The 56,463-nt window shown below is 70.4% G+C and carries 52 protein-coding genes and 1 pseudogene (1 of these 53 only partly in view); 28 read left to right on the plus strand and 25 right to left on the minus strand.

The window, feature by feature from the left end:
- Positions 1-283, minus strand: the start of a protein-coding gene (locus HUS56_RS08310; RefSeq protein WP_173922947.1) for an alpha/beta fold hydrolase. Its footprint begins 497 nt before the window's first position; the window shows 283 of its 780 coding nt (coding positions 1-283); it begins with the start codon at positions 281-283; its stop codon lies beyond the left edge, outside the window.
- A 168-nt stretch (positions 284-451) separates the two neighbouring features.
- Between HUS56_RS08310 and HUS56_RS08315 the strand changes: the two genes are divergently transcribed.
- Positions 452-2,092 (plus strand): response regulator transcription factor, encoded by a 1,641-nt coding sequence (locus tag HUS56_RS08315; protein ID WP_173922948.1) that lies wholly within the window; start codon positions 452-454, stop codon positions 2,090-2,092.
- Between the two features lie 128 nt (positions 2,093-2,220).
- Complete coding sequence (locus HUS56_RS08320; RefSeq protein ID WP_217423965.1) at positions 2,221-2,595, plus strand: hypothetical protein; 375 nt, start codon at positions 2,221-2,223, stop codon at positions 2,593-2,595.
- Here the strand turns inward: HUS56_RS08320 and HUS56_RS08325 are convergent.
- Positions 2,506-2,775 carry an acylphosphatase gene (locus HUS56_RS08325; RefSeq protein WP_173922949.1) on the minus strand — a complete coding sequence of 90 codons (270 nt, stop codon included), beginning with the start codon at positions 2,773-2,775 and terminating at the stop codon, positions 2,506-2,508. The two genes, HUS56_RS08320 and HUS56_RS08325, sit on opposite strands and share 90 nt — an antisense overlap.
- Before the next feature lie 66 nt (positions 2,776-2,841).
- Here HUS56_RS08325 and HUS56_RS08330 point away from each other — a divergent pair, with 66 nt between their 5' ends.
- Positions 2,842-4,464 (plus strand): LuxR family transcriptional regulator, encoded by a 1,623-nt coding sequence (locus HUS56_RS08330; RefSeq protein WP_173922950.1) that lies wholly within the window; start codon positions 2,842-2,844, stop codon positions 4,462-4,464.
- A 40-nt stretch (positions 4,465-4,504) separates the two neighbouring features.
- Positions 4,505-4,861, plus strand: coding sequence for an iron chaperone (locus HUS56_RS08335; protein ID WP_173922951.1), 357 nt, complete (start codon positions 4,505-4,507; stop codon positions 4,859-4,861).
- 31 nt (positions 4,862-4,892) lie between these two features.
- Here the strand turns inward: HUS56_RS08335 and HUS56_RS08340 are convergent, their stop codons facing one another.
- Together HUS56_RS08340 and HUS56_RS08345 are read right to left on the minus strand one after the other, a co-directional pair.
- A complete protein-coding gene (locus HUS56_RS08340) occupies positions 4,893-5,816 on the minus strand; it encodes an ornithine cyclodeaminase family protein (RefSeq protein ID WP_173922952.1) in 924 nt (307 codons plus the stop codon).
- A 19-nt stretch (positions 5,817-5,835) separates the two neighbouring features.
- Positions 5,836-7,200 (minus strand): NAD-dependent succinate-semialdehyde dehydrogenase, encoded by a 1,365-nt coding sequence (locus tag HUS56_RS08345; protein WP_173922953.1) that lies wholly within the window; start codon positions 7,198-7,200, stop codon positions 5,836-5,838.
- Between the two features lie 208 nt (positions 7,201-7,408).
- On the opposite strand from HUS56_RS08345, the gene HUS56_RS08350 reads away from it, so the two are divergent.
- Both HUS56_RS08350 and HUS56_RS08355 read left to right on the plus strand, forming a co-directional pair.
- A complete protein-coding gene (locus HUS56_RS08350) occupies positions 7,409-8,545 on the plus strand; it encodes a CaiB/BaiF CoA-transferase family protein (protein WP_173922954.1) in 1,137 nt (378 codons plus the stop codon).
- Positions 8,542-9,720, plus strand: a complete 1,179-nt coding sequence (locus HUS56_RS08355) for an acyl-CoA dehydrogenase family protein (protein WP_173922955.1) — start codon at positions 8,542-8,544, stop codon at positions 9,718-9,720. Before HUS56_RS08350 ends, HUS56_RS08355 begins: the two co-directional genes overlap by 4 nt.
- Positions 9,721-9,978: 258 nt before the next feature.
- Here the strand turns inward: HUS56_RS08355 and HUS56_RS08360 are convergent, their stop codons facing one another.
- The gene (locus HUS56_RS08360; protein WP_173922956.1) at positions 9,979-10,308 is read right to left on the minus strand and encodes a hypothetical protein; all 330 of its coding nucleotides are present in this window, start codon (positions 10,306-10,308) and stop codon (positions 9,979-9,981) included.
- 251 nt (positions 10,309-10,559) lie between these two features.
- On the opposite strand from HUS56_RS08360, the gene HUS56_RS08365 reads away from it, so the two are divergent.
- On the plus strand, positions 10,560-11,336 hold the full coding sequence (locus tag HUS56_RS08365; RefSeq protein ID WP_173922957.1) for a Pr6Pr family membrane protein: 777 nt from the start codon (positions 10,560-10,562) through the stop codon (positions 11,334-11,336).
- A 75-nt stretch (positions 11,337-11,411) separates the two neighbouring features.
- Positions 11,412-11,855, plus strand: a pseudogene (locus HUS56_RS17265) (trimeric intracellular cation channel family protein); the annotation flags it as partial.
- 20 nt (positions 11,856-11,875) lie between these two features.
- On the opposite strand, the gene HUS56_RS08375 reads toward HUS56_RS17265, so the two are convergent.
- Positions 11,876-12,952: an amidohydrolase gene (locus tag HUS56_RS08375; RefSeq protein WP_173922958.1), complete on the minus strand. Its 1,077-nt coding sequence runs from the start codon at positions 12,950-12,952 to the stop codon at positions 11,876-11,878.
- Positions 12,939-14,450 (minus strand): FAD-dependent oxidoreductase, encoded by a 1,512-nt coding sequence (locus HUS56_RS08380; protein ID WP_173922959.1) that lies wholly within the window; start codon positions 14,448-14,450, stop codon positions 12,939-12,941. Before HUS56_RS08380 ends, HUS56_RS08375 begins: the two co-directional genes overlap by 14 nt.
- A gap of 187 nt (positions 14,451-14,637) precedes the next feature.
- Between HUS56_RS08380 and HUS56_RS08385 the strand changes: the two genes are divergently transcribed.
- Together HUS56_RS08385 and HUS56_RS08390 are read left to right on the plus strand one after the other, a co-directional pair.
- Complete coding sequence (locus HUS56_RS08385) at positions 14,638-15,096, plus strand: VOC family protein (RefSeq protein WP_173922960.1); 459 nt, start codon at positions 14,638-14,640, stop codon at positions 15,094-15,096.
- Between the two features lie 13 nt (positions 15,097-15,109).
- Complete coding sequence (locus HUS56_RS08390; RefSeq protein WP_173922961.1) at positions 15,110-15,868, plus strand: helix-turn-helix domain-containing protein; 759 nt, start codon at positions 15,110-15,112, stop codon at positions 15,866-15,868.
- Between the two features lie 30 nt (positions 15,869-15,898).
- Here HUS56_RS08390 and HUS56_RS08395 read toward each other — a convergent pair whose 3' ends face one another.
- The 5 genes from HUS56_RS08395 to HUS56_RS08415 form a co-directional block, all read right to left on the minus strand.
- A complete protein-coding gene (locus tag HUS56_RS08395) occupies positions 15,899-16,456 on the minus strand; it encodes an MOSC domain-containing protein (RefSeq protein ID WP_173922962.1) in 558 nt (185 codons plus the stop codon).
- A complete protein-coding gene (locus HUS56_RS08400; protein ID WP_254431361.1) occupies positions 16,453-16,821 on the minus strand; it encodes a cupin domain-containing protein in 369 nt (122 codons plus the stop codon). Before HUS56_RS08400 ends, HUS56_RS08395 begins: the two co-directional genes overlap by 4 nt.
- Positions 16,822-16,835: 14 nt before the next feature.
- Positions 16,836-18,284, minus strand: a complete 1,449-nt coding sequence (locus HUS56_RS08405) for an FAD-binding oxidoreductase (RefSeq protein WP_173922963.1) — start codon at positions 18,282-18,284, stop codon at positions 16,836-16,838.
- Positions 18,285-19,068: 784 nt separating this feature from the next.
- Positions 19,069-20,574, minus strand: a complete 1,506-nt coding sequence (locus HUS56_RS08410) for a helix-turn-helix transcriptional regulator (RefSeq protein ID WP_173922964.1) — start codon at positions 20,572-20,574, stop codon at positions 19,069-19,071.
- A 67-nt stretch (positions 20,575-20,641) separates the two neighbouring features.
- A complete protein-coding gene (locus tag HUS56_RS08415; RefSeq protein ID WP_173922965.1) occupies positions 20,642-21,595 on the minus strand; it encodes a TIGR03557 family F420-dependent LLM class oxidoreductase in 954 nt (317 codons plus the stop codon).
- A gap of 250 nt (positions 21,596-21,845) precedes the next feature.
- Here HUS56_RS08415 and HUS56_RS08420 point away from each other — a divergent pair, with 250 nt between their 5' ends.
- Genes HUS56_RS08420 through HUS56_RS08430 form a run of 3 tightly spaced genes read left to right on the plus strand, consistent with a single transcriptional unit; the run spans position 21,846 to position 23,724 of the window.
- Complete coding sequence (locus tag HUS56_RS08420) at positions 21,846-22,667, plus strand: hypothetical protein (protein ID WP_173922966.1); 822 nt, start codon at positions 21,846-21,848, stop codon at positions 22,665-22,667.
- A complete protein-coding gene (locus HUS56_RS08425) occupies positions 22,667-23,134 on the plus strand; it encodes a phage holin family protein (RefSeq protein ID WP_173922967.1) in 468 nt (155 codons plus the stop codon). Before HUS56_RS08420 ends, HUS56_RS08425 begins: the two co-directional genes overlap by 1 nt.
- The gene (locus HUS56_RS08430) at positions 23,131-23,724 is read left to right on the plus strand and encodes a DUF3618 domain-containing protein (RefSeq protein WP_173922968.1); all 594 of its coding nucleotides are present in this window, start codon (positions 23,131-23,133) and stop codon (positions 23,722-23,724) included. Before HUS56_RS08425 ends, HUS56_RS08430 begins: the two co-directional genes overlap by 4 nt.
- A gap of 67 nt (positions 23,725-23,791) precedes the next feature.
- Here HUS56_RS08430 and HUS56_RS08435 read toward each other — a convergent pair whose 3' ends face one another.
- Genes HUS56_RS08435 through HUS56_RS08455 form a run of 5 tightly spaced genes read right to left on the minus strand, consistent with a single transcriptional unit; the run spans position 23,792 to position 29,703 of the window.
- Positions 23,792-25,468, minus strand: a complete 1,677-nt coding sequence (locus HUS56_RS08435; RefSeq protein WP_173922969.1) for an amidohydrolase — start codon at positions 25,466-25,468, stop codon at positions 23,792-23,794.
- 48 nt (positions 25,469-25,516) lie between these two features.
- Complete coding sequence (locus tag HUS56_RS08440) at positions 25,517-26,356, minus strand: ABC transporter permease (protein ID WP_173922970.1); 840 nt, start codon at positions 26,354-26,356, stop codon at positions 25,517-25,519.
- Positions 26,353-27,294: an ABC transporter permease gene (locus tag HUS56_RS08445; RefSeq protein ID WP_173923159.1), complete on the minus strand. Its 942-nt coding sequence runs from the start codon at positions 27,292-27,294 to the stop codon at positions 26,353-26,355. The genes HUS56_RS08440 and HUS56_RS08445 overlap by 4 nt, the downstream gene beginning before the upstream one ends.
- A 7-nt stretch (positions 27,295-27,301) precedes the next feature.
- The gene (locus HUS56_RS08450; RefSeq protein WP_173922971.1) at positions 27,302-28,486 is read right to left on the minus strand and encodes a spermidine/putrescine ABC transporter substrate-binding protein; all 1,185 of its coding nucleotides are present in this window, start codon (positions 28,484-28,486) and stop codon (positions 27,302-27,304) included.
- A 32-nt stretch (positions 28,487-28,518) separates the two neighbouring features.
- Positions 28,519-29,703: an ABC transporter ATP-binding protein gene (locus tag HUS56_RS08455; protein ID WP_173922972.1), complete on the minus strand. Its 1,185-nt coding sequence runs from the start codon at positions 29,701-29,703 to the stop codon at positions 28,519-28,521.
- A gap of 280 nt (positions 29,704-29,983) precedes the next feature.
- Between HUS56_RS08455 and aceA the strand changes: the two genes are divergently transcribed.
- A complete protein-coding gene (gene aceA, locus HUS56_RS08460) occupies positions 29,984-31,324 on the plus strand; it encodes an isocitrate lyase (protein WP_173922973.1) in 1,341 nt (446 codons plus the stop codon).
- Positions 31,325-31,455: 131 nt separating this feature from the next.
- A complete protein-coding gene (gene aceB / locus HUS56_RS08465) occupies positions 31,456-33,153 on the plus strand; it encodes a malate synthase A (RefSeq protein ID WP_173922974.1) in 1,698 nt (565 codons plus the stop codon).
- 190 nt (positions 33,154-33,343) lie between these two features.
- Here the strand turns inward: aceB and HUS56_RS08470 are convergent, their stop codons facing one another.
- Positions 33,344-34,756, minus strand: coding sequence for an ATP-binding protein (locus tag HUS56_RS08470; protein WP_173922975.1), 1,413 nt, complete (start codon positions 34,754-34,756; stop codon positions 33,344-33,346).
- Positions 34,757-34,805: 49 nt separating this feature from the next.
- Here HUS56_RS08470 and HUS56_RS08475 point away from each other — a divergent pair, with 49 nt between their 5' ends.
- On the plus strand, positions 34,806-35,381 hold the full coding sequence (locus HUS56_RS08475; protein WP_254431362.1) for a GNAT family N-acetyltransferase: 576 nt from the start codon (positions 34,806-34,808) through the stop codon (positions 35,379-35,381).
- Positions 35,382-35,405: 24 nt separating this feature from the next.
- Positions 35,406-36,317 carry a helix-turn-helix domain-containing GNAT family N-acetyltransferase gene (locus tag HUS56_RS08480; RefSeq protein ID WP_217423966.1) on the plus strand — a complete coding sequence of 304 codons (912 nt, stop codon included), beginning with the start codon at positions 35,406-35,408 and terminating at the stop codon, positions 36,315-36,317.
- Positions 36,318-36,416: 99 nt separating this feature from the next.
- Here HUS56_RS08480 and HUS56_RS08485 read toward each other — a convergent pair whose 3' ends face one another.
- The 4 genes from HUS56_RS08485 to HUS56_RS08500 form a co-directional block, all read right to left on the minus strand.
- Entirely contained in the window at positions 36,417-37,412 is a 996-nt protein-coding gene (locus tag HUS56_RS08485; protein ID WP_173922977.1) for an NADP-dependent oxidoreductase, read from the minus strand.
- 190 nt (positions 37,413-37,602) lie between these two features.
- Entirely contained in the window at positions 37,603-38,400 is a 798-nt protein-coding gene (locus HUS56_RS08490) for an alpha/beta fold hydrolase (RefSeq protein WP_173922978.1), read from the minus strand.
- A complete protein-coding gene (locus HUS56_RS08495; RefSeq protein ID WP_254431384.1) occupies positions 38,397-39,047 on the minus strand; it encodes a YqaJ viral recombinase family protein in 651 nt (216 codons plus the stop codon). The genes HUS56_RS08490 and HUS56_RS08495 overlap by 4 nt, the downstream gene beginning before the upstream one ends.
- A 166-nt stretch (positions 39,048-39,213) precedes the next feature.
- Complete coding sequence (locus HUS56_RS08500) at positions 39,214-40,401, minus strand: ROK family transcriptional regulator (RefSeq protein WP_173922980.1); 1,188 nt, start codon at positions 40,399-40,401, stop codon at positions 39,214-39,216.
- Positions 40,402-40,517: 116 nt separating this feature from the next.
- On the opposite strand from HUS56_RS08500, the gene HUS56_RS08505 reads away from it, so the two are divergent.
- The 7 genes from HUS56_RS08505 (at position 40,518) to HUS56_RS08535 (ending at position 48,997) form a co-directional block, all read left to right on the plus strand.
- On the plus strand, positions 40,518-41,624 hold the full coding sequence (locus HUS56_RS08505) for a Gfo/Idh/MocA family protein (protein WP_173922981.1): 1,107 nt from the start codon (positions 40,518-40,520) through the stop codon (positions 41,622-41,624).
- On the plus strand, positions 41,621-43,177 hold the full coding sequence (locus tag HUS56_RS08510) for a sugar ABC transporter ATP-binding protein (protein WP_254431363.1): 1,557 nt from the start codon (positions 41,621-41,623) through the stop codon (positions 43,175-43,177). The genes HUS56_RS08505 and HUS56_RS08510 overlap by 4 nt, the downstream gene beginning before the upstream one ends.
- Entirely contained in the window at positions 43,174-44,295 is a 1,122-nt protein-coding gene (locus HUS56_RS08515; protein WP_173922982.1) for an ABC transporter permease, read from the plus strand. Before HUS56_RS08510 ends, HUS56_RS08515 begins: the two co-directional genes overlap by 4 nt.
- On the plus strand, positions 44,292-45,425 hold the full coding sequence (locus tag HUS56_RS08520) for an ABC transporter permease (RefSeq protein WP_173922983.1): 1,134 nt from the start codon (positions 44,292-44,294) through the stop codon (positions 45,423-45,425). Before HUS56_RS08515 ends, HUS56_RS08520 begins: the two co-directional genes overlap by 4 nt.
- Entirely contained in the window at positions 45,425-46,633 is a 1,209-nt protein-coding gene (locus HUS56_RS08525; protein WP_173922984.1) for a substrate-binding domain-containing protein, read from the plus strand. The genes HUS56_RS08520 and HUS56_RS08525 overlap by 1 nt, the downstream gene beginning before the upstream one ends.
- A gap of 466 nt (positions 46,634-47,099) precedes the next feature.
- Entirely contained in the window at positions 47,100-47,969 is an 870-nt protein-coding gene (locus HUS56_RS08530; protein WP_173922985.1) for a sugar phosphate isomerase/epimerase, read from the plus strand.
- Positions 47,966-48,997 (plus strand): sugar phosphate isomerase/epimerase, encoded by a 1,032-nt coding sequence (locus tag HUS56_RS08535; RefSeq protein WP_173922986.1) that lies wholly within the window; start codon positions 47,966-47,968, stop codon positions 48,995-48,997. Before HUS56_RS08530 ends, HUS56_RS08535 begins: the two co-directional genes overlap by 4 nt.
- Before the next feature lie 281 nt (positions 48,998-49,278).
- Here HUS56_RS08535 and HUS56_RS08540 read toward each other — a convergent pair whose 3' ends face one another.
- Positions 49,279-49,962, minus strand: a complete 684-nt coding sequence (locus tag HUS56_RS08540; protein ID WP_173922987.1) for an amidase domain-containing protein — start codon at positions 49,960-49,962, stop codon at positions 49,279-49,281.
- 225 nt (positions 49,963-50,187) lie between these two features.
- On the opposite strand from HUS56_RS08540, the gene HUS56_RS08545 reads away from it, so the two are divergent.
- The 4 genes from HUS56_RS08545 (at position 50,188) to HUS56_RS08560 (ending at position 54,124) form a co-directional block, all read left to right on the plus strand.
- Positions 50,188-50,613: a hypothetical protein gene (locus HUS56_RS08545; protein ID WP_173922988.1), complete on the plus strand. Its 426-nt coding sequence runs from the start codon at positions 50,188-50,190 to the stop codon at positions 50,611-50,613.
- A 9-nt stretch (positions 50,614-50,622) separates the two neighbouring features.
- Entirely contained in the window at positions 50,623-51,678 is a 1,056-nt protein-coding gene (locus tag HUS56_RS17270; protein WP_254431364.1) for an alpha/beta fold hydrolase, read from the plus strand.
- A gap of 140 nt (positions 51,679-51,818) precedes the next feature.
- Positions 51,819-52,562, plus strand: a complete 744-nt coding sequence (locus tag HUS56_RS08555) for a response regulator transcription factor (protein WP_173922989.1) — start codon at positions 51,819-51,821, stop codon at positions 52,560-52,562.
- Positions 52,559-54,124, plus strand: coding sequence for a cell wall metabolism sensor histidine kinase WalK (locus HUS56_RS08560; protein WP_173922990.1), 1,566 nt, complete (start codon positions 52,559-52,561; stop codon positions 54,122-54,124). The genes HUS56_RS08555 and HUS56_RS08560 overlap by 4 nt, the downstream gene beginning before the upstream one ends.
- A gap of 6 nt (positions 54,125-54,130) precedes the next feature.
- On the opposite strand, the gene HUS56_RS08565 is transcribed toward HUS56_RS08560, so the two are convergent.
- Both HUS56_RS08565 and HUS56_RS08570 read right to left on the minus strand, forming a co-directional pair.
- The gene (locus HUS56_RS08565) at positions 54,131-54,634 is read right to left on the minus strand and encodes a MarR family winged helix-turn-helix transcriptional regulator (RefSeq protein WP_173922991.1); all 504 of its coding nucleotides are present in this window, start codon (positions 54,632-54,634) and stop codon (positions 54,131-54,133) included.
- A gap of 7 nt (positions 54,635-54,641) precedes the next feature.
- Positions 54,642-56,336, minus strand: coding sequence for an MDR family MFS transporter (locus tag HUS56_RS08570; RefSeq protein ID WP_173923163.1), 1,695 nt, complete (start codon positions 56,334-56,336; stop codon positions 54,642-54,644).
- Positions 56,337-56,463: the final 127 nt, after the last annotated feature.

Below are 56,463 nucleotides of genomic sequence, written 5' to 3' on the forward strand. Positions count from 1 at the left end.
CGAGCGAGAGTCCGAGGAGGACCGGGCGGCGCAGGCCGAGTGCCGCGATGAACCCCGCCACGGCGTCGGCCCAGTCGCGGTCCTCCCATGTTTCGGGCACATCCGCGGAACCGCCGCAGCCCGGCGCGTCCCAGGCGATCACGTCGGCGTACGCCGCGAACCGCGCGAGCTCGGGACCCCATGCCCGGGAGTCCTCGAACGCGCCGTGCAGCAGGAACAGCTCGGGGCCCGATCCAGCGCGTCGGTACGTGATGCGGAGGCCAGCGACATCGACGGCGTCCATGACGCCGACCGTACTCCTCCGGTGCGGGGCCGGAAATGGCATGGCGGTCGGGCGGATGCATCGGATGCCGCGTGGTTGCGGCGCTATCGGGCCGGCGGTACGTTTCGCGGAGGATGACGGGCGCTCGCCTGCCCGGCCCGAGTGGCGCGCGCTCGCCGAGGGAGCGACATGAGCTCGTCGGGTGCACTCGACCTCGGCCGGTCCGCGGCCGCGGAGCGACGGTGGGCCGATGCGTACGACCGCCTCACCGAGGCGGAAGCGGAGGCGACCGGGTCGCAGGAGCGAGCATTCACAGGGGCCGACCTCGAACTGCTCGCGACCGTCGCGACCCTCCGCGGGCGGGCGCCCGAGGGCACGGACATCCTGACCCGAGCTCACGAGGCGTACCTCGCCGAGGACGATGCCGTCGGGGCGATCCGCACCGCCGGATGGATCGCCATCGCCCTGATCCAGCTCGGCGAGTTCGCGCGAAGCAGCGGCTGGGTCGCCCGGGGGCAACACCTCGTCGAGGAGCTGTCCGAGCCGAGTTCCGTCGTGGGGCTCGTTCAGGTGACCCCTGCGCTCGCGAAGGTGTTCGCGGGCGAGATCGCCGAAGCGACCAGCGCCTTCGAGGAGATCGCTGCGATCGCCACGCGCTTCCGTGACCGGGAATTGGGTGCGTTGGCCGCATTCGGGCTCGGCCAATGCCTGCTCGCCGCGGGAGCGAGCGGGCCCGGGTTCTCCCGACTCGATGAAGCCATGGTGGCGGTGACGGCCGGCGAGGTCTCCCCGGTTCCGTCCGGAATCATCTACTGCGGCGTCGTCGGGGCCTGCCACATTGCCTTCGACCTCAAGCGTGCGCTCGAGTGGACGGCCGCCCTCGACCGGTGGTGCCGCGCCCAGTCGCAGCTCGTCGCGTTCACCGGCCAGTGCCACGCGCATCGGGCGGCACTCTTCCTCGTGCACGGGGCGTGGGACGAGGCATCCGCCGCCGCGGAGCTGGCGCAAGCGCGGCTTCAGGCCGGCGACTTCGACGCGGCTTTCGGCGCGAACTACCAGCGCGCGGAGCTGCACCGCCTGCATGGCGAGTTCCCGGCCGCGGAGCAGTACTACCAGCGGGCGGGCCAGACGCCGTGGGAGCCGCAACCGGGCCTTGCGCTGCTGCACCTCGCCGAAGGGAACGCGAAGCTCGCGCAGTCGATGATCCGGCGCAGTGCGGGCGGTTCCGATGAGGGGACGCGCCGCAGCCTCCTGCCGGCGATCGTCGAGATCGAGGTCGCAGCCGGTGACCTCGAAGCGGCTCGTCGCGCCGCCGACGAGCTCGCCGCGCTCAGCAGGGCGGCGCCGACCCCGATGCTGACCGCGCTGGCCGCTTCCGCGCGCGGGCAGGTGCTGTTGGCAGAAGGCGATGCCGCCGCCGCGTTCACGGCGCTCCGAGATGCTCACACTGCCTGGCGTTCGCTCGACGCGCCCTACCACGCGGCACGGTGCCGCGTGCTCATCGGCCGCGCCGTGCGCGAACTCGGAGACGATGAGGCCGCGGCCGCGGAGTTCGACGCCGCACGCGTCACCTTCACGGAGCTCGGTGCCGCCCCCGCGCTCGCCGAGCTCGCCGCGCTCGTCGGCGCCGATCGAGTGGGCCCGCTCACCGACCGCGAGGTCGAGGTGCTGCGGCTGGTCTCGACCGGCCTGACGAACCGGGACGTCGCCGGGCGGCTCTCGCTCAGCGAGAAGACCGTGGCGCGGCACCTCAGCAACATCTTCGGCAAGCTGGGCATCTCGTCGCGAGCCGCCGCCACGGCGTACGCGTACGAGCACGGGCTGGTCTGACGCGGCCGACGCGGCCGGTCGGTGCGGGCCCCAGGGCAGCCTGCATACAATGACCCATCCGGCCCGATCCGGAAAATGGGATGTTCGGTCGACGCGGCCGGATCCATGCCGCGCCTACCGTCGTGGTCATGGACATCCCGATCCTCGCCGGCATGATCTCGACCGTGGTCTTCGCGGTCAGCAATCTGCCGATGCTGCGCAAGGCGCTGCGCACCAAGGATGTCTCCTCCTACAGCCTCTCGAGCATCGCCATGATCAACGCGGCGAACGCCGTCTACTCGCTGTACGTGTTCAGCCTGCCCGTCGGTCCGATCTGGGCGCTGCACACGTTCTACGTGATCTCGTGCGCCATCATGCTCGTGCTCTGCGTACGCACCCGGCTGGCGAGGATGCACCAGCAGCAGGCGGATGCCTCAGCCGATGACGCGGAATCCGTGTTCACCGACCACCTCGATGTCGTCGGTCTCGACACCGATGACGCGCGCGCCGCGCGGGCCGCGTGACAACCAGTCCAGCATCTCCTGGACGGATGCCGCGTCGCCTTCGATCTCGGCCTCGACCGTGCCGTCGGATCGATTCCGGATCCATCCGGCGACACCCACCCGCTCGGCCTCGAATCGCGCCGAGTACCGGAATCCCACGCCTTGGACGCCACCGTGCACGACCACTCGCCTGCGGATCACCCCTCAAGCGTACGATGGCGAGTGCCGGCGCGATCCCTGAGCGGTCGAGCCCGGAAGGTCAGCGACATGATGTCGTCCAGTGCAATCGAAGCGGGTCGCACGGCTGCGGCCGAGCGGCGCTGGGGCGATGCCCACGAGGTGCTCGCGCGCATCGACGAGAACGACGGGCTGGCGGCATCCGACCTCGAGCTGCTCGCGAATGTCGCGCTGCTTCGAGGGGAGCCGCCAGCGTCGATCGATGCCTGGTCGCGGGCGTACTCGGCGCATCTCGCGCACGACGACAGCGCGGGTGCGGTCCGTTGCGCCGGATGGCTCGCGCTGCAGCTCATCGAACTGGGCGACTACACGAACTGCGTCGTGTGGGCGGCACGTGCGATGCGGATCGCGAACGCGATGGCGGACCCGGGGGCGCTGGCCGGGTTCGCCCGGCTCGCTCCGGCGGTCGCGCAGCTGGGAAGCGGCGAGCCGGTCGAGGCGAGGCGCATGTTCGAGGAGATCCTCGCGATCGCGGAGCGCCACGGCGATCGTGAGCTCGCCGCGAACACCCGGATCGGTCTCGGCAAGGCGCTGATCGAGGTCGGCATGATCGAGGAGGGGTTCGACTGCTTCGACCGGTGCATGGCCGCGGTCGCGGCCGCGGACGCCGGACCGGTCTCGGCGGGAGTCATCTCGTGCGCCGTCATCAGCGATGCGCTCATGGCGTTCGACCTGGAGCGGGCATCCGCGTGGACGAGCGTGCTCGTTCGATTCTGTGCCCAGCAGCCCCAGTTGATCACCTTCAGCGGCCAGTGCCGTGCGCTCGAGGCCTCGCTGCTGCTGATCCGCGGCGCATGGGCCGAGGCATCGCTCGCGGCCGAGCTCGCGCTGTCGCGTTGGCGCGCGGGGGACTATCGGGCCGTCTGGGGCGCGCCCTATCGGCTCGCCGAGCTCGGGCGGCTTCGTGGCGCGTTCCACTCGGCCGAGGAGAACTATCGGCGCGCGGGCGAATCGGGATGGGAACCGCAACCCGGCCTCTCGCTGCTGCACCTCGCGGTGGGGCGAACGCAACGCGCTCAGGATGAGATCCGCCGCACTGCTGCGGGCTCCGATCCGTTCACTCGACGCTTCCTGCTGCCCGCGGTGGTCGAGATCGAGGTCGCCGCAGGTGATCCCGACGCGGCTCGTCGGGCGGTCGACGAGCTGCGGGAGTCGAGCCGGTCGATGCCCACTCCCATGCTCGACGCGACGGTCGCAGCGGGGGAGGCACGGGTGCAGCTCGCGGGAGGCGACCCGTCGGCGGCGCTCGGCGAGGCGCGCGCAGCCATCGAGGGCTGGGACGCCATCGGAGCCCGCTACGAGGCCGCCCGAATCAGAGTGCTGGCGGGTCGGGCACAACTCGAACTCGGCGAACGCGACGCTGCTCGCGCCGAGTTCCAGCGGGCACGGCAGGTGTTCGTCGCGCTCGGTGCGGATCCCGCCCTCGCCGAGCTGGACGACCTCTCGGGCGATCGCCGCACCGGGGCGCTGACGGCGCGTGAGGTCGAGGTGCTGCGGCTGGTCTCCACCGGCCTCACGAATCGGGCGATCGGTGCGCGGCTCTCACTCAGCGAGAAGACCGTCGCCCGCCATCTCAGCAACATCTTCGGCAAGCTGGGTCTCTCGTCGCGAGCGGCGGCCACCGCCTACGCCTACGAGAACGGGTTCGTCTGAGGCCGGGACACGGCGCGGCTCTGGCGTACGATGTGTGCCCATGGGGGAGCTGACCGACTACATCGCGAGTCTCGACGATCCCGAGCAGGGCATCATCGAGCACATCCGGGCGCGAGCGATCACGCTCGTGCCCGAAGCCGTTGAGGGCATGAGCTACGGCATGCCGGCCCTGCGCTACCGCGACTCGCCCCTCGTGAGCGTGATGTCGGCGAAGGGACACATCGGACTGTACCCGTTCAGCCCGGCGGTGGTGGCGGCGGTCTCCGATGAGCTCGACGGCTACTCGTGGTCGAAGGGCACGATCCGGTTCACCCCCGAGCACACGCTGCCCGACGCGCTCGTCGACCGCATCGTGCTGCTCCGCCGCGACGAGATCGACGACGCGAAACGTCGCTGATCGGCCGACGTCGGCCCCGACTCGGCCCGGCTCAGCCCGCCGCGGTCACGCACGCAGCGGCGACGACGAGGTCCTCCCAGCCCATGCCGACGCTCTTGAACACGCGAGGGCGATTCTGATCGACGGATGCCGCGCCGCGCACGATCTCGGCGAGGGGCTCCAGCGCGGCGGCATCCGTCTGCCCCTCGTCGATCGCCATGACGATGTCGCCGGCCTCGCGGAGTGCCGTCGCCACGTCTTCGACGACCACCTGGGAGCGACCGACGAGCTCGCCGTCGAGCTCGCGTCGGTCGCGCTCGTGCGAACCGACGGCGACGACGAACGCGTCATCGCGGACGAGGGCACCGTCGAAGACCGGTTCCGACGCGGTGGTCGCGCACACGACGATCGTGGCGTCGGCGACGGCGTTCCCGGAACCGGCCCTGGCGGCGAAGCCCTCGGTGCGGAGGCGCACGGCGAGCTCCTCGGCGCGCGCGGCCGACCGCCCGGCGACGACGACCTCGGCGAGTTCCCGCACCGCCGCGAGCGCGTGCACGTGACCCCACGCCTGCGGTCCCGAGCCGAAGACGACGACCCTGGCCGGTTCCGACGGTGCGAGGTGACGGGCCGCGACCGCGGAGAGCGCCGGTGTGCGGAGCGTCGTGAGTGCGCTGCCGTCGAGCAGCGCGCGGGGCGTCAGGGTCTCGGCATCGCAGAGCAGGTAGACGGCCTGGACACGCGGGAGGTCGCGTTCGGGGTTCCCGGGTGCGACCGTGAGCAGCTTGACGCCGGCGACCCCCGGGCCCTGCGACGGCATGAGGAGGAACTCGCCGTGCGCCAGCGGCACCGAGATGCGCGCCGGGTCCTCGGCGGGATCGAGCCCGTCGGCGAGCGCCGCCTCGAGCGCGTCGACCGCCGCGGCGAAGCCGGTGGACAGGACTCGGTCAGCGTCGACCCAGGGCAGGCCGACCGTCATGTCCTGTCCACCGATCCCGTCAGCCGATCCGGATCAGCTTCTTGTTCACGAACTCGTCGGCACCGAGGCGGCCCATCTCACGGCCGGTGCCCGATCGCTTCACGCCGCCGAACGGAAGCTCGGCACCGTCCATGAGCACGCCGTTCACGAAGACCATGCCGGCCTCGATCTGGTCGGCAACCCGCATGGCCTGTTCGTCGTCGGTCGTGAACACGTACGATCCGAGTCCGAACGGGATGTCGTTCGCGAGCTGCACCGCTTCGGCCTCGTCCTTCGCGCGATAGACCTGGGCGACCGGGCCGAAGAACTCCTCCTTCGAGGCCGGGTTGTCGGGCGTGACATCGGTCAGCACCGTCGTCTGGAAGAACGCGCCGTCGCGCCGGCCGCCGTGCACGAGCTTGGCGCCGTGCTCCACGGCGCGCTTCACCTGCTCGTCGAGGTTCTCGGCGGCCTTCAGCGACGAGAGCGGCCCGAGCGCGCTGTCTGCCGAGGTGGGGTCGCTGGCCTCGACCTCGGCGAGCTTCGCCGTGAACTTCTCGAGGAACGGCTCGTAGTACTCGTCGACGACGATGAATCGCTTCGCGGCATTGCACGACTGGCCGCTGTTGTCGAGTCGGGCGTCGACCGCGGCCTGCACCGCCGACTCCAGGTCGTTCGTCGAGAGCAGGATGAACGGGTCGGAACCGCCGAGCTCGAGCACGACCTTCTTCAGGTGACGGCCGGCGACCTCGGCGACGGCGGCGCCCGCACGCTCCGAGCCGGTCAACGACACGCCCTGCACGCGCGGATCGGCGATGACCTTCGCGATCTGGTCGTGCGACGCGTAGATGTTGACGTATGCGCCCTCGGGGAAGCCGGCGTCGAGGAAGATCTGCTGCATCGCTGCGGCCGACTCGGGGCACTGCTCGGCGTGCTTCAGCAGGATGGTATTGCCGATGATGAGGTTCGGGCCGGCGAACCGGGCGACCTGGTAGTAGGGGAAGTTCCACGGCATGACGCCGAGGAGCACACCGAGCGACGAGCGACGGATGACCGCCGAGCCCTCGCCGGCGAGGAGCTCGATCGGCTCGTCCTTCAGGAAGTCGGCCGCGTGATCGGCGTAGTACGTGTAGATGTCGGCGGCGAAGTCGACCTCGCTCAGGGCCTGCTCGATCGGCTTGCCCATCTCGCGGACGATGATCTCACCGAGTTCCTGCCGCCGCTCCGAGTGCAACTCGGCGACGCGGCGGACGAGCGCGGCCCGCTGCTCCACGGTGCTCGACTTCGACCACGTGCGGTGCGCCTCATCGGCGGCAGCGATCGCCGCTTCGAGCTCGGCGTCGGTGATCGTCGGGAAGGTCTTGAGTGTCTCTCCGGTAGCCGGATTGACCACGGCGTAGCTCATCGGTCTCCTCTTTCGACGGTGCACGGAACTCGGGACGCGCCAACCGGACGGCGGCGACGGTGCACACCTGCAACCAAGCCTATGCTGCCCCAGGGCGGGCGAGGAATCGACGACGTGGCGGATGCGACGTGCGCGCTGGACGGGATGTACAGGAGGACGGCCTCGCTTGCTGGGTATCGTGGCGAGTGGTCGAGCCGAGGAGGGCGCAATGGGCGAGGGGGTACTCAGCGGCATCCGCATCGCCGACTTCTCTCGGGTGCTCGCGGGCCCGTACGCGACCATGATGCTCGCCGACTTCGGCGCCGACGTGGTGAAGGTCGAACCGCCCGCGGGTGATGAGACCCGGCACTGGTATCCGCCCGTCGACGCGGCCGGCCGCTCCACCTACTTCGGAAGCGTCAACCGGAACAAGCGCTCAGTGGCGCTCGACCTGACGGATGCCGCCGACGTCGCCGAGGCCCGACGGCTCGCCACCACGGCCGACGTGGTCGTCGAGAACTTCCGGCCGGGCGTGATGGAGCGGTTCGGCCTCGGATACGAGGACCTGCGAGCCGAGAACCCCGCCGTCGTCTATTGCTCGATCACGGGATTCGGCACCGGCGAGGGCATCGCGCTCGCGGGCTACGACCTGCTGGTGCAGGCGGTCGGGGGTCTCATGTCGATCACGGGCGACCCCGGCGGCGAGCCCGCCAAGGTCGGCGTCGCGCTCGTCGACGTGCTCACCGGGCAGAACGCCGTCGCCGGTGTGCTGCTCGCCCTGCGCGAACGCGACCGGTCGGGCGTCGGCCAGCGCGTGCAGGTGAACCTCATGCAGAGCCTGCTCTCGGCACTCGTGAACCAGGCGGGCTCCACCCTCGCGACGGGCGTGCCGCCGCCGCGGCTCGGCAATGAGCACCCGAGCATCGCGCCCTATGCCGTGTTCGCGGCATCCGATCGTGATCTCGTGATCGCCGTCGGCAACGACCGGCAGTTCGGGGCGCTCGCCGCGGTGATCGGCCGGCCCGAACTCGCCGACGACGAGCGTTTCGCCACGAACACGATGCGGGTCGCGCACCGGGACGAGTTGCGATCGGAGCTCGAGGCGGCGCTCTCCGGCGCGACCGCCGCCGTGTGGGTCGCCCGATGCCGAACCGCCGGAATTCCGTCGGGGCTCGTCAACGACATCGCCGAGGCGATCGCGTTCGCCGAGTCCCTGGGTCTCGCGCCCGTCGTCGAGGTCGACGGGAGCCGCAGCATCGCCGACCCGATCGCGCTCGGGGTATCGGGCGCCCGCTACCTGCTTCCGCCGCCCGCGCTCGACGAGCATGCGGGCACCGACTGGCTTCCCCGAAAGGACCCCCGATGACCACGCCCCCGCGCATCGACGCCGTGTTCGATCTCGACGCCCTGCTGACGGAGGGGGAGCGCGAGTGGCAGCTCGCGGCCCGCCGCTTCGCCCAGGAGCGCATCGCACCGGTGATCGAGGAGGACTTCGAGCGGGCGCACTTCAGGCGCGAGCTCGTGCCCGAGCTCGGTGAACTCGGGTTCCTCGGCATGCACCTCGACGGCTACGGATGCGCCGGTGCGGGTGCCGTGTCGTACGGGCTCGTGTGCCTCGAACTCGAGGCGGGCGACAGCGGCTGGCGCACCTTCGTGTCGGTGCAGGGATCGCTCGCGATGAGCGCGATCCATAAGTACGGCTCGGAGGAGCAGAAGCAGCAGTGGCTGCCGGGCATGGCCAAGGGTGAGCTGATCGGATGCTTCGCCCTCACCGAGCCGCAGGGCGGCAGCGATCCCGCCGCGATGACCACCACCGCGCGTCGTGACGGCGACGGGTGGGTGCTCGACGGGGTGAAGCGCTGGATCGGACTCGCGTCCCTCGCTGACGTGGCGGTCGTCTGGGCGAAGGTCGTCGACGGCTCGGAGAGTGTCGTGCGCGGGTTCCTCGTGCCGCAATCGACGCCCGGGTTCACGGCGACGCCGATCGAGGGCAAGCTCTCGATGCGCGCCTCGGTGCAGTGCGACATCGACCTCGATGGCGTACGTCTGCCCTCCGACGCGATGCTGCCCGGCGCGAAGGGCCTGTCGGCGCCGTTCGGATGCCTCAACGAGGCACGCTACGGCATCGTGTGGGGCGCCATGGGGGCCGCGCGCTCGTGCCTCGAGGCGGCGCTCGAGCGGTCGACGAGCCGCGAGGTGTTCGGCAAGCCGATCGGCGCCAACCAGCTGATCCAGGCGAAGCTCGCCGACATGCTCGTCGAGGTGGAGAAGGGCATCCTGCTCGCGCTGCACCTCGGCCGGCTCAAGGAGCGAGGCGCCCTCACGCCGGCCCAGATCTCGGTCGGCAAGCTCAACAGCGTGCGCGAGGCGCTCGCCATCGCCCACGAGGCGCGAGCCATCCTCGCGGGCGACGGCATCACGAACGCCTTCCCCGTGATGCGGCACGCGGCGAACCTCGAATCCGTGCGAACGTACGAGGGGACCGACGAGATCCACCAGCTCGTGTTGGGGCGTGCGCTGACGGGGCTCAACGCCTTCTGACCCGACCGACGTCCACCCGCCGATCTTGGGCGGCGCTCACGCGGCTTCGCGGGTTCTGAGTCGACCGACGTCCATCGGCCGGAAGGACGTGTGCTCTTTCGTCCGACTCCTGAAAACAAGGACGCCTTCGAGTGCGAAGAACGTCCTTGTTTTCAGGAGTGTCGGCGGGGTTCAGGAGTGTCCCGCTTCAGGAGGGTCGGCGGATGCCAGGAGGATCGGCGGATGCCAGGGTCGGCGGATCGTGGAATGCAGGCAGCGTCAATTGACGCCCGGAATCACGAGCCAGCCGTTCACGAGCACGAGCCACACGACGAGCACGACGAGGGCTGCGATCGTGATGCCGCGGCCCACGCGGCCGCCGGCGAAGAGCGCGACAACGAGCGCGATGATCGTGACGATGCCGAGCACGAGCGATCCGAACGGGATCGCCGGAAGGAACAGTGAGAGCAGGAACAGCGCAGCCACGACCAGCTCGATCACGCCGATGATGGTCGATCCGCGGCGGGCTCGAAGCCGCAGGACGCCATCGATGAGCGCGAGCGCGCCGCCCACGAGCGCAATGATGAGAAGCCAGGTCAGCGTGATCACAGAGATGTCCTTCTGTTGGTGTCGGGATGCACCGACGCGGGAGGGGACTCCCGCGACGGCGCCAGACTATCGACGGCGGCAGAGGCGGGGTGAAGGGGTGCGATGCGCGGCTCGGGGAGTGTATGCCGCGGCGCGTATGGGCCCCGGGAGCGAATTGGAGCCAGCCGCGGTCTCAGGCGATGCCGCGAATGTCACGGTTCCACGGGGCCGAAACTTCGAGGCTCCGGATGCCGCTGGCGTAGCGTTGTGGCATGCCCGACCGCAGCCCCGGAGTGACGGTTCCGGGGTCGACGGACGCGCTTCGCGAGGTGCCGAGCGGTGTCGGAGCGGCCACGCTCGCGGCGCGGGACGTGACCTCGCGGCGCTGGCTCGCGGTGTTCCGCCTCGGGATCGCGGCGCTCGAGATCGTGGCCATCCTCGGCAACTACGAGTACGTGCTCGGGTTCCGCTCGTTCGCGACGAACAACTTCTTCAGCTACTTCACGGTCCAGTCCGCGATGGCGGCGGTCGTGGTGCTGCTCATCGCCGCGGTGTTCGCGCTGGTCGCGCCGCGGGATCCGGCGTGGCTCGGGATCGTGCGCACGCTCGTCACGGTGTACGTGCTCGTGTCGGGCATCGTGTTCGGCATCATCGTGGCGCAGGCGTCGACGCGCGACTATCGCGTCGACGTGCCGTGGTCGGACACGCTGCTGCACTTCGTCGTTCCCGCGCTCGCCGCCATCGCGTGGACGACCGACAGCGTGATCGCCGTGAACCCCCGGGTGCCGTGGTCCACGGTCGGCTGGACGCTCGTGTACCCGGCAGCGTGGCTCGTCTACACCCTCATTCGCGGTGCCGATGTCGGATGGTACCCGTACTTCTTCCTCGACGAATCGCAGGTGGACGGCTACCTCGGCGTCGCGCTCTACTGTCTCCTGGTGCTCGTGATCTTCCTCGTGCTGACCGGTCTGCTCGTCGTCGTGAACCACGCGCTGGCCAGCCGGAAGGACCGTCTGCGAGCGCGACGCGCTGCGCCGTCGGACGGGTGATCTTCGCGGCATCCGTGCGCTCATTGCCCCCGCTGGCAGGCACGGCGAAGATGGGGTGATGGCCGGAAGCCCGACATGAGCGATCAGCCGCTCGCGTTGCTCGTTCTCGACCTCGTGGGGACGTTCGCGTTCGCACTCAACGGGGCGCTGACGGCACTTCGCGCCGCGCGACTCGACATCGTGGGCGTCGTGACGCTCGGGATGCTCACGGCGCTCGGGGGCGGAATCATCAGGGACACCATGCTGGATGACCTCCCACCGGCTGCCTTCAGCGACTGGCGGTACCTGGCGGTCGCTGCGGCGGGTGCTCTGGTCGCGTACGCCTTCGGCCGAGGACTCGATCGCCTCGCCCTGCCGATCGAGGTGCTCGACGCGGTCGGCCTGAGCGTGTTCGCCGTCGCCGGGGCGAGCAAGGCCATGGCGTTCGGCCTCGGACCCGCGTCGGCGGTGATCCTGGGCGTCGTGACCGCCGTGGGAGGCGGGACGCTGCGAGACGTGGTCGTCGGCAGAGTGCCGCCCTCGGTGATGAGCGAGGGACTCTACGCCATCCCCGCCCTTGCCGGGGCGACGATCACGGTCGGCGGCATCATGATCGGCGCGACCGCCCGGTCGCCGAAACAGCGGTCGAACGCGTCCGTCACGACCGCCGTGGCGTGCGGATCGTTCTCGGTCACCGGGTAGTGGTCGTACAGCTCGAAGCTCGGCGGCTTCGGCGACCCGGAAGCGGCGCACTCGCCCTCGACGGTGCGGCGGATCGCCGCCATGATCGTGGTTCGCGTCGCCTCGCTGAACGTGCGGACGTTCAGCTCGATCACCGCGTAGTCGCTGATGATGTTGCTCTTCGAGCCCGCCGCGATGCGACCGACGGTCAGCACCGCGAACTCGCCCGGGGCGACCTCGCGGGCCACGATCGCCTGCAGGCGCACGACGATCATCGAGGCGAGCACGACGGGGTCCACCGAGAGCTGCGGCGCGGAGCCGTGGCTGCCGCGGCCCCACACCGTCACGCGAAGGCTGTCGCCGCTTGAGAGGAACGCGCCCGCCCTCGTGCCCACCGTCCCGGCCGGAAATGGCAGCACGTGCTGGGCGAGTGCGACATCGGGTCGAGGGATCAGCTCATGCAGTCCGGCCCGCAACATCACCTCGGCGCCGTCTGCGAGCTCCTCCGCCGGCTGGAACAGGGCGACGAACGTCCCTCGCCATGCATCCGTCCGCGACGCCAGCAGCCGCGCGGCGCCGAGCAGGCAGGCGACATGCACGTCATGCCCGCAGGCGTGCATGACCGGCACATGGTTGCCGTCTCGGTCGCGGGCCCGCTCGGTGCTCGCGTACGGCAGCCCGGTCGCCTCGGCGACGGGCAATGCGTCCATATCGGCGCGCATGAGCACGACCGGTCCGTCGCCGTTCGCCAGGATGCCGACCACGCCGGTAAAACCGACCTGCTCGTGCACCTCGAAGCCAGCCTCCTGCAGGACCGCCACGACCGTGGCGGCAGTCCGGATCTCCTGGTGCCCGAGCTCGGGATGACGGTGCAGGTTCGTGTAGAGCTCCTCCTGCCAGCCCTGCATCTCCGCCTGGCCGGCCAGCACGGCGACGGCGGCGTCATTCCGCATCATCGCTCTCTCCGTCCTGAGTCGTATCGGTCGCGTAGGGGACGAGCCCGACGAGCACGGCCGCCCGGAATTCGTCGTCGTCGAGTGCCTCGAGTCGTTCTGCCGCGGCGGCGGCGATGAGGCCCATCAACACGGGCGCCGCCCCCGAGGCCGCCCCCACGTCGAACCAGACACCGACGTCTGGTGTCGCGCCGACGAGGGTGAGCACGTTCGCTTCGGACCCACTCGAGCGGCCCGACCGCCAGAACGGCTCCTCGAACTGGAGCCAGACGGTATCGAGGCTTCCGACGCCGATCGTCGAGATGGCTCGCTGGTGGAGGAGGGGCAGGGCGGGAGAGAACCGCACCATGTCGGTCTTCAGCACCCCGAGCGGCAGGGCGATGATCACCCGGTCGGCGGTGAGGGACTCGCCCGCCTCGAGACGCAGGCTCACGCGATCCTCGTTGTACGCGACGCGGACCACCGTGCTCGAGACGCCGATGTCGAGAGACTCCGCCAGCGCCTCGATGTAGTCGGCCATGCGTCCGGTGACGACGTCGACGGGTTCGAGGAACTGCCCCGGGTCGATTCCGGATGCCGCGAGCATCGCGGTCGTCGCTCCGGTCGCGGGTTGCACGCCGCTCACGATCGTGTGGATCAACCAGTCCGCCGGACTGACGCCCGATGCGTCGGCGGTTGTCGGCAGTGGGACGGCGCCCGATCCGACGAGGGCCGAGGCGAGCGATTCGGGACTCGGCTGGGTGGCCGCCCAGCGCTGCGCCTCGGCGATGGCCCGGCGACCGACGTCCGACACCGGCACGGATGCTCCATCGAGTGTGCGGGCCTCGACGACCGGGTCGAAGGGGCGACGGTCGACGGATGCCTCGGCCAGGTCGGCCTCGAGGGCGCCGCTCGCCGTGAGGAACACGCCGCCGAGCTCGACCGGGATGTCGAAGTCATCGGCGTCGGCCGACTGGATGCGTCCGCCGACGCGGTCGCGTGCCTCGATCACGACCACCTCGAAGCCCGCATCCACGAGCGTGCGCGCGGCAGTGAGTCCGGCGAGGCCGGCTCCGACGACGGCCACGCGCTCGCCGGGCTCGCCGAGACGGACGATGTCGGCGGCGGCGCGCAGGCCCGACGCCCGGGCGCCCTGCCACGTGCCCGCGGCATCCGTCGACGTCGCCTCACCGGCGAAGACCAGTCGCTCGCCGACCGGCTCCGCGAGCGTCGCGCGGAGCTCCTCGGTGGCACCCACGGAGTCGAACGAGAATGCGCCGCGGGAGTACGGGTCGACTCCCCATCGGGAACGACGCATGGCGGTCGGCTGCGGAACGCCCGGCGTGGGTGGCGGGCTCGGGGTCGGGCTCGACGTGGTCGGTGGCGTCGGCGGCGAGGACGTCGGACTCGGCCGCCGCTCAGTCGGGAAGCAGCTCGCGAGGGTGGCGGCTGCGATGCCCGAGAGCGACGCGGCGAGGAAGGTCCGACGGGCCATTCCGTCGGGCACTCCCCGTGCGTCCATGTCTTTCAGGCTAGCTGTTCACACCGACCCGATTCCGCAGGGGTTGTGGGTAACGGTCCGGCCGCGCCGGCTCCGACGCCCGCCACGGTGCTACCGAGAATCCCGCTCTACTTGCTATTGACAAGTTCACTTGCAAAGAGCAAGCTAGTGCTCGGAACCGAACACACCCATGACACAGGAGACAACGATGACCACGAGCATCTTCGTGAACTTCCCCACGACCGACCTCGACCGCTCCAAGGCGTTCTACGAGGCGCTGGGCTTCAGCATCAACCCGCTGTTCACCGACGAGAACGCCGCGTGCGTCGTGCTCGGCGACAACATCTACTTCATGGTGCTCACGCGCGAGTACCTCGGCACCTTCACCGACAAGCAGATCATCGACACGAAGACCCAGGCCCAGATGTCCATCGCACTCAGCCGCGACTCGCGCGAAGCGGTCGACGAGGTGCTCGCCAAGGGCCTCGCTGCGGGCGGCACCGAGCCGCGAGAGGCGCAGGACTACGGCTTCATGTACTCGCGCGACCTCGAAGACCCCGACGGCAACATCCTCGGGTTCCTCTACATGGAGCCTGCGGCCGCCGAGCAGGGCCCAGAGGCCTACATGGCCGAGCAGGGCGCGAACGCCCCCGCGACCTCGGCCTGATCAGGCCCACTGCATGGCGATTCGCGCCGGTCGTGGCCTCGGCCAGTACAGTGGCGTGGCTCGGGCCCTCGAGCGGGTCGGGGAGCGATGGGCATTGCTCATCGTCCGCGACCTGCTCGCCGGCCCGCGCCGGTACAGCGACCTCAAGTCCGGGCTCCCGCGCATCCCCACCAACATCCTCAGCGACCGATTGAAGGAACTCCAGGAGTCCGGCGTCGTGCGCCGGGTGCCGACGGTTCGCGGCGGCTACGAGCTCACCGCGTTCGGCCGGGGACTCGAGCCTGTCGTGGTCGCCCTCGAGCGGTGGGGGTGGTCGGCGCTCGGCGACCTCGCCGAGGGTGAGGTGCTCACCGCCGACGCCCTGGCCATGGCGCTGCGCGCCGCATTCCGAGCGGATGCCGCGGCCGAGCTGCCGCCGACCGAATACGTGCTGCACGTCGCCGACATGTCGGTCTCGGCGCTCGTCGTCGGCCGTGGCCTCGACGTGGTGCCGGTCGGACCCGGCGCCCTGCCGCAGCCGCGACGATCGGTGCCCGACGTCGCGCCCGAGGCCGTGCTCGAACTCGCGGTCGAGCCCTCGGGGTTCCGTGACCTCCTCACCGGACTGCCGGGGGCCGTCGCCGTGAAGGGTCCGCCGCACGGCGTCACCATCCTCGATGGCGGCAGCGCGCTGCTCGAGCGTTTCCGGCTGACGTTCCGGATCGAGCCGGTGGCGCCGCCGGCCGGCGTCACCGATGCCGATGCGACCGGCGACGCGGCATCCGTGGCCTGAGCCACGGGCCCTCGCAAACCCCGCCGACGCTCAGACCACAGCCAGCGGCTCGTGCGGTTCCGCAGGAAGCTCGACGCTCAGGTGGTCACCCGCACGCACGACGCCGCCCTCGACCACGACGGCCATCACGCCGGCGCGGCGGTGCGTACCGGCTGCGTCTCGGCGAATCATTCGGCGTATGAGCCCGGGCTGGAACCGCTCGATCTGCACGCAGGGGTTCCGCAACCCGGTGAGCTCCACTTCGGCGGCGTCGCCGATCCGGATGCGGGTGCCGCGCGGCAGGGCGAGCAGGTCGATGCCATCGGTGGTCACGTTCTCGCCGAGCTCTCCGGGTGCGACCTCGTAGCCCTCGACGGCGAGCTCGCGGAACAGCTCGCGCTGGATCAGGTGCACCTGACGGAGGTTCGGCTCCGTCCACGTGCCACGGAAGCGGGAGCGCCTGCGCACGGTGGCGCCCGCGTGGGCATCGCCCTCGATGCCGACGCCCTCGATGAGGCGGACCTCGTCGCGCAGGGGCTTGGAGAACCGGTGGCCCTCGTCTCGGGCCACCGCCACGACGGAGGGATGCGGGCTGCCGCTGGCGTTCACGGCGAGACGTACACCTTCCGGAGCGTCTGCCGCACGGTCCAGAGCGTGCGCATGCCCGCATCGAGGCGCACGACCGAACCCGGTGCGAGAACGATCTCGGCCATCGTTGGGTGCTCGAACTCGACCGTCGCAGCGCCGGCGAGCACGACGAACACCTCGTCGTCCTCGACGTCGCGCATCGCACCCGGCGTCATCTCCCACACGCCGATCGTTCTGCCGTGGCTGTCGTCGAGCACGAGGTGGCCCGTGGTCGGTGCGCCGGCGACGATCTGATCGGCCTCCACCGGCACGTGTTCGAGTTCGACGGATGCCGCGGTCACGAGCGTTCCCGCCGGCATCCGGATCTCGTCGACTCCGTCGCCCATCCTCGTCCCTCCGTTCATGAATCGAAGCCCAGGCCGAGCGCGTCCAGGGTCTTCAGCAGCAGGTTGCGGCGGCCCCGATCGTGGTCGGCGCGGTCGAGCGACCACCGCGTGGCGTTGATCCCGATCGCCGCGGCCGGCTCGGGCGGGAACGGCAGTGGCCGCTCGCGCACCATACGCAGCCCCGTGCGTTCGTTGTCGCGTAGTTCGAGCTGATCGAGCATGACCTGCGCGGCGAACCGGGTGGCTGCGACGCCGAGCCCGGTGAACCCCGCCGCGTACGCGACCCGGTCGTCTCGTGCTGTGCCGTAGTACGCGCAGAACCTCGTGCTCGTGTCGATCACGCCCGCCCATCGGTGGGTGAACCGGAGCCCCTCGAGCTGCGGGAACGTCGTGAAGAAGTGCGAGGCGAGCCGCTCGAACGACTCGGGCCGTCGTTCGTACTCGGTGCGCACCCGACCGCCGTAGTTGTAGATCGCGTCGTACCCGCCGAACAGGATCCGGTTGTCGCGACTCAGCCGGTAGTAGTGGAACTGGTTCGCGAGGTCGCTGATGCCCTGTCGGTTCGACCAGCCGATATCGGCGAGCTGTTCGGCGCTGAGCGGCTCCGTCATGAGCACGTAGTCGTAGACGGGAACGGTCATCAGGCGGTTGCGCTTCAGCAGGCTCGGAAACGCGTTCGTGGCGAGCACGGCGTGACGCGCGTTCACGCGACCGCCGTCGGTCACCAGCGTCACCGCTCCGGTGGAGCCCGGGGTCTCGAGCCGCCGCACGGGGGAGCGCTCGTGGATCTCGACGCCGAGTTCCTCCGCGACCCTCGCGAGTTCTACCGCGAGCTTCCCTGGATGCAGGAGCGCACTCGTGCGCGTCTCCCACACGGCCCCGAGGTAGGTCGGCGACGCCACCTCCGCCCGAACCGCGGCTTCGTCGAGCAGCCGGATCGTGCCATCGCCGCGTTGCGCGGCATCCGCGGCGACCTCGTGCAGCCACTCGACCTGGTGCGGCTCGGTCGCCACTGCGAGGGCACCGTTGCGTTCGAACTCGAAGTCCATGCCGAGCTCGGACTCGGCCGCCTCGATCGCGTCGAGGTTCTCGAGCCCGAGACGGTCGAGCGTGTCGAGCTCCTCGGGCCAGCGTGCGAGTCCGTTCTCGCGGCCGTGCGTGAGGCTGGCCTCGCAGAAGCCGCCGTTGCGTCCGGATGCCGCCCAGCCGATGCGCTTCGCCTCGAGCAGCACGACGTGCGCGTCTGGGTTTCGCTGCTTCGCGAGCACCGCCGTCCAGAGGCCGGTGTAGCCACCGCCCACGATGGCGAGTTGCGCGACGCGCTCGCCGGAGAGAGCCGGTCGCTCGGGCATCGCGGCGGCCGGCAGGTCGTCGAGCCAGAAGACCCGCTGCCGGGTGTCGGCGAGCGAGTGCGAGACGACGGATGCCGGCGGTCGGCGTCGTTCGAAGACGGTGGTTCCCACGGCGATCACTCCAGGCGGTCGGGGTGCCACCATCCTCTCCCGGGTGCGACCGAGTCGCCACCTCCGGCGTGTCGAAGCGCGCCGCCGCCCGTGGATGCACTGGCGTATCGAGACGTTGGGGGCGCTGGTCGTCGAGTAGCCGGCGCAGCAGGCGTATCGAGACGTGGGGGCGGGCGCTGGTCGTCGAGTAGCCGGCGCAGCAGGCGTATCGAGACGTTGGGGGCGCTGGTCGTCGAGTAGCCGGCGCAGCAGGCGTATCGAGACGTGGGGTCGGGTCTCGATACGCGTCGCGCTTCGCGCGGCGCTACTCGACCACCGTTGGGCGCGCTGGTCGTCGAGTAGCCGGCGCAGCTGGCGTATCGAGACGTTGGGTCGGGTCTCGATACGCGTCGCGCTTCGCGCGGCGCTACTCGACCACCGGGGGTCGCGCTTCGCGCGGCGCTACTCGACCACCGTTGGGGGCGGGCGCTGGTCGTCGAGTAGCCGGCGCAGCAGGAGTATCGAGACGTTGGGGCGGGGTCTCGATACGCGTCGCGCTTCGCGCGGCGCTACTCGACCACCGTTGGGGGCGGGCGCTGGGTCGGGTCTCGATACGCGTCGCGCTTCGCGCGGCGCTACTCGACCACCGAGAGGGGGTGCGGTGGGTCAGGTCTCGATACGCGTCGCGCTTCGCGCGGCGCTACTCGACCACCGGGGGCGCGCTTCGCGCGGCGCTACTCGACCACCGGGGTCGCGCTTTGCGCGGCGCTACTCGACCACCGTTGGGGACGGGCTGCGCGCGACGCTACTCGGCCGCCGGGGCGTGGGCCTCGAGGAACTGGAACACCTCGGTCTGGTCGACGCCCGGGAAGGTGCCCGTCGGCAGGGCCGCGAGCAGCGAGGTGGGCGTTCGCGCGGCCGGCCACGAGGCATCCGCCCACTTCTCGGACAGCGACGACGGCGGCCGGCGGCAGCACGACTCGTCGGGGCAGGTGGAGACCGCACGATGCGGCGTCTCGCGACCGCGGAACCACTTCACGTGCTCGAACGGCACGCCGACCGACACCGAGTACTCGCCCTCCTTGGCCTTCTCGATGCGCGACGTGCACCAGAACGTGCCCGAGGTCGTGTCGGTGTACTGGTACCAGGGACTGAAGCGGTCCTCCACGTCGAAGACGGTGCGAGCGGTCCAGTTGCGGCAGACCGTCGTGCCCTCCACCGCCCCGAGCGCATCGGACGGGAACTTCACCTTGTCGTTCTCGTACGCCTTGATGATCGTGCCCGACTCGTGCACCTTCATGAAGTGCACCGGGATGTCGAGGCGCGCCGTCGCCAGGTTCGTGAACCGGTGCGCCGCGGTCTCGTACGAGACGGCGAACGCGTCGCGCAGTTCCTCCATCGAGATGCGGCGCAGGTTCTTCGCCTCGGTGAGGAAGCGCACGGCCGCCTGCTCGGGCAGCAGGATCGCGGCCGTGAGGTAATTCGTCTCGATGCGCTGGCGGAGGAAGTCCGCGTATCCACGTGGCTCCTCGTGACCGAGGAGGTGGCTCGCGAGCGCCTGCAGGATCGGCGAACGGGAATCGCGCGACGGCGACTGCTGCGTGGGCAGGTAGACGCGCCCGTTGCGCTTGTCGGTCACCGAGCGGGTGGAGTGCGGCAGGTCGCCCACGTAGTGCAGCGAGTAGCCGAGGTGCGAGGCCATGTCGGCGACGAGCTGGTGCGACACCGGGCCGCCGGTGTGCCCGACGGCCTCGAGCAGCTCGGCCGCCTTCGCCTCGAGCTCGGGGTAGAAGTTGTCGCGAGCCCGCATCTCGGCACGGAGCTGGGCGTTGGCGCGTCGTGCCTCCTCGGGGGTGGCCGCCCGTTCGCGGTGCAGCCGGTCGATCTCGTTGTGCAGGGCGAGGATCGTCTGCAGCGTCTGGTCGCTCATCGTCTTCGCCACCCGGAACGGCTCGAGCCCCAGCGCCTCGAAGACCGGCCCGCGCTGTGCCCGCTCGACCGCGATCTCGAGCGCCGCGCGCTCCGACGGGGCGTCCGCCCGAAGGAGGTCATCGATCGTCGTGCCCAGGGCGAGCGCGATCGTGCGCAGCATCGACAGCCGGGGTTCGCGTTTGCCGTTCTCGATCGCCGACACCTGCGACGGTGCCCGGTCGATCGCTGTCGCGAGTTCGCCGAGGGTCATGCCGACCGCCGTGCGCCGCTCGCGGATGCGGCGGCCGAGGGTCAGCGCGTCGACCTCCTCCACCTCGCCTGCGGGCTCGGCTGCGGCGGCTGCGGGAGCCGGGCGAGGGAGAGGATCGGCGATGACCATGCCTCGATGCTCACATGAGCATTGGGATGACGCAAACAGAACTTCCACGAAAGTTCTGCGTTGAGGCTCAACTGACGAGCTGTGGCTTCAACGCTCGCGCGAAGAAATCCATGAATCCATCGGGATCGGGGCCGTTGTTCGCGAGCACGACGTGGTCGTAGCCGACGCGCTCGTACTCGCGGATCGCGGCGAGGTGCTTCGCGGCATCCGGCCCGCACGGCATCGCCTCGGCGATGTCCTCAGGCCGGACCACCTGCGCCGACGCCTCGAAGTTCACGGGGTTGGGGAGCTCGCTCATCACCTTCCACCCCGTGAGCGACCAGCGGCTCGTCTCGAACGCGGCCTGCACCGCGGCATCCTCGGACTCCGCCCAGGAAAGGCCGACCTCGCCGTAGGTGGGGCCCGTGCCGCCCGCGTCGCGATACGCGCCGACCAGTTGGGGATCGGGGTCGATGCCGAACATGCCGTCTCCGAGCTCGGCCGCGAGTTCCGCGGCATCCGAACCGCCGGCTGCAACCGCGATGAGCGGGAGCTCACCGGGCAGGTCGAAGACGCGAGCGTCTTCGAGGTCGAGCCACTCGCCTCGGTACGACTGGTACCCGCCCTCCCACAGCAGGCGGATGATCTCGAGCGCCTCGCGCAGCATCGCCTGTCGATCGGCGACGGCCGGAAAACCGCGCCCCACGACATGCTCGTTGAGCCGTTCGCCGGAACCGACACCCAGCGTGAACCGGCCGTCGGAGACGAGCGCGAGGGTCGCGGCCGCCTGCGCGATGATCGCCGGGTGGTATCGCACCGTCGGGCAGGTGACGCCGGTGGCGAGGCCGATCGAGTCGGTGCCGGCGGCGATCGCCCCCAGCACGGTCCACGCGAACGGCGAGTGGCCCTGGGAGTCGAGCCACGGGTGGTAGTGGTCGCTGATGTCGACGAAGTCGAATCCGGATGCCTCTGCCAGCTTCGCCTGGCGCACGAGCTCCTGTGGCCCGAAGCCCTCGGCAGAGAGCTTGTACCCGTACTGCATGGATCTCCCCTCGTCGCCAAGCACGCTACGCGCGAGGAATAGGAAGCGGAATGCGGTTGCATCGGCGGCGTCGGACGGCCAAAATGACGGCCGCCAGGCGCGCGGCTGATTGGAACCGCGCCCGCGTTATACGCCTCGCTTCCCGACACCGCAAGGGCCTTCTGCGCGCCGAAGCCCCGAACCTAACGTGATCGACACGAGCAGTGCCGTGCCACGAGCTAGTGCGGCCGACACAGGAAGTGAGTGAACGATGACGAGCAGCACAACGCCCGGATTCCCGGGTTCGAATGACGCTTCACTCGGAGGCTCGACCACGGGAGCGACCTACGGGTCGACAACTCCGGGAGCGCGTGAAGAGGCGTCGAATCTCGCCAGCGAGGCGGGCGACGCCGGGCGCCGGGTCGCGGGTGTCGCCAAGGACGAGACCAAGGCGGTCGGCTCCGAGGTTCGCCGGCAGGCGAGGCGATTCGCCGACCAGGTCGGCGGCGAGGTGCGTCAGCAGGCGGCCCATCAGCAGAGCCGGGCGGCAGGAGGCCTTCGCAACATCGGCGACGAGTTCTCGAACATGGCCAACGGACAGGGCAGTGGTTCCGGGTTCGCCGCTGACGTCGCCCGCGAGGCGGGGAACCGCGTCGGCGCGGTCGCGCAGTGGATCGATGACCGCGACCCGCGCATGATCCTGCACGAGGTCAAGTCGTTCGCACGGCGTCGCCCGGGCGTGTTCCTCGCGATCGCGGTGGGCGCCGGTGTCGTCGTGGGTCGCCTGACCCGCGCACTCGCGCAACCCTCCGACGACTCGGACGGGGCCTCGGGGACGGCCGGGACCATGGGGACGTACGGCACCGCGGGCACCGGGTACGGCGCGACGACCGGCCGGACGGTCGGCGGCGGCGTGACGACGGGCACGACGGGCACCGCGGGTACGACGGGCACGCCCGTCACGAGCGGCGTCCCCGGTGTGACCGGGAGCGAGACGGTGGTGACCGGCGCGGCCGGCGACCCGTCGATCGACCCCGTCACGGGTGAGCCGTGGGCAGAGGGCAGCCCGACCGGCACGAGGGGCGGCCTCTGATGACGAATCTGAACGAACCACGCGCCGGCGCCCACGTCTCGGGCGCCCCAGGCGCGGACCTGCCGACACCGTCGGAGCGGCAGGCCGCGAACACGTCGCTCGGCGACCTGATCGCGGAGGTGAGCCGCGACATCTCGACGCTCATGCGTCAGGAGGTCGAACTCGCCAAGGCCGAACTCCGGAAGACCGCCAAGCAGGCCGGCAAGGGAGCAGGACTCTACGGCGGGGCCGGCGTCGCCGGCTTCCTCGCCCTGCTGTTCGTGTCGATCGCGCTCTGGTGGGCGCTCGGCTACTTCATGGGCAACGCCTGGTCGGCCCTGATCGTGGCGGTGCTGTGGGGCATCGTCGCCGCAGTGCTGTTCTTCACGGGGAAGAAGGAGATCGAGGAGGTCGAGGGCATGCCCCAGACCGTCGAGACGGTCAAGGAGATCCCCGACACGCTGAAGAGGAATGAGGAGAACCGATGAGCAACCCGGATGTCGTCCGCTCGGACGACCCTGATCTGATCCGCGATGACATCGAGCGCACGCGCCGTGAACTCGGACAGGATGTGGATGCGCTCGCCGACAAGGTGAACCCCGCGAAGGCCGCCCAGCGGCAGACGGACAAGGTGCGCCGGGCTGCCGGTCGCCTCAAGGACCGGGTCATGGGCACCGCCTCCGACGTCGGGCACTCGACGCAGGATGCCGTCGGCCATGCCGGCGAGGCCGTCGCCGACGCGCCGCGCAAGGTCGCCTCGGCGACGCAGGGCAACCCGGTCGCAGTGGGCCTCATCGCCTTCGGCGTGGGCCTGCTCGCCGCTTCGCTGATTCCCGCGTCGAGGGCGGAACAGCAGGCCGCCGAGAAGGTGAAGGATGCCGCAGCGCCCCTCGTCGACGAGGCGAAGGACGTGGCCAAGGAATCGGCCGACCACCTCCGCGAGCCCGCGAAGGAGGCCGCCGAGGCGGTCAAGGACCGTGCCAAGGAGGGCGTCGAGACCGTGAAGGAAGAGGGTCAGGACGCCGCATCGCAGGTCCAGACGGACGCGAAGCACGCCGCAGATCGTCAGATGGGCTGACCCGCCTGCAGGATCTCGGATGCCCCGCCCCTTGGAGGGCGGGGCATCCGCATGCCGGCGCCGAAGGTCACGCGTCGGATGCCGCGAAGACGCGCTCGCCCTCGACGAAGGTCTGCAGCACGCGAGTCGCGCCGATCTCGTCGGCCGGCCGGGCGAACGGGTCGCGGTCGAGCACCACGAGGTCGGCGAGCTTGCCCGCCTCGATCGTTCCCGTCTCGTCGAGACGATTCACGTAGGCCGACCCGGCCGTGTAGGCGGTGAGGGAGGCGCCGAGGTCGATCGCCTGCTCGGGAAGGAACGCGTCGTACTCGCCCTCTTCGAACCCGGGCGCGGCGCGCCGATTCACGGCCACGTGGATCGCGGCGAGCGGGTTCGGCGTCGACACCGACCAGTCGCTGCCCGCCGCGAGCACCGCACCCGCGCGGAGCAGATCGCCGAACGGATACTGCCACGCGTCGCGCGGTGAGCCGAGGAACGGGAGCGTGAGCTCGACCATCTGCGGTTCGAGCGCGGCCCACAGCGACTGCATGTTCGCGACGACCCCGAGTTCGCGGAATCGTGCGATGTCGTCGGGATGGATCACCTGCAGGTGCGCGATGTGGTGCCGGCGGTCGTTCCGCCCGTTCGCCGCGATCGCGTGCTCGACGGCGTCGAGGCACTCACGCACGGCGCGATCGCCGATGGCGTGGAAGTGGAGCTGGAACCCGCGGGCGTCGAGCTGCGGCACGGCCCGGTTCAGGATCTCGGGCGGGACGAAGGAGATCCCCGCGTTGTCGGTCGGGTGCCCGTGTCCATCGCAGTAGGGTTCGAGCATCGCCGCCGTGAAGTTCTCGGCGACGCCGTCCTGCATGATCTTGATGCTCGTCGGAGCGAATCGCGGCGAGCGGCCGGCGATCGGCTCGGGCGTCAGGCTCTCGCGGCGTTCGAGGAGCGAGGGAATCTGCTCGAGGCCCGCCGTGCGATCCCACCACAGTGCGCCCACGACACGACCGGTGAGCCTCCCGGATGACGCGGCGGCGAGATAGGCGGGTCCGGGGTCGCCCGCGTCGCCGTAGCTGCCGACGATCGCGTCCTGCCAGGCGGTCACGCCGTGGGCGTGCAGATACTCCTGTCCGAGGAGGAGCGCCTCGGTGAGGGTTTCGAGGCTGGTTTCGGGAAGGTGCCGATTCACGAGGCTCATCGCTCCCTCGTGGAGCGTGCCGGTCGGGTTGCCGTCGTCGTCGCGCTCGATGCGGCCGTCGACTGGGTCGGGCGTGTCCCGGTCGATCCCCGCGAGGCGCATCGCCGCCGAGTTCACCCAGGCGCCGTGCCCGTCGCGGTTCGGCAGGAACGCCGGGCGATCGGGGACGACCGTGTCGAGGGCTGCCGCCGTGGGTGTGCCGCCCGGGAACGCCGACATCTGCCAGCCGCCGCCGAGCACCCACGGCTCATCCGCGTGCTCCTCGGCGTACGAGCCGATGCGCTCCAGGTAGTCGGCCTGGGTGGCGAGCTCCGACAGGTCGCACCGCATGAGGTCGAGGCCGCCCCACACCGGATGCACGTGCGCGTCCTGGAACCCCGGCACCAGCATCCGACCGGTGAGGTCGACGACCTCGGTTCGGGGGCCGACGAGCTCGCGCACGTCGTCGTTCGAGCCGACCGCGACGATGCGCCCGTGCGCCACCGCGACGGCCTGCGCCCGCGAGCGCACGGTGTTCGCGGTGAAGACGGGTCCACCCGTGAAGACGAGGTCGGCGTGTGGCATGGGGATCCCTTCAGTTGCCGGTCATCGTGTCAGTTGCCGGTCATCGTGTCAGTTGCCGGTCATCGTGCGGGCGATCTGCGTCGCCGAATCGCCCGCGCGGCGCAGCACGAGTGCGACCAGGGCCAGCGCGACGAGTGTGAGCACGAGCATGATCGTCGAGACCGACGCGATCTCGGGCCGCAATCCGCTGCGGAGTGCGCTGAGCACGTACACCGGCCAGGGGGTGGTACCCGAGACCTGCACGAACGCGGCGATGATCGTGTTGTCGAGGCTCAGCGTGAACGAGAGCAGGAAGCCCGCGAGCACGGCCGGCATCGCGAGCGGCAGCGTCACCCGGCGGAAGGTGGCGAACGGCTTCGCGTACAGGTCGGCGGACGCCTCCTCGAGCTGGGCGTCGAGACCGACGAGCCGGGCTCGCACGATGTACGAGACCACGGCGGTCGAGAAGAGCGAGTGGCCCACGACGAGTCGCACGATGCCGTCGTTGAAGAGGCCGATGCCGAGGTCCTGGCCGAGGAAGACGAGCCACGGCAGCAGCGCCACCGCGTCGACGATCTCGGGCGTCACCGAGACGAGCAGCAGCAGTCCGATGAACCAGAACACCCACTTGCCCGGATGCCGCGCCATCGCGATGCCGGCCAGGGTGCCGAGCACGGTGGCGACGATCGCCGCGATGAAGCCCGTCTGGATCGACACCCACACCGCGCTCTGGATGGCGGGCTTCTCGAGCAGTGCGGCGAAGCCGTCGAATCCGAAGCCGTCCCAGGCGACGAGCAGCCGCCCGCTGTTGAACGCCGAGATGATGATGACGATGATCGGGGCGAACAGGAAGAGGAAGACGAGCACGCCCCATACGCTCAGCGCGACATCCGACCACGATCTCTTCACGACAGCACCTCCTCGGACTCCCTGGCCGCTTCGGAGGCTCGGTCGCCACCGGTTGCGGCAGCGGGCGCATCGCCGAGCACCAGTCGGTTGCGGGATCGGATCGGCAGCATCACGAGCCAGACGACGAGCGCCCCGACCGCCACGGTCACCATGATCACGAGGATGAGCATCACCGCCATCGCCGAGCCCAGGGCCCAGTTCTGGGCGGCCTGGAACTGACTCGCCACCAGCTGGCCGACCATGTTGCCCTTCGCCCCGCCGAGCACGGTCGCCGTGATGTAGTCGCCCATGAGGGGGATGAAGACGAGGAGCACACCGGCGATGACACCCGGACGCGCCAGGGGCAGCGTGACCCGAAGGAACGTGCGCCACCTGCCGGCGCCGAGGTCCTTCGACGCCTCGCGCACCGGAGTTCCGACGCGATCGAACGCGACGAAGAGCGGCAGGATCATGAGCGGCAGGTAGTTGTACACCACGCCGATGAGCACCGCCGAGCGCGTGTACAGGATGTCGAGCGGACCGCCGATGAGGCCGACATCCTGAAGCAGCGTCGACAGCCAGCCCTCGGGCGCGAGGATCACCTGCCAGCCGATCGTGCGCACGAGGAAGTTCGTCCAGAACGGCACCAGCACGAGCGCGATGAGCAGCCCGCGACGCGACGGCGGCGCCTTCACGGCCATCCAGTACGCGACCGGCAGGCCGATCAGGAGGCAGAGCGCCGTACCGGCGAGGCCGATCCAGAGCGTGTTCAGGAAGGTGGAGAAGAACGTCGGCGAGAGCGCCTCGAGATACCGGTCGAACGAGAGCACGTCGTTCGCGTGCGTGCCGAAGATGCCCGGCTTGTACCCGAAGCTGAACCAGACGACCATCGCCACGGGCGCGACGAAGAAGATGGCGAGCCACGCCCACGCCGGGATGGCGAGGGCGAAGCGCGGCATCCGGGAACTACGCACCAGCGGCGGCCTTGGTCTTGTTCCAGATGTCGACGCGCCGCTGCTGGGCGTCGTTCACCTCGCCCTCGCGCATCGTCTCGATCTGCTCGGGCGTGAAGAACACGAGGTCGAGCATGGGCAGCTCAGCGGCGGCCGCGGCCTCCTCGATGCCGGTCGCGCCCGTGTGGTAGCCGATGTAGTCGAGCTCGGCGAGGGAGTTCTCGGGCTCGAGCACGTAGTTGATGAAGGCGTGGGCGGCCTCGGGGTTGGGAGCGCCCGCCGCGATCGCCCAGTTGTCCATCCAGATCTCGGTCTCGGAGCCCGGGAACACCCACTGCCAGCGGTCGGGATCGGGGCTCTCCAGGATGCCGATGCGCGCGTCGCCGTTCCACACCTGCATCAGCACGTGGGTGCCCTGTGGGATGGCGGCGCCACCCGGGTACGAGTCGAAGGCCGCGAGATTCGGCGCGAGGGTGTTGACGAGGTAGTCCTCAGCGGCGGTCAGGTCGGCCTCGTCGGTGGTGTTCCAGTCGATGCCGTTCGCCCAGAAGTAGATGCCCGTCAGGTCGCCCGGGTCGTCGAGCACGCTCGTCTTGCCGGCGGCCTCGTTCTGGGCGGCGTCGAGGAAGTCGGCCCACGTCGTGAGCGGGCGGGTGATCACGGTCTTGTCGTAGACGTATCCCGTCGTGCCCCACGCCTTGCAGATCGAGTACGCGTTCTCGGGGTCCCAGGCCCGGCCGAGGAACGCCGGGTCCATGAACTCGATGTTCGGGATGAGATCGAGGTTGAGCTCCTGCAGCAGGCCGTTCTCGATCATCTGCGGGATGAAGACGCCGGTCGGCACGACGATGTCGTAGCCCGAGGTGCCCTTGGCCGCGACGAGCTTCGAGATGAGCTCCTCGTTCGAGCCGAACGAGTCGAGCGTGATGTTCGGGCCGAGCTCGTCGGTGAACGCCTCCAGCACGTCGGGGCTGTCGTAGTCGCCCCACGTGTAGATCGACAACTCGTTCTCCAGGGCGCCGCCGGTGGCCTGCGGGGCGCTCGAGGTCCCGCCGCCGGGCGAGCACGCGGCGAGGAGCCCGGTGGCGCCGGCCGCGGCCGCGAAGCTGAGGAAGCGGCGGCGGGAGAGCTCGGAGCGGATCACCTTCGCGGCGCTCTCGCTGGCGAGGATGCGGACTGGAGTGCGGGGTTCGGCCATGTCGGTCTCCGTAGGGGTGCGTGGAACGGGGGTCAGAGTGTGGGCGGCGCGACGTAACCGCCGGCGCTCGCCGCATCGTCGGAGGCGAAGAGCAGCACGCTCGCGGCCTTCCAGGAGCACACCACGGCATCGCCCACGGCGAGGTCGGGCGCCTCGGGGGTCGGCCGGCGCACGATGAGGCTCTGGTCGTCGCCCAGGCCGACGAGGTACTGCATGGTCTCGCCGAGGTGCGCCACGCCGATGACCGTGCCGCGTACGGAGTTGACGGCGTCGAGCGCGTCGGCGGGGGAGCGCCCGTCTGCGACATCCGCCGCGATCTCGACGAACTCGGGACGCACGGCAGCCTGGCCCTGCTGCCCCTCGCCGAGCTCCGAACGGATGCCGCGCACGAGCGCGTGCGGTGAGTCGACCGCCGCGCCGCCCTCGGCGACACGGCCGCGGAAGAAGTTCTGCTGGCCGACGAAGGCCGCGACGTACGCAGACGCGGGCCGGGCGTAGATCGTGTCGGCGTCGGCGAGCTGTTCGATGCGCCCGTCGCGCATGATCGCGATGCGGTCGCTCATGGACAGCGCCTCACCCTGGTCGTGGGTGACGAAGACGAAGGTGATGCCGACACGCGACTGCAGCAGCTTCAACTCGAGCTGCATCTCCTCGCGCAGCTGCCGGTCGAGGGCGCCGAGCGGCTCGTCGAGCAGGAGCACGGCCGGCCGGTTCACGAGTGCGCGGGCGAGGGCGACACGCTGCTGCTGGCCGCCCGAGAGCTGGGCCGGCTTGCGGTCGGCGAAGCGGCGCATCTGCACGAGGTCGAGCGCCTCGACGACCTGCTCACGCAACTGGGCCTTCGGCGTGCGGCGCTGCTGCAGTCCGTAGGCGACGTTCTCGGCGACCGACATGTGCGGGAAGAGCGCGTACGCCTGGAACACGGTGTTCACGTCGCGCCGGTACGGCGGGATGTTCTGCACGGATCGCCCGGAGATGCGGATGTCTCCGGCATCGGGCACCTCGAACCCGGCGATCATGCGCAGCGTGGTGGTCTTGCCGCATCCCGACGGCCCGAGCAACGAGATGAACTCACCCGGTTGGACCGTGAGCGAGACGCCGTCGACCGCGGTGGCCTGCCCGTAGCGCTTGGTCACACCGTCGAGCACCACAGTGCCCTTCGCCTCTGCCGCGTTCGGCAGCGTGCCCGTCGTGGCCTCGGTTGTTGCTGATGACACGTTGGGGGATCCTCCGGGTTCTCGCACAGCTCCGTGCTCCCGGACATTGAAGCATGTAAGCCACGCGGGGTGAGAATCGGCCCGGTTCGCTCCGATCCCAGTGAGTGAGAGCGCGGTTCTTCCGGGCCGCAGAAGAACGACGGAAGTTCACCCCCGGAATCGTCGGTCGCACCCCCGAGGACGGGCGCAGAGTGGATGCCACACAGACCCCGGACGGCGGCGAAGCAGGCGCCGACGGCCGCAACGAAGCATCCGACCGCATCACCGAAGGAGCACCACGATGAGCACGAACCGACCCGGCGACCAGACGCAGACCGCTGCCGAACTGCAGCTCGAATGGGACGCGGACCCCCGCTGGGAGGGCGTCAAGCGCGACTACACCGCCGAAGACGTCATCGCCCTCCGCGGCCCGGTGCGCGAGGAGCGCACCCTCGCGAAGCGCGGCGCCGAGAAGCTGTGGGAGGACATCCGCAGGAACACTGGCACCGCGTTCGAGCCCATGGACGACCCCGAATGGTCGGCGGCGCTCGGCGCTCTCACCGGCAACCAGGCCGTGCAGCAGGTACGCGCGGGCCTCAAGGCGATCTACCTGTCGGGATGGCAGGTCGCCGCCGACGCCAACTTGAGCGGCCAGACCTACCCCGACCAGTCGCTGTACCCCGCGAACTCGGTCCCGGCCGTGGTGCGCCGCATCAACAACGCGCTGCTGCGCGCCGGCCAGGTCGAGCAGGGCGAGGTCTCGACGGGCTCGACCACCGGGAAGGACTGGATGGCGCCCATCGTCGCCGATGCCGAGGCCGGCTTCGGCGGACCGCTCAATGCCTACGAGCTCATGCACCAGATGATCGAGGCCGGCGCGGCCGGCGTGCACTGGGAGGACCAGCTCGCCAGCGAGAAGAAGTGCGGCCACATGGGCGGCAAGGTGCTCGTCCCGACGTCGCAGCACATCCGCACCATCAATGCGGCGCGGCTGGCGGCGGATGTCGCAGGGGTGCCGTCGATCATCATCGCCCGCACCGACGCGCTCGCCGCGACCCTGCTGACGAGCGATCACGATGAGCGCGACCGGCCGTTCGTCACGGGCGAGCGCACTGCCGAGGGCTTCTACGAGGTGCGGAACGGCATCGAGCCGGTCATCGCGCGGGGCCTCGCCTACGCCGAGTACGCCGACCTGCTCTGGGTCGAGTCCGCCGAGCCCGACCTCGACCTCGCCCGCCGCTTCGCCGAGGCGGTGCACGCGAAGTTCCCCGGCAAGCGCCTCTCGTACAACTGCTCGCCCTCCTTCAACTGGAAGCGGCACCTCGACGACGACCAGATCGCGAAGTTCCAGCGCGAGCTCGCGTCGATGGGGTACGCGTTCCAGTTCATCACCCTCGCGGGCTTCCACGCCCTCAACCACTCCATGTTCACGCTCGCCAAGGACTACAGCGAGCGGCACATGAGCGCGTACGTCGAGCTCCAGGAGGCGGAATTCGCCTCGGAGGCATCCGGATACACCGCCACGCGTCACCAGCGCGAGGTCGGCACCGGGTACTTCGACCAGATCGCCACGGCGCTGAACCCCTCGAGCGCCACGCTCGCCCTCGTCGGATCGACCGAGGAAGACCAGTTCACGCACTGACCATCGTCCGCCCACCCCGCTGGGGTTCGTAGGACAAAGGGCAGTCTGTAGGACGTCAGCACGCGCAGATGTCCTACAAACGCTCGAATGTCCTACGAACCCGCTGGGGGCGACGTGAAGGAGACACGACCATGAACACCACGCCCACCATCACGCTCGATCGCGAGCGAACGGATGCCGCGGCATCCGGCCCTCGCTTCGCACCCCGACCGGCGACCGGGAGTTTCCGCACGGTCGAGCCCCGCATCGAGGTCACGGCGCCGCTCGGCCCGCGCTACGACGAGATCCTCACGCCCGAGGCCCTCGCCTTCCTCACGCAGCTGCACGATCGATTCGCGGGCACCCGGCACGAACTGCTCGCTGCGCGCCTGCAGACCCGGGTGGATGCCGCGAACGGGCGCGACCCGAAGTTCCTGCCCGAGACGGAATGGATCCGCAGCGACACCACGTGGCGCGTCGCGGGCGCGGCGCCCGGCCTCGAGGATCGCCGTGTCGAGATCACCGGCCCGACCGACCGGAAGATGGCGATCAACGCGCTGAACTCGGGCGCGAAGGTCTGGCTCGCCGACCAGGAGGATGCCACCAGCCCGACCTGGGCGAACGTGATCGAGGGGCAGCTGTCGCTGTACGACTTCCTCCGCGGCAACCTCGAGTACACGAGCCCCGAGGGCAAGGAGTACCGGGTCACGGCGACGGAGACCCCGACGATCGTCATGCGTCCGCGCGGCTGGCACCTCGTGGAGAAGCACCTGCGGTTCCACGACCGGGCCGGGCGCGACATGCACGCCTCGGGATCGCTCGTCGACTTCGGCCTGTACTTCTTCCACAACGCGAAGGCGCTCATCGAGCAGGGCCGTGGGCCGTACTTCTACCTGGCGAAGCTCGAGTCGCACCGCGAGGCGAAGCTCTGGAACGACATCTTCGTGTTCGCACAGGACGCGCTCGGCGTTCCGCAGGGCACCGTGCGCGCCACCGTGCTGATCGAGACGATCCAGGCGGCGTTCCAGATGGACGAGATCCTGTACGAGCTGCGCGATCACTGCGCGGGCCTGAACGCGGGCCGCTGGGACTACATCTTCTCGATCGTGAAGACGTTCCGCTGCCGAGGACGCCGATGGGTGCTGCCCGACCGGACGTCGATCACCATGACCGCGCCGTTCATGCGGGCGTACACCGAGCTGCTCGTGCAGACGTGCCACAAGCGCGGGGCGCATGCCATCGGCGGCATGAGCGCGTTCATCCCGAACCGCCGCGACCCCGAGGTGACGGAGCGGGCGCTCGCCGCGGTCGCCGCCGACAAGCGGCGCGAGGCCGGCGACGGGTTCGACGGCACGTGGGTCGCGCACCCCGACCTCATCGAGACCGCGCGCGCCGAGTTCGACGCCGTGCTGGGCCACCGGCCGAACCAGGTCGACCGTCTGCGCGACGACGTCGAGGTGACCGCAGCTGAGCTGCTCGACATTCCGTCGGTCGGCGGCGAGGTGACCGAGGCGGGCGTGCACGACAACGTCTCGATCGCGATCCGCTACATCGAGTCGTGGCTGCGCGGTACGGGCGCGGCGGCGATCGACAACCTCATGGAGGATGCCGCGACCGCCGAGATCTCGCGCTCGCAGATCTGGCAGTGGCTGCACGAGAACACCGTCACCGCCGAGGGCACGCGCATCGACCAGACCTCGATCGTGCGCATTATGGCGGCGGCCGTCGCCGAACTGCCGCGCTTCGAGGGGGACCGCTTCGACGACGCGATCTCGGTGTTCCGCAGCGTCGCCCTCGAGCCGGAGTTCCCGACGTTCCTCACAGTCGGGGCGTACGCGCGCTTCCTGTGAGGGCCCGGTCGTCGAGTAGCGCCGGCGCAGCCGACGCGTATCGAGACGGGGTGACGATCTCGATACGCGTCCGCCTTCGGCGGGCGCTACTCGATCACCGGTGGGTGTCCGCCTTCGGCGGGCGCTACTCGATCACCGGGGCGTGTCCGCCTTCGGCGGGCGCTACTCGATCACCGGCGTCGGGCGGCGCTCAGCGCAGCGGCACTCCGACGTCGCTGCCGCCCTCGGGCGTGATGCGCGCGTTCATCTTCACGAGCGAGGGCGCCGGAACGAAGCCGCCCGCGAACAGCGCCTCGCCCTGCCGGAACCACGGCGATCGCGCGAGCAGCGACGCCGGTGCGTACCCGAAGTACGTGCCGAGCTCGTCGAGGTCGAGCGGCGAGGTCATCTTCATGAGCGCCAGGTTGTCGCACTGCGAGATGATGCCCGGGTGCACCTTCGACGGCCGCTGCGTCGAGAGCAGCAGCCACAGCCCGAACTTGCGGCCTTCCGCGGCGATCTGCACGAGGCGCTCCCGCACCGCGACGGCGAGCGGCGAGTCGAGTTGGGGCGAGCACAGGTTGTGCGCCTCGTCGATGACGAGCAGCACGGGCCGGCGTTCCTCGCGTCGCTCCCAGAGGTCGTCGAGCAGCGAGAGGGCGACGACGAGCTGCTGCTCGGGCGTCGAGAATCCGCCGAGGTCGAGCACCGTGGCATCCGGCCGCTCGTCGACGATGTCGGTGACGGCGGGATCGCCCTGAGCCCAGACGCTCCAGTCGAGCACGCCGAGGTTCTCGACGCGCTGGGCGAGCGGGTGCGGACCCGCCTCCGAGGTGGCCGCGGTCAGCATGGGCAGCACCTCGTCGAGCTCGCCGGCCTTCAGCACGTCCTGCATGCGCACGAGGGTGTTGTACTCGTCGCGGTCGATGATCGGATCGAGCCGGAGCACGGCCGCCTTCGACGGCAGCGACATCTCGATGAAGCGCGCTCGCAGCGTCGAACCCGGTTCGCCCTTCGCGCGGAGCACGCGGATGTCGCGCTGGGCGAGCGCGTCCGCGGTGGGCCCCGTCGCTCCGGGCGCGACCTCGCCGAGTCGCACGAAGTCGGAGTTCGGATCGAACACGACGACCGGCAGCGCAGTGTGGGCGATGAGCTGCTCGAGCACGACGCCCAGCGCGTAGGTCTTGCCCGATCCGCTCTGCCCGCACCAGAAGGTGTGCCGATTGAAGCGGTGGGGGAGCAGCCGCGCCGGCCCGCCGGGAGCGGTGAGGTTCGTGCCGACCTCGATGCGGGCCCCCGTAGTGCGGTGCAACGCGTCCACGGTGATCGTGTCGGCCGCTCGCACCGTGGCCGACTCGAACGGATGACTCGATCGCGTGTCGAGCTCGTCTCCGTCGAGCACCCCGAGCAGGCGGCCGCGGGCCAGCGCCGGGGCGTCGTCGCTACGGGACTCGACGAGGGCGAGCTGACGGCCGGCGTCGGAGTCGAGCACGACGAGGGAGCCGGCGATGAACGGCGTGCCCGAGGCATCCCGAATCGTGAAGGACCTGCCGTCGTCGGATCTGGCGACGGTGCCGGTCGGGTCGCGGGGGGCCGTCGGAGCGGTCGAGTCGGGCGCATCCATGCCCCGATCCTCCCACCCGAGCAGGCGGCCTCTGGAAGAATCGGAGACCGTGTCAGAGCTCACCGTCCGGACCGCCGTTCCCGATGACACCGCCGCGCTCGCCGAACTGGCGGCCGAGACGTTTCCGCTGGCCTGCCCGCCGGGAACGACGGCCGCGGCGATCGCCGCGTTCGTCGCCGAGCACCTCACCGCCGCCCGATTCGCCGAGTACGTGCGCGATGAGGCTCGCATGGTGCTCGTCGCGCACGAGTCCGAGCCCCACTCCGGCCTGGTCGGCTATGCCATGCTCATCGCAGATGAGCCGGCCGACAGGGATGCCGCGGCCGCCGTCACGGCGCGGCCCACCATCGAGCTCAGCAAGTTCTACACCCGTGCGGCCGCCCACGGCACCGGGGTGGCCGCCCCACTCCTGACCGCAACGATCGACGTGGCGGCAGCCCGCGGGGCGGCATCGCTCTGGCTCGGCACCAACGAGCGGAATGCGCGCGCTCTCAGGTTCTATGAGAAGCACGGGTTCCGCCGCGTCGGACGCAAGCGCTTCAAGCTCGGTGACCGCCTGGAGCACGACTGGGTCCTCGAGCGGCTCCTCGTGCCCGGCGAGGCGGCCGCCCCCTTGATCCCATGAATTCCTCTGACTAGAGTCAGAGATATGGGTGGGCCGAGAGTCGCCGTGGCGCTGGAATCCGAGGCGATCGGTCGGGTGCGCGCGTTCAACCGCGCGGTTACGACGCGTATCGGCGCGCTGCACGACCACTACCTCGGCAGCTCTCGCTCGCTGGGCAGCTCCCGCGTGTTGTGGGAGGTCGACGACGAGGGCGTCGATATCCGCGACATCCGGGAACGCCTCGAACTCGACAGCGGGTACCTCAGCCGGCTGCTCCGTTCGCTCGAGCGCGAGGGCCTCGTCACCGTGGAGCCGTCCCGCGCCGATACGCGCGTGCGCAGGGTCAGGCTGACCGAGGCGGGCCGTGCCGAACGCGTCGAGCTCGACCGGCGCAGCGACGAGCTCGCCGCGTCGCTGCTCACCCCGTTGAGCGCCGGGCAGCAGCGGCGGCTCGTCGACGCGATGGACACCGTCTCGAGACTGCTCGACGCGGCGCTGGTACAGGTCGAGCCGGCGGATGCCGCGTCGGACGATGCCCGCAGGTGCCTCACCGCCTACTACGATGAGCTCGCCCGCCGCTTCCCGGGCGGATTCGATCCGGGTCTGAGCCTGCACCCCGACACGCACGAGTTCGCCGAGCCGACGGGTGGATTCGTGCTCGCGCGGCTGCACGGTCGGGCGATCGGATGCGGCGCGGTGCTCTTCCACGACGGTGCGCCGGCGTACATCAAGCGCATGTGGGTCGACGACGCCGTGCGCGGCATGGGCGTCGGACGGCGCATCCTCGAGGCGCTCGAGCGGGCGGCGCGCGATCACGGTGCGGCATCCGTCACCCTCGAGACGAATGCGGGCCTGACGGAGGCCTTCGCCATGTACCGGGCGGCGGGCTATGTCGAGGTCGAGCCGTTCAACGACGAGCACTACGCCGACCACTGGTTCGAGAAGCAGCTCGGCTAGCGCGGTTCGAGAAGCGCGGCCGGGGTCAGGGCGCGCTCGCCGGCTCGCTTGGCTCGTCGAGCCGCCCCGCCCACGGCCGCCGGACCCCTATGGCACGGCTCAGCGTACGGGCTGCTGCTCGCCTGCGGGATCGGGCGCCACCCGGAGCACGAGCTTCCCGCGCACGTGTCCCGCCTCGAGAACGCGGTGCGCCTCGGCGCCCTGCTCGAGGGGGAACTCGCGCTCGACGTGCACGCGAACCGCACCATCGTCGATCAGGCCGGTGATGATCTCGAGGGTGCGCGCATCGGGGGAGACCGAGTAACCGGTCGCACGGATGCCGCGAGCCGCCGCCTCCTCGGCCATCGTCGGCCACGCCCCGGTCGGCACGGTGACGATGAGGCCGTTCGGCTCGAGCACGTCGAGCGAGCGCGTGCCCGTGTCGTCGGCGACGTTGCCGATGAGGTCGATCACGACATCCTGCGTTCCGGCCACGTCCTCGAAGCGTTCGGAGCGGTAGTCGATCACGTGATGCGCCCCGAGGCCGCGCACGAAATCGACGTTGTCGGCGGAGCACGTCGCCGTCACCTCGGCGCCGAAGTGCCGGGCGAACTGCACCGCGAAATGCCCCACTCCGCCGGCGCCCGCATGGATGAGCATGCGCCGGCCGTCGCCGACGCCCGCCGTGTCGACGACGGCGCCCCACGCCGTGAGGGCGGCGAGCGGTACCGCGCCCGCCTCGGCGAACCCGAGCGAACGTGGCATCGGCGCGAGGCTCATCGACGAGATCGCGACGTACTCGGCGTAGGTGCCGCTGAGCCGCGGAACGCGGCCCATGCCGTAGACGCGGTCGCCCGGCTGCAGCGGGTGGGCGGCGTACGGCACGGCCTCGACGATGCCCGCCACGTCGTTGCCGAGCACGACGGGAAACGCGTCGATCGCGGCGGCAACGCCGCGGCCCGCCCTCGTCTTGGCATCGATGGGGTTCACCCCGGCGGTCACGACCCGCACGAGCACCTCGTCGCTCACCCGCCTCGCCTTGGGCACCTCGGCGATGTGCAGCTCATCCGCCGCGCCGGTGCGATCGATGACCAGCGCCCGCATCGTGTCCGACATCCTCGTCTCTCCGTTCTCGGCACTTCCCACCACTATGCAGCACGACGCGCCGCGCCCACGTGCGTCCGGGACGCGGGCTTGCAAGGCCGGCGTGCGTCTGGAAAGCAGGGCGACACGCCGGGGCGGCATCCGGAACAGGGGCCTTCGACCCTGCTTCCAGGCACGGCGCCTGCTTCGGCGACGCCGAACGTCAGTGGTGTTCGAGCCATCGCGCGACGCGCTCGCGCAACACCGCCGTCTGGGCAGCCTGGCCGTCATCGCGGGCGGGAATCGCCTCGAGTGAGGCGCCGAGGCCGCCAGCCCAGCGTTCGGCGATCGCGAACGGGTGCACAGGGTCGCGCGGTGCGCCGACGACGAGCGACGGGATGCCGCGAGCGGCGGGTTCGGCGAGTTCGGCGTCGGTCACGAACGCGCGGTTGCGCGGGATCTCGACGAGCCGCATGGCCCGGCGGGCGGCATCGGGCGCTTGGAACTGCGTGAGCAGGGCCTTGGCGCCCGCGGGGGATTCGGCGGCGACGCGCTGGAAGAGCCCGCGCTCCTGGAACTCGACGGCTCCGGCAGGCCCAGCATCGGCGAGGAGTTGACCGATGACGGGGAAGGGCCGCAGGTTGTCGGGCAGCGACCGGTCGTCGAACGCCGGCCGCACGAACACCGCGCGACGAACGGGAAGGAGCCCCTGCAGCATGATGCGCAGGCCGATCGCCGCACCCATCGAGATGCCGATGAGCGTCACCGGCTCGGATGCCGCAGGCCCGCCGCCCTGCCCGGCCTCGGCCATCGCCACCGGAACCCGCTGCGACACCTCGGCTGCGAGCCGGTCGAGGGCGAAGTCAGCCGGCTCGCCGACCTCGAGGAATCCGCCGTGCGCGCGCGTGTCGGGGGCGACGATCAGCTCGTCGACGCCCTCGACCTCCTCGATCATGGACTCGAAGATGCCCAGCGGCTGGCGACGGTCGGACCCGAGTCCGTGCAGGAGTACCGTCGTCACGCCAGCGGGCCCGGCCGGTAGAACGATCGGTACGACGGCTCCTCGCGTGCGACGCCGTCGGGTCGCAGCGCCAGCAGCAACTCGTCGGCGAGCCGCACGAGGATGGCGATCTGGTCATCGTCACGATCGACCCACCGGCACCGGGGCTCGTCGCCGACGGGCCGGAAGTCGTCGTGCTGCTCCCACACGACGAGGGTGCGCTCGGCGCCGAGCACGTACTGCTGCCACCACACCTGCCGCAGGTAGCCGCGCGGGATGCCGCGCCACGGTCGAGACGTCGTCTTGATCTCGCAGAGCACGGGCGTGCCGTCGTCGGCGACGCTGAGGCCGTCGGGCGTTGCGAGATGACGGCGATCGGATGCCGCGTGGAACAGCAGGCTCGACGGCTCGATGCCGTGCGTGCACCGAACCCACTCGGCGATCACGGGCTCGCGCCGGCGACCGTGGTCGGTGAAGCGGCTGCCGCCGAACCCGCCGGTGCCGTGGAGCTTCTCCCACGCGGCCGAGCGGACCGCCGCGCGTGAGGAGAGCTTCGCGGCATCCGTCGCCGTGATGCCGCGCGATCGCTCGCGGATCCATGCCACGCGGTCGTTCGCGTCGGCGACGATGCGCAGTTCGTGTGCATGCCGAACGGGCGGCGGGGGGATGTGGACCGCCGTCGCCGCGCCCTCGAGATCGAAGAGGGCGAAGGGCGTATCGGGCACGGTTCGAGCGTACCCCCGACGGCCGTCGACGGCGTGCCGACATGGCCGCCGCCCGCGTCCCGATGCGAGTCCGGCGGCGCCGGGCGCTCCTCGACGACCGAACGGCGCGTCAGCGCGCCGCGAGCGCGTCGATGCCCTCGGGGGAGAGGGCGTGATGGATCGCGAGCATGCTCGCCCCGAGCACGCCCGCATTCTCGGCTGCCGCCGACTGCACGATGGCGAGGTGCTCGGTCGCGAGCGGCATCGAGCGCGTGTAGACCACCTCACGCACGCCGGCGATGAGGTGCTCGCCTGCCCTCGCCATCGAGCCGCCGATCGCGATGACCGACGGATTGATCAGGCTGACGCATGCGGTGAGGACCTCGCCGATGTCGCGGCCCGCCTGCCGCACCGCCTGGATCGCGGCGAGGTCGCCGCGCTTCACGAGGTCGACGACGTCGTTGCCCGAGTGCACCGCCACGCCCTCCTCCCGCAGGGCCCGCGCGATCGCCGGACCTGACGCGAGCGCCTCGAGGCATCCCCGGTTGCCGCAGTGGCACGGAACATCGGCGCCACGAGCCACGCGCACGTGGCCGATGTCGCCTGCGATGCCCTGCGCCCCCCGCTGCAGCAGTCCGCCGGAGATGATGCCCGAGCCGATGCCGGTGGCGACCTTCACGAAGACCATGTGCTCGACGTGGGGCCACGCGAGGGCACGCTCACCGAGCGCCATGATGTTCACGTCGTTGTCGACGAGCACGGGCACCTCGAGGTGCTGCTGCACCCACCCGGGCACGTCGAAACGATCCCAGCCGGGCATGATCGGCGGGTTCACGGGTCGTCCGCTCGAGTGCTCCACCGGCCCCGGAACGCCGATGCCGATGGCGGCCAGTTCGTGCCGGTCGCGACCGAGCTGCTGGATCAGTGCCAGCCCCGCCTCGACCATCCAGCCCAGCACCGCCTCGGGCCCCTGGGCGATGTCGAGGCGTTCGCTTCGCTCGGCGAGGGGCGAGCCGGCCAGGTCGGAGACCGCGATCGTGGCGTGCGACGCGCCGAGGTCGGCGGCCAGCACGATGCGCGCTGCGGGATTCAGGGCGAACTGCGAGGGCGGACGTCCGCCGGTGGATGCGGCATCGGCCACCGGCGTGACGAGACCGAGCTGCATGAGCTCGTCGACCCGAGCCGCCACGGTGGAGCGGGCGAGGCCGGTCGACTGGGCGAGCGACGCGCGCGTGCGAGGAACACCGTCACGCAGCAGCTGGAAGAGCTCGCTCGCTCCTGACGTGCCGAGTGCCGATCCTCGGCTGATGTCGACCATTCTCCGAGTAAAGCACACGCAGAACCCGGGGTGGCCGATAACGAAGGTGTCACAAGGCAAACAACTTTTATCAATCGGGTAGCAGAAGTTGTACGCCCTGTGTCAGCATGGCCGTCATGACATCGCACGTCATCGCCCCGACCGCCACGCTGCGTGCCGGCTTCGTCGGCGGCGGCTTCATGGCTGCCGTGCACTCCCGAGGCGCTCGGGCCGCAGGGGCCGGGCTCGCCGGTGCGGCATCCTCGTCGCCGCGAAGCGCCCGCTCCGCCGCCGACCGCCTCGGCCTCGACACGGCGTTCGACTCCGTCGATGCGCTCATCGCCGATGCCGACATCGACGTGATCCACATCTGCACGCCCAACACCACGCACGCCTCGATCGCCCGCGCCGCACTCGAGGCCGGCAAGCACGTCATCTGCGAGAAGCCGCTCGCCACGACATCGGCGGATGCCGCGGCGCTCGTCGAACTCGCTGCCGAGCGCGGGCTCGTGGCCGCCGTCCCCTTCGTGTACCGGTTCCACCCCATGGCGCGCGAGGCTCGCGCCCGCGTCGCCCGCGGCGAGAGCGGGCGGCTGCTGAGCGTGCACGGCGCCTACCTGCAGGACTGGCTCTCCGACAGGCACGACGACGACTGGCGGGTCGATGTCGCCCTCGGCGGACCGTCGCGCGCCTTCGCCGACATCGGCTCGCACCTCGTCGACCTCGCGGAATTCGTCTCGGGCGACCGCATCGTGCGACTCAACGCCTCGACGCGCACCGTGTACGAGAAGCGCTCCACGAACGCCGACATCGCCACCGAGGACCTGGTCGCCGTGGTCATCGAACTCGCCTCCGGTGCCGTCGGCACCCTGCTGGTGTCGCAGGTCGCCCCGGGCCACAAGAACGGCCTGTCCGTCGAACTGTCGGGCACCGACGCGAGCATCCGCTTCGAGCAGGAGCACCCCGAGCAGCTCTGGATCGGCAGGACCGATGCCTCGAGCATCGTCGAACGTGATCCGGCCCGTCTCGCACCCGACGCCGCTCGGCTCGCGATCGTGCCGGCGGGGCATCCGATGGGCTACCAGGACGCGTTCAACGCGTTCATCGCCGATGCGTACGCCGCGATCGGCGGGGCATCCCCCGAGGGGCTCCCGAACTTCGATGACGGATTGCGCGCGGTGCGAGTGACCGAGGCCGTGCTCGCCTCCGCGGCATCCGGCACCTGGCAGGAGGTGGCCGCATGAACGCCGACGCACCCATGCCGCGCTCGTCGACCTCAGCGAGCGCGCTCGAGCAGGCCGAGCCGGTGCTCGTCGCCGAGGGACTCGAGAAGTCGTTCTTCGGCGTCACGGTGCTGCGCGATGTCGGGCTCACGCTGCGGCCCGGCGAGGTGCACGGCCTCGTCGGCGAGAACGGCGCGGGCAAGTCGACCTTCATGAAGATCCTCGCGGGCGTCTACGAGCGCGACGCCGGCACCATCACGCTCGGGGGCCAGGAGGTCAGCTTCCATCACCCCGTCGAGGCCGCGCGCGCCGGGCTCGCCACGGTGTTCCAGGAGTTCAACCTGCTGCCCGAGCGCACCGTCGCGCAGAACGTCTTCCTCGGACGAGAGCCGCGCAAGGGCGGGTTCGTCGACCGCAAGGCGATGGTCCGCTCCACGCGCGCGCTGCTCGACGAGCTCGGCATCGAGGGCGTCGATCCCGATGCGCCTGTGCGCACCCTCACCGTCGCAGAGCAGCAGATCGTCGAGATCGTGAAGGCGCTCTCGGTCGACGCGCGGGTGATCCAGATGGACGAACCGACCGCGGCCCTCGCCGACCACGAGGTCGAGTTGCTCTATGCGATCGTCCGCCGCCTCCAGGAGCGCGGTGTCGCCATCCTCTACGTCTCGCACCGGCTGAAGGAGATCTTCGACCTCTGCGACACCATCACCGTGCTGAAGGACGGCGCCCTGGTCTCGACGGGGCCGGCGTCGGAGCTCGACACCGACGAGCTCGTTCGCCGCATGGTCGGCCGCCCGATCTCCGCGTACTTCCCCGATGCCGAGGAGGGCACGGAGGTGGGCGAGCCGCGCCTCGAGCTGCGCGGCGTCGGCAACGGGTACGTCGACGGCATCGACCTCGAACTGCGGGCCGGCGAGATCGTCGGCGTGGCCGGCCTGCAGGGCTCGGGCCGCACCGAACTCGTCGAGGGCGTGTTCGGCGTCGTGCCCTTCACCCGCGGCGAGATGCTGCTCGACGGCAAGCCGGTGCGCATGACATCGCCGCGTCAGGCCGTGAAGGCGGGCGTCGCGCTCATCACCGAGGATCGGAAGGCCCAGGGGCTCGCGCTGAACCAGTCGGTCGCCGACAACGCGCTGCTCGTGATCCGGTCGGTGTTCGCCCGCCGCACGACAGCGGTGCGTCGTGAGCTGCCCGGTGTGCTCTCGTCGCTCGAGGTCGCGTCGCGAGGCGTCGACCAAGAGGTGCAGTACCTCTCGGGCGGCAACCAGCAGAAGGTCGTGCTGGCGAAATGGCTCGCGACGAACCCACGCGTCGTGCTCCTCGACGAGCCGACGCGCGGCATCGACGTGGGGGCCAAGGTCGCCGTCTACAAGCTCATGCGCCGTCTCGCCAAGGAGGGGGTCGCGATCCTCATGATCTCCTCCGAGCTGCCCGAGGTCATCGGCATGTCCGACCGCATCATCGTGATGCACGACGGCCGCGCATCCGCCGAGCTGCCCGCCCGCAGCGACGAGGCGACGATCCTCTCGGCCGCGACCGGAACGCTCCGCGTGGGCGGGGAGGAGGCGCTGTGAGCACCACGACGACCCCGGCCCCGACGCCGGCGCGGCGAGGCCGCCGCCGCCTCGACGCGAGCCTCATCGTGGGGATCGCGCTCATCGGAGTCATCGTCATCGGCGCCATCCTGGTCGCGAGTGTCGGCCGCAACTTCTTCAGCGCTGGCAACATCCGCGACATCCTCACCGGCATGAGCGTGCTCGGATTCGTCGCGATCGGCCAGACCTTCGTGATCCTCTGCGCATCGCTCGACCTTTCGGTCCCCTACGTCGTGAGCCTCTCGAGCCTCATCGCGGCCGACCTCATGGCGGGCAACCCGGCGAACATCCCCATCGCGGTGCTCGCCGTGCTCGCGTTCGCCGTGATCGTCGGACTCGCGAACGGGCTCATCGTCTCGAAGCTCCGGGTGAACGGGTTCATCGCCACACTCGGTACGGGTCTCATCATCAAGGGCTACCTCGATACGAACTACAAGGGCACGAGCGGGCTCGTGCCGCCCGAGTTCCAGTACATCGGCGCGACGGGAGTCGGGCCCGTCCCGATCTCGACGATCATCATGCTCGCCGTCGCCGTCGTCGCCGCGTTCTACCTCGCCCGCACCCGCACCGGGAACCACATGTTCGCGGTCGGCGGCAACGAGCAGGTGGCGCGTCTGAGCGGCATCCGCACCGCTCGCCCGCTGATCGTCGCGCACGTGCTCTGCTCGGTGACCGCCGCCCTTGCGGGGCTCCTGCTCGCCAGCCGCCTCGGTGTCGGCAGCCCGACGGTCGGCACCCAGGGTGGCTACGATCTGCTCTCCATCGCGGCGGTCGTGCTCGGCGGCACCCTGCTCATGGGTGGTCGCGGTTCGATCTGGGGAACGATCGGCGGCGTCGCGATCTTCGCCGTCGTCGACAACGTCATGAGCGTCATGCAGGTCAACCCGTTCCTGAAGGACGTCGTGCGAGGCATCGTCATCGTCGCGGCCGTGGCCGTCTACACGGCTCGGGTCACCGAGCGTCGTCGGCCGCGCTTCACCGCTTCAGGAGCGACGGATGCCTCGGGCGGCGGCATCGCACGAGGGGAAGGCCCGGGCGGCGGCAACGCGGGCGTGGGTACGACCGCCGTCGAACGCAGCCAGGAGGAGCAGTCATGAGCGCCGTGACATCCGAATCGCCGACCTTCGGCCGTCGCCTCGCCGGATTCGCTCGCGTGCTGATCAGCCCGCGGGGTGCCGTGTTCCTCCTGCTCATCGTGCTGCTCGTCGCCATCACGGTGCTGAACCCGTCGTTCGCCGACCCCTCTCAGCTGATCCGGTTCGTGCAGCGCGTGGCGCCGGTGGCGATCGTGGCGATCGGCCAGTACTTCGTGATCGTGGGCGGCGAGTTCGACCTGTCGATGGGCTCGGTGGTCACGGCACAGGTGGTGATCGCCGGCAACCTCATCGGGCAGAACGACGCCAACTCGATCCCCGTGCTGCTGTTCATGCTCGCGTTCGGCGCGTTCATCGGGCTCGTGAACGGCCTCATCGTCTCGTTCCTCAAGGTGCCGAGCTTCATCGTCACCCTGGGCATGATGCTCGCCCTCCTCGGCGCCACGCTCTACTGGACCGGCGGCGCGGCGACCGGCAACCCGGCCGACAGCTTCCGCCAGATCGGCCGGGGCGGCATCCGCGACCTTCCCGTGATCGACATCCTCCCGTGGTCGGTGGTGATCCTCGTGGTGGTCCTCGCGGTCGCCGTCTGGTTCGCGCGTCGGCCGTTCGGTCGCACGATCATCGCCCTCGGCGACAACCCAACGGCCGCCCGGTTCTCGGGCACGCGCAGCTGGTGGGTGAAGACGTCGACCTTCATCATCTCGTCGCTCTCGGCGACGGTCGCGGGGGTGCTCCTCGTCGGCTACGCGGGCGTGCACCCGAGCGTCGGCCGCGGTTACGAGTTCACCGCGATCACCGCGGTCGTGCTCGGCGGTGTCGTGCTCGGCGGCGGGCGAGGCTGGGTCGTCGCGGCAGCGGCCGGCGCGTTCGCCCTCGAGGCCCTGTTCACGCTGCTGAACTTCGCCGGCGTGCCCTCGACGTACCGCGATGCGGTGCAGGGCGCCATCATCATCTTGGCCGTCGCCTACGCAGCGACGACCTTCCGCGCTCGGCGTCGTGGCCGCGCGCTCGAGACTTCGCCCGTTGCTTCAACCGGTGCGAAGGGGCCCGATCCGAACCCGGATCCTGCTCACCCTGCCCCCAACCCCTCCACGCAGAGGGCTGACAACGAAACCAAGGGAGGTTCGTGATGCGACGCAGGTTCACTGTGGCATCCGCCATGGTCGGCGCTCTCGCGCTGTTCACGCTCGCCGGCTGTACCACCGATCCCAACGTCGGTCCGGCGACCGACAACGCCGCACCCACCGAGGAGGAGGAGGTCGAGTGGTTCGACCAGGAGCTCTTCGACAAGCAGGACGCGGAGCGCGACGTCGTTCCCGAGGGTCCTGAAGACCAGCCGTGGCTCCAGATGATCAACCCCGAGATGGTCGACACCGCGCAGTTCGCCAGCACGGGCCCGAAGAAGGCGTGCTTCGCCAACGCCTCCATCTCGAACCCGTGGCGGCAGACCGGCTGGATCACGATGAACCAGCAGTTGCAGGTGCTGCAGCAGGCCGGCGCCATCTCCGAGATGGAGACGCGCGACGCGCAGGACTCCGATGACACGCAGATCGCCGACATCGACTACTTCATCAACGAGGGCAACTGCGACGTCTTCATCATCTCGCCGAACTCGACCGCGGCGATGACGCCCGCGGTCGAGCGCGCCTGCGACACCGGCAAGCCCGTGATCGTCTTCGACCGCGGCGTGCAGACCGACTGCCCGGTCACGTTCATCCACCCGATCGGTGGATTCGCGTGGGGCATCGACACGGCCGAGTTCCTCATCGACGAGCTCGAGGAGGGCGACAAGGTGGTGGCACTCCGCATCCTCCCGGGTGTCGACGTGCTCGAGCAGCGCTGGGCCGCGGCCGAGAAGCTGTTCGACGAGGCCGGCATCGAGGCGGTCGACTACTTCACCGGTGCCGACCCCGCCGAGATCAAGAAGATCATCTCCGACGAGCTCGCCAAGGGCGACGTGCAGGGCGTGTGGATGGATGCCGGTGACGGCGCCGTCGCGGCCATCGAGGCGTTCGAGGACGCCGGCGTCGACTACCCCGTGATGACGGGCGAGGACGAGATGAGCTTCCTCCGTAAGTGGAAGGAGACGGGACTCACCGGTCTCGCCCCCGTGTACTCCAACTTCCAGTGGCGCACGCCGCTGCTCGCCGCGCAGATGATCTTCGCGGGCCAGCAGGTGCCGAAGGAGTGGGTGCTCCCGCAGGAGCCGATCCCCGCTGAGGAGGTCGACCAGTACCTCGCGGCCAACGAGGGCATGCCCGACGGCCACTACGCGAAGTTCGGCGGCGAGGACCTGCCCGGCTACCCGCAGGTCTGGCAGGATCGGGTGATCCCGTAGCCGAATCGGTGATCGAGGAGCGACTGCCGCAGGTGGACGCGTATCGAGATCGGTGTCCGGTGATCGAGTAGCGACCGCCGCAGGTGGACGCGTATCGAGATCGGTGTCCGGTGATCGAGTAGCGACCGCCGCAGGTGGCCGCGTATCGAGATCGGTGCCCGGTGATCGAGTAGCGACCGCCGCAGGTGGACGCGTATCGAGATCGGCCGGCTTGGTCTCGATACGCGTCGCCAAGGCGGCGCTACTCGACCACCGTGCGTCGCCAAGGCGGCGCTACTCGACCACCGTGCGTCGCCAAGGCGGCGCTACTCGACCACCGTGCGTCGCCAGGGCGGCGCTACTCGACCACCGGGCGTGGCCAGGGCGGCGCTACTCGACCACCGGGCGTCGCCAGGGCGGCGCTACTCGACCACCGGGCGTCGCCAAGGCGGCGCTACTGACCACCCCGCGTCACCAAGGAGGCCGCATGCGCCGCACTATCGGCGTGAACACCTGGGTCTGGACGTCGCCGCTCGACGACGCGGCGCTCGTCCAGATCGCGTCCAAGGCCGCGGGCATGGGGTTCGGCGCGCTGGAGCTGCCGGTCGAGCAGCCGGGGGACTGGTCGACGGATGCCGCGGCCGACGTGCTCGCCGAGCACGGGCTCGCCCCCGTCGTGATCGGCGCGATGGGGCCCGGGCGGAACCTCGTCGCCGCTCCCGGCTCCGAGGTCGTGGCGACGCAGAATTACCTCGTGCACTGCATCCGTGTGGCCGAACGACTCGGTTCCCGGGTTGTCGCCGGTCCGTTCACCGCGGCGACGGGGCGTGCCTGGCGCATGGACGCCGAGGAACGCGAGGCGCGCTACCGCGAGTTGCGCACGAGCCTCACACCCCTCGTGCGAACGGCGGAGCGCAGCGGCATCCGCCTCGCCATCGAACCACTGAACCGCTACGAGACGAGCCTCGTGAACACGGTCGAGCAGGCGCTCGAGGCGCTCGGGCCGCTGCTCGGCACGGGGCTCGGACTGGCCCTCGACAGCTACCACCTGAACATCGAGGAGAAGGACATCGGCGCTGCCGTGCGCGCGGCAGGCGAGCACCTCGCGCACGTGCAGGTCTGCGGCAACGACCGGGGCGCGGTCGGCGATGACCACCTCGACTGGCCGGCCTTCCTCGACGCGCTCGACGACGTCGGATACGACGGGCCCCTCGGGCTCGAGAGCTTCACCGGCGAGAACGCCACCATCGCGGTCGCCGCGTCGGTGTGGCGGCCGCTCGCGGCATCCCAGGACGAGCTCGCGGAGCGCAGCATCCGCTACCTGACCGCACTGCAGGACGAAAGGGAACGACGATGACGGCTTCGGCAGACTCAGGGGCGGGCTCGCACCCCGTCACGCTCTTCACCGGCCAGTGGGCCGACCTCCCGTTCGAGGAGGTCGCGCGCCTCGCCGCCGAGTGGGGATACGACGGACTCGAGATCGCCTGTTCGGGCGATCACCTCGACCTGAAACTCGCGGAGGAGGAGCCGGGGTACCTCGAGGAACGCCGCGAGATCCTGAAGCGCCACGGCCTCCAGGTCTTCGCGATCTCGAACCACCTCACCGGTCAGGCCGTGTGCGATGCACCCATCGACTTCCGGCACGAGGCGATCCTGCGGCCGTACACCTGGGGCGACGGCGACGCTGAGGGCGTTCGGCAGCGCGCCGCCGAGGACATGAAGCGATCGGCCAGGGTCGCTCGGGCCCTCGGCGTCGACACCGTGGTCGGCTTCACGGGCTCGTCGATCTGGCCGTACGTGGCCATGTTCCCGCCGGTTCCGGCATCGGTGATCGAGGGAGGCTTCGAGGACTTCGCCGCGCGCTGGAATCCGATCCTCGACGTGTTCGACGCCGAGGGGGTGCGCTTCGCACACGAGGTGCATCCCGGCGAGATCGCGTACGACTACTGGAGCTCGGTTCGCACCCTCGACGCGATCGACCATCGCGACGCCTTCGGCTTCAACTGGGACCCGAGCCACATGATGTGGCAGAACATCGACCCCGTCGGCTTCATCCTCGACTTCAAGGACCGCATCTACCACGTCGACTGCAAGGACACCCGCCTGCGACCGACGAACGGTCGTGCCGGTGTGCTCGGATCGCACCTGCCCTGGGGCGACCCTCGTCGCGGCTGGGACTTCGTGTCGACCGGACACGGCGACGTGCCCTGGGAGGACGCGTTCCGCGCGCTCGACGCGATCGGCTACGCGGGACCGATCTCGGTCGAGTGGGAGGACGCCGGCATGGACCGCCTGCACGGCGCGAAGGAGGCCGTCGGCTTCATCCGCTCGCTGCTGTGGCCGCTCCCGACCGCGTCGTTCGACGCCGCGTTCTCCAACCAGTAGCGCGACGCCGAACGCGGTCGGTCGTCGAGTAGCGCCGCCGAAGGCGACGCGTATCGAGACGCATTGCGGCGTCGGGGGCGTGGCCGGGGCCGTCTCGATACGCGTCCGGCTGCGCCGGGCGCTGCTCGACGAGCGGGGCTCCGGGGGCGTCTCGATACGCGTCCGGCTGCGCCGGGCGCTACTCGACGAGCGACGTCTCGATACGCGTCCGGCTGCGCCGGGCGCTACTCGACGAGCGGGGCGTGTCGGGGCCGTCTCGACGAGCGGGGCTGTGCCGGGCGCTACTCGACGAGCGGGGGCGTGTCGGGGATGCTCCAGTAGTACGCGACGCCACCGGGGTGGTAGGTGGTGATCGCCCAGTCGACCGAGCGGTCCCACGTGGCATCCGTGTGACCGGCGTACTCGATCGTGATGGAGCCGTCGAGCTCGGTCCGGACTGACGTGACGACGCCCGTGTGGTCACGATCGCCCGAGTCGTCCCAGTCGAATTGCACGAGGTCGCCGACCTTCACCTGGTCGCGCTGGTCGTCGGTGAGGGCCGTCGCCCGTTCGGGGTGCTGCTCGGCGTACTCCATGAAGGAGGTCGAGCTGACCCACGCGGTCGGATGCGACCACTCGTCGCCCGACTCGTCGTACCACCAATCGTCGTCGGGAGCCCAGCCTCGCACGAGTAGCGACTGGCTGGCGAAGTTCATGCAGTCGTTCTCCGGGAGGAAGCCGAACTGATCGCTGTCGGTGGCGTCCCAGTGCTCGCGGACGTACTCGAATTGCTCGGCGACGCCCATGCTCATTCCGGCCGTGTCGCGGCCGCCCGCCGAGGCCTCATCGGCCTGAGATTCCGCCGTGCCGGATGCCCCGCCGGCGGCGACGTCGCCTGCGCTCGTGGCGGGGGCCGGGGCCGGCGCGATCCCGGCGACGACGGCCGCGACGCCGACTCCGGTACCCGCGGCGAGGACGGCCGCCATCGCTGCCACCCGCCGCATCAACGGTCGGCGAGGAGCACGGTCTTGGAAGGCGGAGGGCATCGCTTCAACGGTACGGTCCCGCACCTGTGCATCGCCTCCATCAGGGCAGATGGCCCGAACCGGCCACGTCGAGTTGGCCCGAACCCGCGATGCACGCCGACCACTGGCGACGATGGAATCGGAGGGCATCGCGGGCCATTCGCGGCCTGCAGGAGGAGAGTCATCATGTCCACCGCGATTCGAGCCGCATCGGCGGCCACGGAACCGCATCCTTCGGAGCTCGACCGCGCTTCGACCGTCTTCGGGCTCGAGCGCGGCTACTACCGTCTGCTCTTCGAGGCAGGACCGGTCGACGTGTCGACGTTCGCCGCGCTCGCGGGCATCGCCGAACACGAGGCGCAGACCTGGCTGGAGGAGCAGGCGAGTGCGGGCGTACTGCGCGTCGTCGTCGCTCCCTCGGGCGAGGGCGACGAGCTGCTGCTGCCTGGCGAGTACGTTCCGATCCTGCTCGGCGACCACGGCGGAACGGAGCTCCAGGGTGCACGCGCCATGCTCGACGTGCACCGCGCCGACGCCGAGCGGGTACGCACCCTCGCCGAGGGCGCACGCCTCGCTCGCGCGGTGTGGTCCGCGCCCGCCTCGCCTTCCTAGACTTGGCCCGTGCAGCCGGAGGATCAGGTCATCCGCTATACCGCGCTCGATGGTCGAACCATCGCGTGGTCGGCGGTGGGGGCCGGCCCGGTGCTCATGGTCGGCGGTTGGTGGTCGAGCCACCTCGAGCTCGACTGGCGCAACCCGAGGTTCCGCGCGTTCGTCGCGCACCTCGCGCAGCACCGCACGGTCATCCGCTACGACCGGCCCGGCACCGGCGTCTCCGATCGTGACGTGATGCCGGCGCGCACGCTCGACGAGGAGCTCGCGACGCTCGAGGCGGTCGTCGAGGCAGCGGCTCCGGCATCCGGGACCGTGTCGCTCTTCGGTGCGTCGTCGGGCGGTGGCGTCACCTCGCTGTTCGCGGCGCGGCATCCCGAACGCGTCGAGCGTCTCGTGCTCTACGGCACCTATGCGCGGGGCGCCGAGCTCGCGCCACCCGCTGCGCGCTCGACGATGCTCGGCATCGTCGAGCAGCATTGGGGGCTGGGGTCGCGCATGCTCGCCGACCTGTTCCTGCCCGACGCGACCGTGCAGGAACGCGACGAGTTCGTGGAGTTCCAGCGCCGAACCGCCTCCCGCGAGGCGGCGCTCGCGTCGCTCGAGGCGGCGTACGCGTTCGACTCGACCGGTCACCTCGGCGACGTGCTCGCGCCGACGCTCGTGCTCCACCGTCGCGCCGATCGCGCGATCCCGTTCGCACTCGGCAAGGACGTCGCCGCCCGCATCCGCAACGCTCGCTTCGTCGCGCTCGAGGGCGACGACCACTTCCCGTGGAGGGGGGACGCCGACGCCGTGGCGCGCGAGACGTCGGCTTTCCTCGGGGCGCCGGTCGAGGCGCCGAAGGCGAACGCGACGCCAGCCGCCCGGTCCGCCCACCTCACCGAACGCGAGCGCGAGGTGCTGCGCCTCGTCGCCCGCGGCGAGACCGACGCCGAGATCGCGACGCATCTCGTGCTGTCGCCGCACACGGTGCACCGCCACGTGGCCAACATCCGCACGAAGCTCGGCGTGCCGTCGCGCGCCGCCGCGGCGGCGTGGGCGCTGCGCAACGAGCTCATCTGAGTTCGGACGGCTGAGTGAGCGGATGCCGCCACCCGGCACATTCGGACCGAACCGCCCGCGGCATCCACCCACGACGTGACCCGCGGCATCCGCTCAAGGAACGCATAGGAAACGCATAGGTCCGCGCGGATACTGGAACCATGAGCAGTGCCCGGGCCGACTCCCGCACCCCGAACGTCACCAAGGCCGACGGGTCGATGGTCCGAGTCCTGGTCGTCGACGACGAGCACTCCCTGACCGAGCTGCTGAAGATGGCCCTCAAGTACGAGGGCTGGGACGTGCGTACCGCCGCCGACGGCCTCAGCGCCGTGCGCGTGGCGCGCGATTTCCGACCCGACGCGATCGTGCTCGACATCATGCTTCCCGACATCGACGGGCTCGAGGTGCTGCAGCGGGTTCGCGCCGACGGCACCGAGACGCCGGTGCTCTTCCTCACCGCGAAGGACTCGCTCGACGACCGCATCGCCGGGCTCACGGCGGGCGGCGATGACTACGTCACCAAGCCGTTCAGCCTCGAGGAGGTCGTCGCGCGCCTGCGCGGGCTCATCCGCCGCTCGACGCTCACCCTCGCCCAGACGAAGGACCCCGTGCTCGCAGTCGGCGACCTCACCCTCGACGAGGACTCCTACGAGGTCGCCCGCGGAGGCATCCCCATCGATCTCACCGCCACGGAGTTCGAGCTGCTCCGATTCCTCATGCGCAACCCGCGTCGCGTGCTGTCGAAGGCGCAGATCCTCGACCGCGTCTGGTCGTACGACTTCGGCGGCAGGGAATCGGTGGTCGAGCTCTACATCTCGTACCTGCGCAAGAAGATCGACGCCGGCCGCGAGCCGATGATCCACACGGTTCGCGGTGCGGGCTACATGCTGAAGGCCGCCGGATGACGCGACCGGGCGACCCGGGATACGCCGCCGCCGCACGCGAGGAGGCGCGGAGCCGGACGCCCGAGACGACCACCGCGGCGACGGATGAGAGGGCGACGGATGCCACGGGCCGCCGCCCACCGTGGACCCTCCGCCGTCGGCTCCTCCTCATCGTCGTCGCGCTCGTGGTGCTCGTGTCGGCGATCGTCGGCATCGTGAGCGTGGCGGTGTTCCGCGGCTCGTCGCTCGCCCGCCTCGACGCGGCGCTCGACGATGCGATCTCACGCGCCAACGTGGCCATTGCGCAGGTGTCGCCCGGATTCCCCGGGGACCCGTCTGCAGAGCCCGACCTCGTGCTGAACGTGCCCGGGCAGTCGGCCGGCACCCTCGCGGCCCTCGTGCGGGCCGACGGCACCGCGAGCGCCGGGTACATCGCCGACGCCGGGCGGGTGCTGGACCTGCCATCGTCGCTGGCGCAGTCGCTCGCCGCCGTGCCGCCCGACGGAGAGCCGCACACGATCGAGGTCGGCCGGCTCGGGGCGTATCGCGCGCTGGCCATCTCGCCCCAGGGCGCAGAGGGCGTGTCGATCGTGCTCGCCCTGCCCCTCGCCGACGTCGACGCCGACACTCGCCAGCTCGCGATCACCATCGCGCTCGTCGCGCTCGGCGGCCTCGCCGTCGCGGTCGCGCTGGGATCCGTCGTCGTTCGCCGCGCACTCAGTCCGCTCGCCGAGGTGACCGCCACGGCGCAGCGCGTCTCGGAGCTGCCCCTCGACCGTGGCGACGTGGCCCTCGCGGAACGCGTCGCCGTCGACGACGAACGCACCGAGGTGGGCCGGCTCGGCACCGCCTTCAACCGCATGCTCGGCCACGTGGCATCCGCACTCTCCGCGCGCGAGCAGAGCGAGCAGAAGGTGCGCCGCTTCGTCGCCGACGCCAGCCACGAACTACGAACCCCGCTCGCGTCGATCCGCGGCTACGCCGAGCTCACCCGGCTGCACGGAGGCGAGCTGCCGCCCGACGTGCTGCACGCGATCGGGCGGATCGAGTCGGAGTCGGTCCGCATGACCGATCTCGTCGAGGACCTGCTGCTGCTCGCGCGGCTCGACGAGGGCCGCGAGCTCACGGTTGGCCCGGTCGACCTCGGCCGGATCGTCGTCGAGGCCGTGGGCGACGCCCAGGCGGCCGGGCCCGACCACGACTGGGAGGTGCGCTTGACGGATGCCGCGACCGTCGTCGCCGGCGACGAGCCACGCCTGCGCCAGGTCGTGATGAACCTGCTCGCCAATGCGCGTGTGCACACCCCTGAGGGCACGAGCGTCGTCGCGTCGCTCGAACGGGACGGCGACGAGGTCGTGCTGACCGTGGCGGACGACGGTCCCGGGATCCCGCCCGAGCTCCTCGACTCGCTCTTCGAGCGGTTCGCGCGCGGCGACTCCTCGCGTTCGCGCCGTGCCGGAAGCACCGGGCTGGGGCTGGCGATCGTGCGAGCGGTCGTCGAGGCGCATCACGGGAGGGTGGGGGTCTCCAGCGAACCCGGGGCGACCCGGTTCAGCGTTCGCCTGCCGGCATCCGCTTCCTGATCGCCGTCACGAACCCGCGTCGGGGCCGATGACCCCCTCGGTGAGTCGTTCGAGCAGCGTGGCGAGACGGGCGACGTCGTCGCTCGACCAGGTGCTCAGCTGCGCATGGAAGCGCTGCTGAAGTCGCGACCGGCGATCGCCGACCTTCGCCACGGCGACCGGCGTGGGTTCGATGAACCGTGCGCGTCCGTCGTCGGGATCGGGCACGCTCACGACGAGGCCCAGCTCCTCGAGGTGCTTGACCTGGCGGCTGACGACGCTCTTGTCGAGTTCCAGCACCTCGGCGATCGTGCGGGCGTGGGCGCGGCCGCGGTGCACGACGACCGAGAGGATCTTGTATCCGACCGGCTGGAGGTCTGGGTGCACGGCCTCGGCCGCCTCCTTCCAGACGGCGCGCGCCCTGACGAAGAGCAGTCGAAGCTGCTCCTCGACCGAGGCGATCTCGTCGTCGTCGGCGCGGCGAGCGGCCGCGTCGCGTGCGGCGGCGGATGGGGAAGCGGATGCGATCATGGCGACCCTATTCGCTCCGTGCTCGCTCGACCCGGCTGACGCCGGCGCGCTCGTCGACCGCCTCGACCGAGCCGGTCGCCGGGTCGTGCGCGAGTCCGACCGGGGCGAGGGCGACGGATGCCGCGGCCGCGTCGATCGCGGCATCCTCGGCATCTTCGAGTTCGCGTTCGGCGTTCTGGCGCTCGGCCTTCGCACGCTCGATCGCGTTCTGCGTGCCCAGGCGGATGTTGGGAAGGAACGCCACGGCGATCAGCGTGACGATCGCGAGGGGGACCGCGGCGAGGAAGACCGCGCCGGAACCGATGCCGTAGGCCGACTCCACGATGACGCGGAGGAACGCCGGAAGCTCGCTGATCCGCGGGATCGTGCCGGAGCCGAGGACCTTCGCGGCCTCGAGCTGCTGCTCGGGATCGAGCCCGGCGATGCTGTGCTTCAGGTTCTCGGCCACGACCGTGCCCAGGATCGAACCCATGACGGCCACGCCGATGGTGCCGCCGAGGCTGCGGAAGAACGTGACCGCGCTCGTGGCGACGCCCATGTTCTTCAGCTCGGTCGTGTTCTGCACGACGAGCACGAGGTTCTGCATGAGCATGCCGACGCCCGCGCCGAGCACGAACATCGAGATGCCGACGTACCAGAAGTCGGTGTCGTAGTGCAGACGCGAGAGCATGAAGCTGCCGGCGATCATGAGCACGCCGCCCGTGACCATGTAGCCCTTCCACTTGCCGCGCCGGCTCACGAGCGCGCCGATCACGGTCGATGCGATGAGCACGCCGCCCATCATGGGGATCGTGAGCAGGCCGGACTCCGTCGGAGTCGCGCCGCGTGCGAGCTGCATGTACTGGCTCAGGAACACGGCCGTGCCGAACATCGCCACGCCGACCGAGAGCGATGCGATCACCGCGAGCGTGAACGTGCGGTCGGTGAAGAGCCCGAGCGGGATCACGGGCTCCTTCACGCGGAGCTCGACGATCACGGCGATGACGAGCAGCAGCGCCGCGGCGCCCACCATGAGCAGACTCGGCAGCGAGATCCACTCGAAGTCGGTTCCGGCGAACGTCACCCAGAGCAGGATGAGCGAGACGCCGGACGAGATGAGCATGATGCCGACGTAGTCGATCGACACCTTCGTCTTCGGTCGCTTGGGCAGGTGCAGGGTGCGCTGCAGCAGGACGAGGGCGACGACCGCGATGGGCAGGCCGACGAAGAAGTTCCATCGCCAGCCGAGCACGTCGGTGATGACGCCGCCGAGGAGCGGGCCGCCGATGGTGGCGATGGCCATGACCGCACCGAAGAGCCCGGCGTATTTGCCTCGCTCGCGCGGGCTGATGATGTCGGCCATGACGATCTGGCTCAACGCGGCGAGGCCGCCGGCGCCGAGGCCCTGGAAGACGCGCATCGTGATGAGCGTGCCGGGGTCTTGCGAGAACCCGGCGGCGGCCGAGGCGACGACGAAGATGACGAGCGCGATCTGCAGCAGGAGCTTGCGGTTGAAGAGGTCGGCGAGCTTGCCCCAGATGGGTGTCGAGACGGTGGTCGCGAGCAGGGTCGCGGTGACGACCCACGTGAAGGCGCCCTGGTCGCCCTCGAGGTCGGCGATGATGAGCGGCAACGAGGTGCCGACGACGGTGGATGCCAGCATCGACACGAACATGCCGAGCAGCAGGCCCGAGAGAGCGGTGAGCACCTCGCGGTGCGTCATGCCGTTGTCGGACAGCTGAGCGGATGCCGCGGCATCGGCATTCTTGCGGGCGCGTCTACGGGCGGCGAAGGCCATCGAACTCCAGAAAAATTGGTTGACGGTGATCAACCATATACCCGATAGTGGA

Origin of the sequence: Agromyces sp. Marseille-P2726 (genome assembly GCF_902809835.1) — a bacterium.
Lineage (GTDB): Bacteria > Actinomycetota > Actinomycetes > Actinomycetales > Microbacteriaceae > Agromyces.

Coding starts and splice junctions, on each gene's coding strand:
- HUS56_RS08430 (WP_173922968.1), top strand. CDS start 23,131: ATGAGCAACCCGGATGTCGTCCGCTCGGACGACCCTGATCTGATCCGC.
- HUS56_RS08510 (WP_254431363.1), top strand. CDS start 41,621: ATGAACGCCGACGCACCCATGCCGCGCTCGTCGACCTCAGCGAGCGCG.
- HUS56_RS08445 (WP_173923159.1), bottom strand. CDS start 27,294: ATGCCGCGCTTCGCCCTCGCCATCCCGGCGTGGGCGTGGCTCGCCATC.
- HUS56_RS08400 (WP_254431361.1), bottom strand. CDS start 16,821: ATGGGCGACGGAGTCGACGAGATCCGGATGCCGGCGGGAACGCTCGTG.
- aceB (WP_173922974.1), top strand. CDS start 31,456: ATGAACACCACGCCCACCATCACGCTCGATCGCGAGCGAACGGATGCC.
- HUS56_RS08415 (WP_173922965.1), bottom strand. CDS start 21,595: ATGCAGTACGGGTACAAGCTCTCTGCCGAGGGCTTCGGGCCACAGGAG.
- HUS56_RS08505 (WP_173922981.1), top strand. CDS start 40,518: ATGACATCGCACGTCATCGCCCCGACCGCCACGCTGCGTGCCGGCTTC.
- HUS56_RS08470 (WP_173922975.1), bottom strand. CDS start 34,756: ATGGATGCGCCCGACTCGACCGCTCCGACGGCCCCCCGCGACCCGACC.
- HUS56_RS08520 (WP_173922983.1), top strand. CDS start 44,292: ATGAGCGCCGTGACATCCGAATCGCCGACCTTCGGCCGTCGCCTCGCC.
- HUS56_RS08485 (WP_173922977.1), bottom strand. CDS start 37,412: ATGTCGGACACGATGCGGGCGCTGGTCATCGATCGCACCGGCGCGGCG.
- HUS56_RS08390 (WP_173922961.1), top strand. CDS start 15,110: ATGGCGATTCGCGCCGGTCGTGGCCTCGGCCAGTACAGTGGCGTGGCT.
- HUS56_RS08420 (WP_173922966.1), top strand. CDS start 21,846: ATGACGAGCAGCACAACGCCCGGATTCCCGGGTTCGAATGACGCTTCA.
- HUS56_RS08315 (WP_173922948.1), top strand. CDS start 452: ATGAGCTCGTCGGGTGCACTCGACCTCGGCCGGTCCGCGGCCGCGGAG.
- HUS56_RS08330 (WP_173922950.1), top strand. CDS start 2,842: ATGATGTCGTCCAGTGCAATCGAAGCGGGTCGCACGGCTGCGGCCGAG.
- HUS56_RS08385 (WP_173922960.1), top strand. CDS start 14,638: ATGACCACGAGCATCTTCGTGAACTTCCCCACGACCGACCTCGACCGC.
- HUS56_RS08410 (WP_173922964.1), bottom strand. CDS start 20,574: ATGGTCATCGCCGATCCTCTCCCTCGCCCGGCTCCCGCAGCCGCCGCA.
- HUS56_RS08350 (WP_173922954.1), top strand. CDS start 7,409: ATGGGCGAGGGGGTACTCAGCGGCATCCGCATCGCCGACTTCTCTCGG.
- HUS56_RS08355 (WP_173922955.1), top strand. CDS start 8,542: ATGACCACGCCCCCGCGCATCGACGCCGTGTTCGATCTCGACGCCCTG.
- HUS56_RS08555 (WP_173922989.1), top strand. CDS start 51,819: ATGAGCAGTGCCCGGGCCGACTCCCGCACCCCGAACGTCACCAAGGCC.
- HUS56_RS08535 (WP_173922986.1), top strand. CDS start 47,966: ATGACGGCTTCGGCAGACTCAGGGGCGGGCTCGCACCCCGTCACGCTC.
- HUS56_RS08375 (WP_173922958.1), bottom strand. CDS start 12,952: ATGATGCGGAATGACGCCGCCGTCGCCGTGCTGGCCGGCCAGGCGGAG.
- HUS56_RS08530 (WP_173922985.1), top strand. CDS start 47,100: ATGCGCCGCACTATCGGCGTGAACACCTGGGTCTGGACGTCGCCGCTC.
- HUS56_RS08565 (WP_173922991.1), bottom strand. CDS start 54,634: ATGATCGCATCCGCTTCCCCATCCGCCGCCGCACGCGACGCGGCCGCT.
- HUS56_RS08320 (WP_217423965.1), top strand. CDS start 2,221: ATGGACATCCCGATCCTCGCCGGCATGATCTCGACCGTGGTCTTCGCG.
- HUS56_RS08480 (WP_217423966.1), top strand. CDS start 35,406: ATGGGTGGGCCGAGAGTCGCCGTGGCGCTGGAATCCGAGGCGATCGGT.
- HUS56_RS08380 (WP_173922959.1), bottom strand. CDS start 14,450: ATGGACGCACGGGGAGTGCCCGACGGAATGGCCCGTCGGACCTTCCTC.
- aceA (WP_173922973.1), top strand. CDS start 29,984: ATGAGCACGAACCGACCCGGCGACCAGACGCAGACCGCTGCCGAACTG.
- HUS56_RS08570 (WP_173923163.1), bottom strand. CDS start 56,336: ATGACGCACCGCGAGGTGCTCACCGCTCTCTCGGGCCTGCTGCTCGGC.
- HUS56_RS08340 (WP_173922952.1), bottom strand. CDS start 5,816: ATGACGGTCGGCCTGCCCTGGGTCGACGCTGACCGAGTCCTGTCCACC.
- HUS56_RS08345 (WP_173922953.1), bottom strand. CDS start 7,200: ATGAGCTACGCCGTGGTCAATCCGGCTACCGGAGAGACACTCAAGACC.
- HUS56_RS08540 (WP_173922987.1), bottom strand. CDS start 49,962: ATGGCGGCCGTCCTCGCCGCGGGTACCGGAGTCGGCGTCGCGGCCGTC.
- HUS56_RS08545 (WP_173922988.1), top strand. CDS start 50,188: ATGTCCACCGCGATTCGAGCCGCATCGGCGGCCACGGAACCGCATCCT.
- HUS56_RS08525 (WP_173922984.1), top strand. CDS start 45,425: ATGCGACGCAGGTTCACTGTGGCATCCGCCATGGTCGGCGCTCTCGCG.
- HUS56_RS08560 (WP_173922990.1), top strand. CDS start 52,559: ATGACGCGACCGGGCGACCCGGGATACGCCGCCGCCGCACGCGAGGAG.
- HUS56_RS08365 (WP_173922957.1), top strand. CDS start 10,560: ATGCCCGACCGCAGCCCCGGAGTGACGGTTCCGGGGTCGACGGACGCG.
- HUS56_RS08435 (WP_173922969.1), bottom strand. CDS start 25,468: ATGCCACACGCCGACCTCGTCTTCACGGGTGGACCCGTCTTCACCGCG.
- HUS56_RS08425 (WP_173922967.1), top strand. CDS start 22,667: ATGACGAATCTGAACGAACCACGCGCCGGCGCCCACGTCTCGGGCGCC.
- HUS56_RS08335 (WP_173922951.1), top strand. CDS start 4,505: ATGGGGGAGCTGACCGACTACATCGCGAGTCTCGACGATCCCGAGCAG.
- HUS56_RS08500 (WP_173922980.1), bottom strand. CDS start 40,401: ATGGTCGACATCAGCCGAGGATCGGCACTCGGCACGTCAGGAGCGAGC.
- HUS56_RS08450 (WP_173922971.1), bottom strand. CDS start 28,486: ATGGCCGAACCCCGCACTCCAGTCCGCATCCTCGCCAGCGAGAGCGCC.